42 protein-coding genes, 4 tRNA genes and 1 riboswitch are annotated in these 45,958 nt (G+C 54.7%); of the genes, 26 read left to right on the forward strand and 20 right to left on the reverse strand.

All coding sequences use genetic code 11. The features are described from left to right. From EV680_RS04030 to EV680_RS04075, 10 genes are all read right to left on the reverse strand, one after another. A partial coding sequence (locus EV680_RS04030; protein ID WP_207894284.1) for a GTP-binding protein occupies window positions 1–368 on the reverse strand: 368 nt, incomplete at its 3' end. A gap of 52 nt (window positions 369–420) precedes the next feature. Then, window positions 421–495 (reverse strand) — tRNA-Thr (locus tag EV680_RS04035). A gap of 20 nt (window positions 496–515) precedes the next feature. Continuing rightward, a tRNA-Gly gene (locus tag EV680_RS04040) sits at window positions 516–589 on the reverse strand. Window positions 590–624: 35 nt separating this feature from the next. Further along, window positions 625–708 (reverse strand) — tRNA-Tyr (locus tag EV680_RS04045). Between the two features lie 96 nt (window positions 709–804). Continuing rightward, a complete protein-coding gene (locus EV680_RS04050; protein ID WP_132953463.1) occupies window positions 805–1,056 on the reverse strand; it encodes a YfhL family 4Fe-4S dicluster ferredoxin in 252 nt (83 codons plus the stop codon). 115 nt (window positions 1,057–1,171) lie between these two features. Then, the gene (gene rsmD / locus EV680_RS04055; RefSeq protein WP_132953464.1) at window positions 1,172–1,735 is read right to left on the reverse strand and encodes a 16S rRNA (guanine(966)-N(2))-methyltransferase RsmD; all 564 of its coding nucleotides are present in this window, start codon (window positions 1,733–1,735) and stop codon (window positions 1,172–1,174) included. A 59-nt stretch (window positions 1,736–1,794) separates the two neighbouring features. Continuing rightward, the gene (gene topA / locus EV680_RS04060) at window positions 1,795–4,107 is read right to left on the reverse strand and encodes a type I DNA topoisomerase (protein WP_132953465.1); all 2,313 of its coding nucleotides are present in this window, start codon (window positions 4,105–4,107) and stop codon (window positions 1,795–1,797) included. Window positions 4,108–4,320: 213 nt separating this feature from the next. Next, window positions 4,321–4,776, reverse strand: a complete 456-nt coding sequence (locus EV680_RS04065; protein WP_132953538.1) for a DUF494 family protein — start codon at window positions 4,774–4,776, stop codon at window positions 4,321–4,323. 24 nt (window positions 4,777–4,800) lie between these two features. Continuing rightward, window positions 4,801–5,982 (reverse strand): DNA-processing protein DprA, encoded by a 1,182-nt coding sequence (gene dprA, locus EV680_RS04070; RefSeq protein ID WP_132953466.1) that lies wholly within the window; start codon window positions 5,980–5,982, stop codon window positions 4,801–4,803. A 130-nt stretch (window positions 5,983–6,112) separates the two neighbouring features. Further along, the gene (locus EV680_RS04075) at window positions 6,113–7,393 is read right to left on the reverse strand and encodes a LysM peptidoglycan-binding domain-containing protein (RefSeq protein WP_132953467.1); all 1,281 of its coding nucleotides are present in this window, start codon (window positions 7,391–7,393) and stop codon (window positions 6,113–6,115) included. Window positions 7,394–7,569: 176 nt separating this feature from the next. Between EV680_RS04075 and def the strand changes: the two genes are divergently transcribed. The 7 genes from def to thiC all read left to right on the forward strand — a co-directional run bounded on the left by def (window position 7,570) and on the right by thiC (window position 16,472). Continuing rightward, window positions 7,570–8,073, forward strand: a complete 504-nt coding sequence (gene def, locus EV680_RS04080) for a peptide deformylase (RefSeq protein WP_132953468.1) — start codon at window positions 7,570–7,572, stop codon at window positions 8,071–8,073. Window positions 8,074–8,096: 23 nt separating this feature from the next. Then, the gene (fmt, locus tag EV680_RS04085; RefSeq protein WP_132953469.1) at window positions 8,097–9,020 is read left to right on the forward strand and encodes a methionyl-tRNA formyltransferase; all 924 of its coding nucleotides are present in this window, start codon (window positions 8,097–8,099) and stop codon (window positions 9,018–9,020) included. Further along, on the forward strand, window positions 9,017–10,276 hold the full coding sequence (gene rsmB / locus EV680_RS04090) for a 16S rRNA (cytosine(967)-C(5))-methyltransferase RsmB (protein WP_132953470.1): 1,260 nt from the start codon (window positions 9,017–9,019) through the stop codon (window positions 10,274–10,276). The genes fmt and rsmB overlap by 4 nt, the downstream gene beginning before the upstream one ends. After that, window positions 10,242–10,844 carry a DUF4390 domain-containing protein gene (locus EV680_RS04095; RefSeq protein WP_132953471.1) on the forward strand — a complete coding sequence of 201 codons (603 nt, stop codon included), beginning with the start codon at window positions 10,242–10,244 and terminating at the stop codon, window positions 10,842–10,844. The genes rsmB and EV680_RS04095 overlap by 35 nt, the downstream gene beginning before the upstream one ends. A gap of 2 nt (window positions 10,845–10,846) precedes the next feature. After that, window positions 10,847–12,973: a sensor histidine kinase gene (locus EV680_RS04100; RefSeq protein WP_132953472.1), complete on the forward strand. Its 2,127-nt coding sequence runs from the start codon at window positions 10,847–10,849 to the stop codon at window positions 12,971–12,973. Next, window positions 12,960–14,246 (forward strand): sigma-54-dependent transcriptional regulator, encoded by a 1,287-nt coding sequence (locus EV680_RS04105; RefSeq protein WP_132953473.1) that lies wholly within the window; start codon window positions 12,960–12,962, stop codon window positions 14,244–14,246. Before EV680_RS04100 ends, EV680_RS04105 begins: the two co-directional genes overlap by 14 nt. Before the next feature lie 159 nt (window positions 14,247–14,405). After that, a riboswitch (TPP riboswitch) is annotated at window positions 14,406–14,499 on the forward strand. 101 nt (window positions 14,500–14,600) lie between these two features. Continuing rightward, window positions 14,601–16,472, forward strand: coding sequence for a phosphomethylpyrimidine synthase ThiC (thiC, locus tag EV680_RS04110; protein ID WP_132953474.1), 1,872 nt, complete (start codon window positions 14,601–14,603; stop codon window positions 16,470–16,472). A gap of 338 nt (window positions 16,473–16,810) precedes the next feature. Here thiC and EV680_RS12170 read toward each other — a convergent pair whose 3' ends face one another. The 5 genes from EV680_RS12170 to grxC all read right to left on the reverse strand — a co-directional run bounded on the left by EV680_RS12170 (window position 16,811) and on the right by grxC (window position 20,592). Next, complete coding sequence (locus EV680_RS12170) at window positions 16,811–16,942, reverse strand: hypothetical protein (protein WP_279387851.1); 132 nt, start codon at window positions 16,940–16,942, stop codon at window positions 16,811–16,813. 60 nt (window positions 16,943–17,002) lie between these two features. Next, the gene (gene prmC, locus EV680_RS04115) at window positions 17,003–17,824 is read right to left on the reverse strand and encodes a peptide chain release factor N(5)-glutamine methyltransferase (RefSeq protein ID WP_132953475.1); all 822 of its coding nucleotides are present in this window, start codon (window positions 17,822–17,824) and stop codon (window positions 17,003–17,005) included. A gap of 267 nt (window positions 17,825–18,091) precedes the next feature. After that, window positions 18,092–19,528: a magnesium transporter gene (gene mgtE / locus EV680_RS04120; protein ID WP_132953476.1), complete on the reverse strand. Its 1,437-nt coding sequence runs from the start codon at window positions 19,526–19,528 to the stop codon at window positions 18,092–18,094. Window positions 19,529–19,818: 290 nt separating this feature from the next. Beyond that, window positions 19,819–20,256, reverse strand: coding sequence for a protein-export chaperone SecB (secB, locus tag EV680_RS04125; protein WP_132953477.1), 438 nt, complete (start codon window positions 20,254–20,256; stop codon window positions 19,819–19,821). 75 nt (window positions 20,257–20,331) lie between these two features. Then, on the reverse strand, window positions 20,332–20,592 hold the full coding sequence (grxC, locus tag EV680_RS04130; RefSeq protein WP_132953478.1) for a glutaredoxin 3: 261 nt from the start codon (window positions 20,590–20,592) through the stop codon (window positions 20,332–20,334). A 215-nt stretch (window positions 20,593–20,807) separates the two neighbouring features. Between grxC and EV680_RS04135 the strand changes: the two genes are divergently transcribed. From EV680_RS04135 to rpmE, 8 genes are all read left to right on the forward strand, one after another. Next, window positions 20,808–21,485 (forward strand): histidine phosphatase family protein, encoded by a 678-nt coding sequence (locus EV680_RS04135; protein WP_132953479.1) that lies wholly within the window; start codon window positions 20,808–20,810, stop codon window positions 21,483–21,485. A gap of 408 nt (window positions 21,486–21,893) precedes the next feature. Next, a complete protein-coding gene (locus tag EV680_RS04140; protein WP_132953480.1) occupies window positions 21,894–23,267 on the forward strand; it encodes a YadA family autotransporter adhesin in 1,374 nt (457 codons plus the stop codon). Between the two features lie 79 nt (window positions 23,268–23,346). Further along, window positions 23,347–23,808 (forward strand): outer membrane protein assembly factor BamE, encoded by a 462-nt coding sequence (locus EV680_RS04145; protein ID WP_132953481.1) that lies wholly within the window; start codon window positions 23,347–23,349, stop codon window positions 23,806–23,808. Next, the gene (locus tag EV680_RS04150; protein WP_132953482.1) at window positions 23,808–24,224 is read left to right on the forward strand and encodes a L,D-transpeptidase family protein; all 417 of its coding nucleotides are present in this window, start codon (window positions 23,808–23,810) and stop codon (window positions 24,222–24,224) included. Before EV680_RS04145 ends, EV680_RS04150 begins: the two co-directional genes overlap by 1 nt. 165 nt (window positions 24,225–24,389) lie before the next feature. After that, a complete protein-coding gene (obgE, locus tag EV680_RS04155) occupies window positions 24,390–25,541 on the forward strand; it encodes a GTPase ObgE (RefSeq protein ID WP_132953483.1) in 1,152 nt (383 codons plus the stop codon). Window positions 25,542–25,603: 62 nt separating this feature from the next. Continuing rightward, window positions 25,604–25,969, forward strand: a complete 366-nt coding sequence (locus tag EV680_RS04160; protein ID WP_132953484.1) for a hypothetical protein — start codon at window positions 25,604–25,606, stop codon at window positions 25,967–25,969. A gap of 65 nt (window positions 25,970–26,034) precedes the next feature. After that, a complete protein-coding gene (gene cysS, locus EV680_RS04165; RefSeq protein WP_132953485.1) occupies window positions 26,035–27,450 on the forward strand; it encodes a cysteine--tRNA ligase in 1,416 nt (471 codons plus the stop codon). A 191-nt stretch (window positions 27,451–27,641) separates the two neighbouring features. Then, a complete protein-coding gene (gene rpmE / locus EV680_RS04170) occupies window positions 27,642–27,857 on the forward strand; it encodes a 50S ribosomal protein L31 (RefSeq protein ID WP_132953486.1) in 216 nt (71 codons plus the stop codon). Between the two features lie 597 nt (window positions 27,858–28,454). On the opposite strand, the gene EV680_RS04175 is transcribed toward rpmE, so the two are convergent. Beyond that, entirely contained in the window at window positions 28,455–30,620 is a 2,166-nt protein-coding gene (locus tag EV680_RS04175; RefSeq protein ID WP_132953487.1) for a primosomal protein N', read from the reverse strand. A 505-nt stretch (window positions 30,621–31,125) separates the two neighbouring features. Between EV680_RS04175 and EV680_RS04180 the strand changes: the two genes are divergently transcribed. Together EV680_RS04180 and EV680_RS04185 are read left to right on the forward strand one after the other, a co-directional pair. Further along, complete coding sequence (locus EV680_RS04180; RefSeq protein ID WP_132953488.1) at window positions 31,126–32,367, forward strand: aromatic amino acid transporter; 1,242 nt, start codon at window positions 31,126–31,128, stop codon at window positions 32,365–32,367. A gap of 148 nt (window positions 32,368–32,515) precedes the next feature. Continuing rightward, window positions 32,516–33,001 carry a GlcG/HbpS family heme-binding protein gene (locus EV680_RS04185; protein WP_132953489.1) on the forward strand — a complete coding sequence of 162 codons (486 nt, stop codon included), beginning with the start codon at window positions 32,516–32,518 and terminating at the stop codon, window positions 32,999–33,001. 228 nt (window positions 33,002–33,229) lie between these two features. On the opposite strand, the gene EV680_RS04190 is transcribed toward EV680_RS04185, so the two are convergent. The 3 genes from EV680_RS04190 to asd form a co-directional block, all read right to left on the reverse strand. After that, the gene (locus tag EV680_RS04190) at window positions 33,230–34,363 is read right to left on the reverse strand and encodes an HlyD family secretion protein (RefSeq protein WP_132953490.1); all 1,134 of its coding nucleotides are present in this window, start codon (window positions 34,361–34,363) and stop codon (window positions 33,230–33,232) included. Then, on the reverse strand, window positions 34,363–34,803 hold the full coding sequence (locus tag EV680_RS12195) for a DUF3302 domain-containing protein (RefSeq protein WP_132953491.1): 441 nt from the start codon (window positions 34,801–34,803) through the stop codon (window positions 34,363–34,365). Before EV680_RS12195 ends, EV680_RS04190 begins: the two co-directional genes overlap by 1 nt. Before the next feature lie 375 nt (window positions 34,804–35,178). Beyond that, entirely contained in the window at window positions 35,179–36,297 is a 1,119-nt protein-coding gene (gene asd, locus EV680_RS04200) for an aspartate-semialdehyde dehydrogenase (protein WP_132953492.1), read from the reverse strand. Between the two features lie 186 nt (window positions 36,298–36,483). Between asd and EV680_RS04205 the strand changes: the two genes are divergently transcribed. Together EV680_RS04205 and EV680_RS04210 are read left to right on the forward strand one after the other, a co-directional pair. After that, the gene (locus EV680_RS04205; protein WP_165870901.1) at window positions 36,484–37,074 is read left to right on the forward strand and encodes an RDD family protein; all 591 of its coding nucleotides are present in this window, start codon (window positions 36,484–36,486) and stop codon (window positions 37,072–37,074) included. A gap of 209 nt (window positions 37,075–37,283) precedes the next feature. After that, entirely contained in the window at window positions 37,284–37,784 is a 501-nt protein-coding gene (locus tag EV680_RS04210) for a DUF4189 domain-containing protein (protein WP_132953494.1), read from the forward strand. 292 nt (window positions 37,785–38,076) lie between these two features. On the opposite strand, the gene EV680_RS04215 is transcribed toward EV680_RS04210, so the two are convergent. Further along, entirely contained in the window at window positions 38,077–38,730 is a 654-nt protein-coding gene (locus EV680_RS04215; RefSeq protein ID WP_132953495.1) for an isochorismatase family protein, read from the reverse strand. Between the two features lie 310 nt (window positions 38,731–39,040). On the opposite strand from EV680_RS04215, the gene EV680_RS04220 reads away from it, so the two are divergent. From EV680_RS04220 to yacG, 7 genes are all read left to right on the forward strand, one after another. After that, window positions 39,041–39,116: transfer RNA gene (locus EV680_RS04220), tRNA-Phe, on the forward strand. 764 nt (window positions 39,117–39,880) lie between these two features. Beyond that, window positions 39,881–41,563, forward strand: coding sequence for a type IV-A pilus assembly ATPase PilB (pilB, locus tag EV680_RS04225; RefSeq protein WP_132953496.1), 1,683 nt, complete (start codon window positions 39,881–39,883; stop codon window positions 41,561–41,563). A gap of 15 nt (window positions 41,564–41,578) precedes the next feature. Next, complete coding sequence (locus EV680_RS04230) at window positions 41,579–42,817, forward strand: type II secretion system F family protein (protein WP_132953497.1); 1,239 nt, start codon at window positions 41,579–41,581, stop codon at window positions 42,815–42,817. A gap of 1 nt (window position 42,818) precedes the next feature. After that, complete coding sequence (locus EV680_RS04235) at window positions 42,819–43,685, forward strand: prepilin peptidase (protein WP_132953498.1); 867 nt, start codon at window positions 42,819–42,821, stop codon at window positions 43,683–43,685. Further along, window positions 43,682–44,305: a dephospho-CoA kinase gene (gene coaE, locus EV680_RS04240; RefSeq protein ID WP_132953499.1), complete on the forward strand. Its 624-nt coding sequence runs from the start codon at window positions 43,682–43,684 to the stop codon at window positions 44,303–44,305. The genes EV680_RS04235 and coaE overlap by 4 nt, the downstream gene beginning before the upstream one ends. Then, the gene (gene zapD / locus EV680_RS04245) at window positions 44,302–45,063 is read left to right on the forward strand and encodes a cell division protein ZapD (protein WP_132953500.1); all 762 of its coding nucleotides are present in this window, start codon (window positions 44,302–44,304) and stop codon (window positions 45,061–45,063) included. The genes coaE and zapD overlap by 4 nt, the downstream gene beginning before the upstream one ends. Before the next feature lie 4 nt (window positions 45,064–45,067). Then, window positions 45,068–45,256: a DNA gyrase inhibitor YacG gene (gene yacG, locus EV680_RS04250; protein ID WP_132953501.1), complete on the forward strand. Its 189-nt coding sequence runs from the start codon at window positions 45,068–45,070 to the stop codon at window positions 45,254–45,256. Window positions 45,257–45,958 lie beyond the last annotated feature (702 nt).

Consider the following 45,958-nt stretch of genomic DNA (forward strand, 5'->3'; position numbering starts at 1 on the left):
GCCAGCAGGATATGCTCGCGGGTTTGCGGCATGGGGCCGTCAGCGGCCGAGCACACCAAAATCGCGCCATCCATTTGGGCAGCACCGGTAATCATGTTTTTTACGTAGTCGGCGTGACCCGGGCAGTCTACGTGGGCGTAGTGGCGGCCGTCGGTTTCATATTCTACGTGTGAGGTATTGATGGTGATGCCGCGGGCTTTTTCTTCCGGGGCATTGTCGATTTGGTCGTAGGCTTTGGCCGCGCCACCGAATTTTTTAGACAAAATGGTGGTCAATGCTGCGGTCAATGTGGTTTTACCATGGTCAACGTGACCGATGGTGCCAACGTTTACGTGCGGTTTGTTCCGCGCGAATTTCTCTTTAGCCATGGCAATTCTTCCTATCCTAAGCTTTAGTTTGGGTTGAAAAATATAATAATGATGGTGCCCATGGGCAGAATTGAACTGCCGACCTCTCCCTTACCAAGGGAGTGCTCTACCCCTGAGCTACATGGGCTTAATTGTGTCATACCTTAATGGAGCGGGTGAAGGGAATCGAACCCTCACCGTAAGCTTGGAAGGCTTCTGCTCTACCATTGAGCTACACCCGCACTTACTTTCTCTGCTCCAATATAAGATTGGATTTTGGTGGAGGGAGAAGGATTCGAACCTTCGAAGCTTACGCAACAGATTTACAGTCTGCCCCCTTTGGCCGCTCGGGAATCCCTCCAAAAGAGAAACGCAATAGTATAGACCTGATTGCGTTCCGTCAAGCGCCTTTTTTTATTTTTTTAAAATAAATTTGCAAGGCAATAATTTTAAATATTTATTTTTCCGCAACAAGGCGTTCGTATTTAGCTTGCAGCTCATCCGGGCTTTCAGGATGCTCTTCATCAATCAAAATACAGTCCACCGGGCACACCTGCTGGCATTGCGGCTCGTCATAGTGGCCGACGCACTGGGTGCACAGATTGGGATTGATTTCATAAATCTCTTCGCCTTGATAAATGGCATCGTTCGGGCATTCCGGCTCGCAGACATCGCAGTTGATGCACTCATCGGTAATAAAGAGTGACATTGCTTTTCCTTTATGTGTGTGTTCAAAACCGTTAACGGCGAATTATAACATAATCTGTTTTGCCGGCAGCGGCTTTATCATCCTTTGCACTTTGAGAATAATTCTTAAATCTTTTTTATTCAGCCACTTGGCTATAGAGCAATAATTCAAACCTACTCATGCCGGCTTTGCCTTCCCGATAGGGAAGCAGCCCGGCCGGCCGCTCGGGCAACTTGCCGGCTTCCACATAAACCATCGCGCCGTGATTCAGACGGCCTGCCAATAAATCAAACAGTTGCGGCCATTGCTGCCAAGCAAACGGCGGATCTAAAAACACTACATCAAAGTGCTGTTGCGTTTGATTTAAATAAGTCAGACCGTCTGAACACACAATCTCAACTTGCGGCAAGGTTAGCGTATGCGCCGCCTGTTGCAATGAACGAGCGGTTTGGCGGTTGCTTTCCACCATCACCACTTTAGCAGCTCGGCGCGAAGCCGCCTCCAGCCCCAATGCACCGCTGCCGGCAAACAGATCCAGCACGTTTTTGCCGGTTAAATCCTGCCCCAGCCAATTAAACACTTTCTCGCGCACCATGTCGGGCGTGGGGCGCAAGCCTTCGGCATCGGCAAAACCCAGCTTACGGCCGCGGTGCGTGCCGCCGATGATGCGCACTTGGTTTTGATGTTTATTGTGTTTCATTTATTTTGCTCATTCATATAAAACAAGGCCGTCTGAAAGTATTTTCAGACGGCCTTTTATCACGCTTCGTCCGTTTTTGCGCCTTTCGGTGCCGGCGGTTCGATTTGCTCTTTCCAGCCGCATTCTTTTTGCGGACACACTTTTTCTACGCCCCAGCGTTTGGTGGTTTTGATGGTGAGCACCGGCCAGCCGCAGTTGGGGCAGGTTTCGGCAATCGGCGGGTTCCAGGTGGCGTAGTTGCAGTCGGGGTAGGTGTTGCAGCTGTAAAACAGCTTACCGTAGCGGCTTTTGCGCTCGATCAGCTGGCCTTTTTTGCATTGCGGGCAGCCTACGCCGGTGTCTTTGGGCGGCTCGAGCGGCTCGATATGTTTGCATTTCGGGTAGTTGGCGCAGCCGATAAATTTGCCGTAACGTCCTTTTTTATACACCAGCTGGCCACCGTCTTTGGGACAGAAACGGCCTTCGACTATGGTCGGCTCTTCGGCTTCTTTGGCCGCGTCTTCGGCGGTTTCGCCCACATTGCGGGTGTAGTCGCAATCGGGGTAGCCCGAGCAGGCGATAAAGCGGCCGCGTTTGCCGAATTTGATTTGCAGCTTGTGGTTGCCGCATTTGGGGCAGATTTCTTCCAGCTCTTCGGTGGTGATTTTGGCGCGCTCTATGCCTTCTTTTTCTTTCACCTGCTTATCGAAGCCTTTCCAAAACTGGCTCATCACCGGCACCCATTGGCGCTTGCCGCTGGCAATGTCGTCGAGCTGGTCTTCGAGCTTGGCGGTGAAATGGTAATCGACGTATTGGGCAAAATGCTCGGTGAGGAATTTGTTGACAATATCGCCGGTGTCGGTGGGCATAAAGCGTTTTTGCTCAAGGGTGACGTATTCGCGGTCTTTGAGCGTGGAAATAATGCTAGCATAGGTGGACGGGCGGCCGATGCCGAATTCTTCCAACGCTTTCACCAACGTGGCTTCGTTGTAGCGCGGCGGCGGGCTGGTGAAGTGTTGCTCGCCGTAGAGCGCATCCACGGGCAGCACTTCGCCCTCTTTCATTTCGGGCAGTTTTTTGTTGTCTTCGTCTTCGTCGCTCTCATCGGTGCCCTCTTCATACACACTCAGAAAGCCGGCAAAGGTCTGCACTTGGCCGGTGACGCGGAAAATGCCCTCGCCCATGGCGATATCGACGGTGGTTTGGTCGAATTTGGCCGGCGTCATTTGGCAGGCCACGGTGCGCTGCCAAATCATTTGGTAAAGCTTGAATTGGTCGGCGCTCAAAAACGGTTTCACGCTCTCGGGCGTGCGGTATACGGAAGTCGGGCGGATGGCTTCATGCGCTTCTTGGGCGTTTTTGGATTTGGTTTTGTATTGCTTGGCCGATGCGGGCAGATAATCTTTGCCGATTTTGTTTTCGATATAGTGGCGGATTTCGGTGAGCGCTTCGTCGGAAAGGGTCACGCTGTCGGTACGCATATAGGTAATCAAGCCGATAGCGCCCTGTCCCACATCGATGCCTTCATACAATTGCTGCGCGGTGCGCATGGTGCGGTCGGTGGTCATGCCCAGCTTGCGCACGGCATCTTGCTGCATGGTGGAGGTGGTGAACGGCGCGGCGGGGTTGCGGCTGCGCTTTTTCTTCTCTACGGCGGCCACTTGCGCTTCTTTACCTTCCAATGCTTTCAACACATCGGCTTGCGATGTTTCATCGGGCAGGGAAAATTGCTCGAGCTTGTCGCCTTTGTATTGAATCAGCTTGGCGGTGAATTTGCTGCGGCCTTTGTGGCTGTCGAGATGCAGCGTCCAGTATTCCTGCGTTTCAAAAGCGCGGATTTCGTTTTCGCGCTCGCAAATCAGGCGCAGAGCAGGGCTTTGCACGCGGCCGGCGCTCAAGCCGCGGCGGATTTTTTTCCACAACAAGGGCGACAAATTGAAGCCGACCAGATAATCGAGCGCGCGCCGCGCCTGCTGGGCATCAACCAGATTCACTTCCAGCGCGCGCGGATGGGCGATGGCATCGAGCACGGCATTTTTGGTGATTTCGTGAAACACCACCCGCTGCGGCTTGAGGTTTTTCAGGCCGCGTTTGGATTTCAAAATTTCCTGCAAATGCCATGAAATGGCTTCGCCTTCTCTATCCGGGTCAGTGGCGAGATAAAGGTTTTCCGCTTCTTTGGCGGCGGCCACGATGGCATCGACGTGTTTGATGTTGCGCGCCACCAGCTCGTATTTCATGGCGAAATCGTTATCGGGGTCGACAGCGCCGTTTTTCGGCACCAAATCGCGTACATGGCCGTAGGAGGCTAAAATTTCAAACTCGCTGCCCAGGTATTTTTTCAGCGTTTTGGCTTTGGAAGGCGACTCGACAATCAAGAGGTTTTTGGCCATATCCGTTCTCTATGAATATATTGGGTTGGGATTCAGACGGCCTGTTTTCCAAGGCCTATTCATCATTTATCTCACGGCAATCTTTTAGCGCGGGATGAATGGCAAACAGAGCCTATAGGCCGTCTGAACAGATGTGTTGCTCAAATTTATTTGTTTTTATGAATGCCGTCTGAACGTTTTCAGACGGCCTTTTTATCTTTCACATATTTGCCATCAATGCATGGTGGACACGCCGTGCAGCGCCATCATCAAATCATCGCCGATCAACACCGGCAGCTCCGATTTGTGTGCCCACAACACCAGCAAGGTGAGCACTTTGGCCATATCCACCGTGATTTCGTCAGGCGGCATGTGCAGCAGAGCGTGTATGACGAATTCGCGCTGCTCGCCGTTGATGGCATCGGCATTTTCCAGAAAATGCAGCAGGCCGATCACTTCTTGCGGCAAGGCATCTTGCTCTTCGGGCGTATACACCCGCAAAGCATCGCTGCGGTAAGCCTGCACCGCAGATTCTTCGTTATCAGACAACACCGCCAACAACATCAGCGCGTTGTTGATCTGCACATCGTCAAAGCCGACATCTTCCAAAATCTGCCCTAAATCGTCCGGCGGCGGGCAGTCGTCGAAATCTTGATAGTGCTCGATTAAAAAGGCGATGACTTCTGCCATTTCGGCCATGATGGGTTCCTTCATTTATGCTTTCTTTTTGATTCGTTGGTAGCGGCCGCCTGTCATGGCGGCGATTTGGCCGTCAAGCTCCAGCTCGAGCAGCCTAGCATACACATCTGCTGCCGGCAGACCCAAGCTTTGCGCCAGGCTGTCGGGGTGCACCGGGTCGTAGCCCATGGCTGCGAGCAGCTCATCTTTCCCGCTTTCATCCATCGTTTCAGACGGCCTCTCGGCTGTTTGAAGCGGCTCGGTTGCATCTGCGGCTGAGCTTTCGTTGCGCTCTTTATATATAGAATATGATGACAAGGGCGCTTTTTGCAACAGTTGCGGACATTCTTGCAAAATATCGTCGAGGCATTCCACCAATTTTGCGCCCTCTTTAATCAGCTTGTGACAGCCTTTGCTGTGCGGATTATCAATCGAGCCGGGCACGGCCATCACCTCGCGCCCCATTTCTGCGGCCAGCCTGGCCGTGATCAGCGAGCCGGATTCGGGTGCGGCTTCCACCACCAGCACGGCTTGCGCCAAAGCGGCGATAATGCGGTTGCGACGCGGAAAATTGCCGGCCAAAGGACGGGTGTCGAGCGGGAATTCACTCACAATCAGGCCGCGTTCGGCAATTTGGTAGGCCAGATTTTTGTTGGCCGGCGGGTAAATGCGGTCGATGCCCGTGCCCCACACCGCAATCGTGCCGCCCGCACCGGCCAATGCACCCTGATGCGCCGCCGCATCGATGCCGGCCGCCATGCCCGACACCACGGCAATTTCCTGCTCGCTGATGGCTTCGCCGAAATCGCGGGCAATGCGCAAGGCTTGCGGCGTGGCATGACGGCTGCCCACCACAGCCACCGCCGGCCGTTGCAGCAAGGCGGTATTGCCGCGCAAAAACAACACCGGCGGCGGTGTGATGCCCTCGGTGAGCATGAGCGGGAAATCTTCATCGCTCAGCAGCATTAAGCGGCAATCGGGCTGCGCTTCCCAATTCAGCGCTGCTTCCACCGCTTTCAAGGCCAAAGGATTATCGCGCCCCCAATCGCGCAAGGCCTGCTTTTGGCACAATAGTCCGCGCACGGCATCCACAGGCGCGGCCAGCGCGGCACGGGCGCTGCCGAAATGCCGGTGCAGCGCCAAAAAGCTTTCTGCGCCGATATAAGGCGTGAATGCCAGTTGCAGCCAAGCCAAACGCTCGTGTTCATTCCTCTCCATTTTCCCCCCCTTAATTTTATAGTTTTCTTGGTTATTATTTCATCTTATGACAAAATTTTATCTAACACAACACAAAGGCCGTCTGAAACCCTGCGTTTCAGACGGCCTGCCCTTCATAATGATGCAAACATCAATAAGGATCGATATTGCTGTGGATATTGTATTGGTTAAACTCGTGGCTGTGCGAATCTTGCGGCACATTGGGCGCATGCGGCCTGTCTTCTGCCATATTGTCCAAATCACGACCCGGCTCGGATGCGGCATCGCCGATGTTGATATTGGTTTTGCTCTCGAGAATAATCGCCGATGCCAGATTTTCACTGACGCGGTAAACCATGGCCAAGCCGACTTCTTCAGCCGGAATCGACACATATTTCACCACGCTGCGCCGCCCTTTCGCACCCTCTTCCAAATCCACCTGCACCTGGCGGCTGCGTTTGTAAAGGCTCAACACCGTGCCTTTTTCCAAGCCCGCCGCTTCGCCACGATTGAGCGTGATGGTTTGAAACTGGCCGGCCTCGCCGATACCGTCGAAAATCGACACCACTTTGGCATCGATATGGCGGTTGGGCGCATGCGGCATCATGCGGAAGCTGTCGCCTTCATCAGTCATTTTCAGCAAAAAATCGCCCTTGCGGATTTCCGACACCGCCTCTTCCACCACCATCGGCTGCGCGGTTTGCGTCGGCACTTTCAGCAAAGGATGCTCGCGGGTGTAATATTCGCCCTCTGGCAAATAAGCCGCATCTTTCTCGCTGCGCGCATCCAACGCGCTGTTGGTATAAGGCAGCGTGCTCACAATGCCGCTGAACACCACTTCCTGGCCGAGAAATTTATGCGTATCGGGGTCGACAATATCTTTATTGGCGCGATACACCAAATAGCGCCCCGGCTCTTTGATACCATAAGCATAAACACGATCGCCGCGGCTATAAAGCATACGGCTGTCGGGGCCTTCGATTAACTTGGGCGCATCTTGCGTTTGCAATTGAGGAATCACCTGCGGATGCTGCATAAACATGCGGTAGAAATTCACATTCACCGTTTGAATGCCGTAGCCGGCAGACATTTCGCGCACGCGCGGCGTGAGCTTCACCACGGGAATGCCGTCTTGATAAGCGGCCGCACCTTCAAAACCCAGGCGCGGCTGGCCGTTTACATAGCTCAAAGCCAGCACTTGGCCCGGATAAATCAGATGCGGGTTGCGGATTTCGCTGCGGTTTGCCCCCCAAAGGCGGCTCCACTGCCACGGGCTGTAAAGATAGCGGCCTGAAATTTTCCACAGCGTGTCGCCGGGCTGCACCACATAACGCGCCGGCGCATCCGGGCGCAACTTGAGCCCTGCGGCCAATGCGGGCATGGAAATTGCCAAGCCAACGGCGCAAAGCAAGGTTATAATACGTTTCTGCATGACGTCCCCTTGAAAATGATTTGAATTGTCATCAATTTAGTTTAGTAAATAATCAGCAAGCCGCCGCATGGCCGCTTGCCCGCCCCCAATCAATTATCTTTGCATTTTAACACCGAATATTACCAATATCATAGTTTTAAAGCGCCACACATCACCATTACATAGAGAAACTTAATATGGCTTTACTCAACATCCTCAAATATCCCGACGAGCGCCTGCACACCGTGGCCAAACCCGTGGCGCAGATTGATGAGCGCATTCAAACGCTGGCGGCCGATATGCTGGAAACCATGTATGCCTCGCACGGCATCGGCTTGGCCGCCACCCAGGTAGACGTGCACGAGCGCGTGGTGGTGATGGATCTCACCGAAGAACACAACGAGCCGCGCGTGTTTATCAACCCCGTGATCACCCATAAAGACGGCGAAACCACCTACGAAGAAGGCTGCCTGTCGGTGCCCGGCATTTACGACACCGTCACCCGCGCCGAGCGCGTAACCGTGGAAGCCTGCAACGAAAAAGGCGAAAAATTCACCCTCGAAGCCGACGGCCTTTTGGCCATCTGCATCCAGCACGAGCTCGACCACCTGCTGGGCAAAGTGTTTGTGGAATATCTCTCCCCGCTGAAGCAAAACCGCATCAAAACCAAATTAAAAAAACGTGCCAAGCACGATCTATAACCTTTTCAGACGGCCTATTAAATATGAAAGTGATTTTCGCGGGCACGCCCGATTTTGCTGCCCAAGCATTGCGCGCCATTGCCGCTGCGGGCTTCGAGATTTTGCTGGTGCTCACCCAGCCCGACCGCCCCAAAGGCCGCGGCATGCAGCTTCAGGCCAGCCCGGTAAAGCAAGCCGCGCTTGAATTGGGCTTGGCCATCGCCCAGCCCACATCGTTGCGCCACGAAGAAGCACAAGCCCTTTTGCGCGCCCAAAATGCCGACGTGATGGTGGTGGCCGCCTACGGGCTGATTCTGCCGCAAGCCGTGCTCGACACGCCCGCGCACGGCTGCCTCAACATCCACGCCTCGCTGCTGCCGCGCTGGCGCGGTGCCGCCCCGATACAGCGCGCCATCGAAGCCGGCGACGCTGAAACCGGCGTGTGCATCATGCAGATGGATGCCGGCCTCGACACCGGCGCCGTGGTGAGCACCCACCGCTACGCCATTAAAAACACCGACACGGCCACCGATGTGCACGATGCGCTTGCCGATTTAGGCGCACAAGCAATTGTTGCAGATTTGCAACAATTACAACAAACAGGCCGTCTGAACGCCAGCCCGCAGCCGCAAACCGGCATCACTTACGCACAAAAGCTCAGCAAAGAAGAAGCCAAAATCGATTGGAACCAACCCGCCCTCATCATCGAGCGCAAAATCCGCGCCTTCAACCCCGTACCCGGCGCGTGGGTGGAATATCAAAACCAGCCGCTGAAAATCTGGCAGGCGGAGGCGGTGGAACAAAGCGGCCGCGCCGGCGAAGTGCTGGCCATTTCTTCAGACGGCCTCATCGTAGCCTGCGGCGAAGGCGCACTCAACATCACCGAATTGCAACCCGCCGGCAGCAAACGCATGCCCGTTGCGGCTTTTGCCGCCGGCCGCCACATCGAAAAAGGCACCCCATTATGAGCATGGCTCGCGCCCAACAATTGGCTGCCCAAAGCATCGCCGCCGTGGCCGACGGCAAAAACCTGCAAGACGTGCTGGCCGACATCCGCGCTGCCCACCCCGACCTCACCGTGCAGGAAAACGGCGCACTGCAAGACATCGCCTACGGCGTGCAGCGTTATGCCGGCAGCCTGCGCTTTATGCTGGCGCAAATGCTCAACAAGCCCATCAACAACGCCCAGCTAGAAAGCCTGCTACTGGCGGCCATGTATCAATTGCACCACACCCGCAACGCACCGCACGCCGTGGTTAACGAAGCGGTAGAGAGCATCGCCAAAATCGGCAAAGGCCAATACCGCGCGTTTGCCAACGCCATTTTGCGCCGCTTTTTGCGCGAGCGCGAAAAGCTTGCCGCTGCCTGTCAAAAAGACAACACCGCCAAATACAATCTGCCCGAATGGTGGGTGGATTATCTGCACAGCCATTATCCCAAGCATTGGCACAACATCCTCACCGCCCTGCAGGCGCACCCGCCGATGACACTTCGCGTCAACCGCCGCCGCGGCAATGCCGAAAGCTATCTGGCCGCGCTGGCCGAAGCCGGTATCGCCGCCAAAGCGCTCGACGATTATGCCGTGCAACTGGCCGAGCCGCTGCCCGTGGCACAGCTGCCGGGCTTTTCAGACGGCCTTGTGTCGGTGCAGGATTTCGGCGCCCAAAAAGCCGCCTATTTGGTCAACCCGCAAGATGGCGAGCGCATTCTCGATGCCTGCGCCGCGCCCGGCGGCAAAACCGGCCACCTTTTGGAGCTGGCCGATTGCAAGCTTACCGCGCTCGACATTGATGCCGAGCGCTTGGCACGTGTGCAAAGCAATCTCGACCGATTGGGCTTTCAGACGGCCACCTTGGCCTGCGCCGACGCACAAGATTTAAACGCATGGTATGATGGCAAATCGTTTGACGCCATATTGGCCGACCTACCCTGCACCGCCTCGGGCGTGGTGCGCCGCAACCCCGACATCAAATGGCTGCGCCGAGCCGGCGATGCAGCCAAAACCGCCCGCCAGCAAGTGGCGCTGCTCGACGCTTTATGGCACACCCTGACAAAAAACGGCCGCATGCTGCTGGCCACCTGCTCGATTTTCGAAGAAGAAAACGCGCAGCAGCTGCAGCATTTTCTAACCCGCCATGCCGATGCCCGGTTGCTCGAATCGCATGTGCTGCTGCCCAACAAGCACCAAGATGGCTTTTATTACGCGCTTATTCAAAAGCAGTAAACACACACTGCTCATTTTGCCGCTTCTGCTGCTGATTTCTTTTCAGACGGCCGCAGAAGGCATCAACACGACCCGCGCCCAAGCCAAGCTCACCGGCAGCGGCCAGCTTTCCATCAGCAGCCGCTTCCAAACCGATCTGCCCGACCAGCTCAAGCAAGCGCTCACCCAGGGCGTGCCGCTCACCTTCACCCTCAGCTACCAGCTCTCCGCCCCCACCACCGCCGCCTACCGCTTCAAGCTCGGCCAAATCGTCGGCAGCAGCGACAGCAATGTGCAATACAGGCTCTCCTATCACCCGCTCACCGGCCGCTACCGCGTCACCGTGGGCACTTTTTCCACCGAATACAACACGCTGGACACCGCCTTGCGCGGCATAGGCGCCATTGCCAACTGGAAAGTGCTGCCCGAAGGCGCCTTGGGCGGCACCGGTGCGCAGAGCGTACGCGCCGAAATCCGCCTGATGCTCAGCACCGCGCAGCTGCCCAAGCCCTTTCAAATCAACGCACTCACTTCCAAAAGCTGGCAGCTTGATTCCGGCTGGAAAACCTTAACCATTTCACAGGAATAATCATGCGGCGCTTTCTGATTGTGGCCGTTTTCCTTGCCATGGTGTCGCTCTACATGCTCACCATCGCCACCGGCAACAGCAGCAAGCTGGCCGATTATTTCTGGTGGATTCTCGCCGCAGCCGGCATCTTGATCGGCGGCTTGCTGGCGGTGTTGATGCGCTATGCGTGGCTTTTGATGCGCGACAGCCGCCGCGGCATATTCGGCTCGCAAATCGCGCGGCGGCTGGCCGGCATGTTTACCTTGGTGGCCGTGCTACCGGGCATGTTTCTTTTCGGCGTGTCGGCACAATTCATCACCAACAGCATCGATTCGTGGTTTGGCAACGACACCCAAGAAGCGCTCGAGCGCAGCCTCAATCTGAGTAAATCCGCGCTGAATTTATCGCTCGACAACACGGTGCGCCGCGCCACCGCCATACAAATCGAATTAATCAGCTCCGCTTCACTCGGCAACGATTTGGCCGCCGCCTTGCCGCAAGCCGCCGGCGCCGCCGAATTCAGCCAACTTGCGCTCTATAATCTGAACAACGGCCGCATCGAAGCCGAGCGCAATCCGCAGCGCCTGCCCGCTCCCGAGCCCGACAAACACACCCGCGAGCTGCTCAGCCAAGCCGGCTCCGCACGCAGCATCGAAAGCATCAACAACGTGCTTTATGCACAAGGTTGGCTGATGCTCACCGAACACAACGCGCAGCAAACCGTCTTGTTTTTCCGCCAACCCATTCCGGCCAACGTGGCCAAAGATGCCTCGCTGATTGAAGCGGCCCGCGCCAAATACGCCGAATTGAGCTACGCCCAGCAAGGCCTGCGCACCTTTTTTCTGGTGACTTTGCTGGCCGCCACCCTGCTGGCGATTATGCTGGCTTTGGTGTGGGCGCTTTATTTCGCCCGCCGCTTCGTTGAGCCGATTTTATCGCTGGCCGAAGGCGCACGCGCGGTGGCGCAAGGTGATTTTTCGCAAAAACGGCCGATTTTCCGCAACGACGAATTAGGCCGCCTCACCCATTTGTTCAACCACATGACCGAGCAGCTCTCCATCGCCCAAAGCGCGGCCGAGCGCAACAGAGTGCAGCAGGAAGCCGCGCGCCATTATCTGGAATGCGTGCTGGAAAGCCTCACCAGCGGCGTGATCACCGTAGACGACACAGGCCGTCTGAAAACCTACAACCACAGCGCCGAAGCCATACTCGGCACTTCGCTCTCGCACATGCTCGGCAGCAATTGGTATGACTGGACGCACCAATCGCCGCAGCAAGCCATTTTGGCCGAAACCTTTGCCGCCATTATCGACACCGCCGGCAGCGGCAAGCCGGTGCAGCTCACTTATGCTGCGCCCGACGAATCGCGCATTTTGCTGGCCAAGGCCACCGTGCTGCCCGATGACAACGGCAACGGCATTGTGATGGTGTTTGACGACATCACCGCCTTGGTGCGTGCGCAAAAAGATGCCGCTTGGGGCGAAGTGGCCAAGCGGCTGGCGCATGAAATCCGCAACCCGCTCACGCCCATCCAGCTTTCTGCCGAACGTTTGGCATGGAAATTGCATGACAAATTAAACGAAGCCGATGCCCAAATGCTCACCCGCTCCACCGACACCATCGTGAAGCAAGTAACGGCAATGAAAGAGATGGTAGAAGCCTTCCGCAACTATGCGCGCTCACCCGCGCTCAAGCTCGAAAACACCGATTTAAACCAGATAACAGAAGAAGTACTCTTATTATATGAAGGCAGTTCGTGTACATTCTCTGCTAATTTAAGTAATATACCGTTGTGGATTGCTGCCGATACCGGTGCCATGCGCCAGGTATTGCATAATATTTTCAAAAACGCAGCAGAAGCCGCAGAAGAAGACCCATCACCACATGTTCACATCGAAACCCGCTCTGACGAGCAAAATGTCGTGCTGACGGTGTCCAACAACGGCAAAGCCTTCAGTAAAGACATATTGCATCACGCCTTTGAGCCTTATGTCACCGACAAACCCACCGGCACCGGCCTGGGCTTGCCGGTGGTGAAGAAGATAATAGAAGAACACGGCGGCCGCATCAGCCTGAGCAACTCAGCCCAGGGCGGCGCGTGTGTGAAAATCGCCTTACCCCGATTGGTAGAAACTTATGCGCAGCAGTGATATTTTAATTGTAGACGATGAAATCGGTATCCGGGATCTCCTGTCGGAAATCCTGCAAGACGAAGGCTACACCGTAGCCTTGGCCGAAAACGCAGAAGAAGCCCGCCAGCTGCGGCACCAAACCCGGCCGGCCATGGTGTTGCTCGATATTTGGATGCCCGATTGCGACGGCATCACCCTGCTCAAAGAATGGGCGAAAAACGGCCAGCTCAATATGCCCGTGGTGATGATGAGCGGGCATGCCAGCATCGACACCGCCGTTGAAGCCACCAAAATCGGCGCGCTCGATTTTCTCGAAAAGCCAATTGCGCTGCAAAAGCTGCTCTCCACGGTAGACCGCGCCCTCAAATATGGCGAAATGCAGGCCGCATCCGGCCTCTCGCTCGACAAACTGGGCAACAGCCCCGCCATTCAAGAGCTCAACCGCGCGCTCGAGCGCTCGGCCAAGCAAAACACTCCCGTGCTGCTCGCCGGCGAAACCGGCTCGCCTTTCGAATTGGTGGCGCGCTATTTCCACAAAAACGGCACCGCTTGGGTGGAACCCGGAAAAACCGAGCATATCGTAGATATTCCGCTCGATTTGCTGCAAAAAGCCGGCGGCGGCATTCTTTATTTGGGCGATATTGCCCAAAACAGCAAAAATATCCAGCAAGGCATCGGCTTTTTGCTCACCAAAGCCGAGCGCTACAACGTACGCATTATCTGCGCCTGCAGCCGCACGCTGGCCGAGCTGGCGGAAAATCCCAATCAAGACGGCAAGCTTTTGGCCACGCTCGCGGCCTTCACCGTCGGCATTCCGCCTTTGCGCAGCCAGCCCGACGATATTGTGTTTTTGGTGAACCAAATCGTGACCGAGCTGGCCGAAACCCAAAAAATTCCGCTGGTAAAATTCAGCACCGCTGCGCTCAACATCATGCGCCAATACGATTGGCCGGGCAATCTCGACCAATTGCGCAGCATTGTGAAAAACCTGGCGCTCACCGCCGACAACGATGAAGTGGGCGAGCAGGCCGTCAACAATATCCTCGGCCAATTCACCCCCAATACCAACACCGAAATCGTGGGCGGCTTCAATTTCAACATGCCGCTGCGCGAATTGCGCGAAGAGCTGGAACGGCGCTATTTTGAATACCACATCGCCCAAGAAGGCCAAAACATGAGCCGGGTGGCGCAAAAAGTGGGGCTGGAGCGCACCCACCTTTACCGCAAGCTCAAGCAATTGGGCATCAATTTCTCACGCCGCCAAGGCAGCGACAAAAACGGCGAAGAGTAATCTTTACGCAGCAAAAAGTGGCAGCAAAAGGCCGTCTGAAATCGTTTCAGACGGCCTTTTGCTGCCAACTTCATTCATCATCACGCAACCTTGTCCACACCAAGCAGCTGCAAGCGCCCATCAAATTGCCACCCGCTGCAATCTGTGCTTTAATCAACGCGCATGAAACAGGGGTGCTGCCACACGGCGGCTGAGAGTGACCCTTACACCCGAACAAGATAATACTTGCGTGGGGAGTTTTCAGCGTAGTTTTTTTCAGACGGCCTCAAGCAGCAACCAAACACAAGGCCGTCTGAAACCCAAACACCACGCTCCTGTTTCCCGATTGCCACCCCGAGAAACAGGAGCATTTTTATGACCACCGCCAAGCCCACCGAATCGCAGCAGCTCGATCAGCTTTCCCACGATTTGGGCATTCAATTTGCCTATCCGAATTCCGACAAAATCTATCTGTCCGGCAGCCGCGCCGACATGCGTGTGCCGCTGCGGCAAATCCGGCAAGACGACACCGTGTTTGCACAAGGCCGCGAGCCCAATCCGCCGATTCCGGTTTACGACACCAGCGGCCCTTATGGCGACCCGAATGCCGAAATCGACCTCAAGCAAGGCCTCGCCGATGTGCGCGGCACCTGGATTGCCGAGCGCGGCGACACCGAGCAATTGGCCGGATTATCGAGCGAATACGGCCAAGCGCGCGCGCACGACCCGCAAACAGCCCACCTGCGCTTCAACCAAATCACCCGCCCGCTGCGTGCCCAAAGCGGCAAAAACGTGACTCAAATGCATTATGCGCGCCGCGGCATCATCACGCCGGAAATGGAATTTGTGGCGCTGCGCGAGCGTATGAAGCTCGATGAGCTGATGCGTGATGCGCGCTATGAAAAGCTGCTGCGCCAGCACGCCGGCCAAAGCTTCGGCGCCAATATTCCCAACCATCCCGACCAAATCACGCCCGAATTCGTGCGCAGCGAAGTGGCGGCAGGCCGCGCGATTATCCCCGCCAACATCAACCACCCCGAGCTGGAGCCGATGATTATCGGCCGCAATTTCCGCGTGAAAATCAACGGCAATCTGGGCAACTCGGCGGTTACTTCATCGCTCACCGAAGAAGTGGAAAAAATGGTGTGGTCGCTGCGCTGGGGGGCAGACACGATTATGGATTTGTCTACCGGCGCGCACATTCACGAAACGCGTGAATGGATTATCCGCAATGCACCTGTGCCCATCGGCACAGTGCCGATTTATCAGGCGCTGGAAAAAGTGGGCGGCGTGGCCGAAGATTTAAGCTGGGATTTGTTTCGCGACACTTTAATCGAGCAGGCCGAACAGGGCGTGGATTATTTCACCATTCATGCCGGCGTGTTGCTGCGCTATGTGCCACTCACCGCCGAGCGCCTCACCGGTATTGTGTCGCGCGGCGGCTCGATTATGGCCAAATGGTGCTTGGCGCACCATCAGGAAAACTTCCTCTACACCCATTTCGACGACATTTGCGAAATCATGAAAGCCTATGATGTGTCGTTTTCGCTGGGCGACGGCCTGCGCCCCGGCTGCATTGCCGACGCCAACGATGAAGCGCAATTCGGCGAATTGCACACCTTGGGCGAGCTCACCGCCAAAGCGTGGCAGCACGATGTGCAGGTGATGATTGAAGGCCCCGGCCATGTGCCGCTGCAACGGGTGAAGCAAAACATGACCGAAGAGCTGCAACATTGTTTTGAAGCGCCGTTTTACACTTTGGGCCCGCTCGTTACCGACATTGCGCCGGGCTACGACCACATCACCAGCGGCATCGGCGCGGCCAATATCGGCTGGTATGGCACGGCCATGCTCTGCTATGTTACCCCCAAAGAGCATCTGGGCCTGCCCGATAAAGAAGACGTGCGCACCGGCATCATCACCTACCGCATCGCCGCCCATGCCGCCGATTTGGCCAAAGGCTGGCCGGGCGCGCAATTGCGGGATAACGCTTTGAGCAAAGCACGCTTTGAATTCCGCTGGCGCGACCAGTTCCGCTTAGGCCTCGATCCCGAACGCGCCGAGGGCTACCACGACCAAACCCTGCCCGCCGAAGGCGCAAAAATCGCCCATTTCTGCTCGATGTGCGGCCCCAAATTCTGCTCGATGAAAATCACGCAGGAAGTGCGCGATTATGCCGCCGCACAAAAAGGCATGCAGGAAAAAGCGGTGGAATTTGTGCAGCAAGGCGGCAAGATTTATCGGTAAACATATTTCAACCGCATAAGCCCGAGGCCGTCTGAAAGCAAAGTTTCATACCAATCCAAAAAATAACCTTACAAAATAAAAGCAGTTCGATAGCACCAACCGCGTAGGTCGGATTCTTGAATCCGACGTTTGGCCATCGGCCAAAGCGATGTGCGTGGCTTGTTCTACGAACAAGTGTCGGATTCAAGAATCCGACCTACGGGCTGCCTGTTTGTATATTATTTTTTAGAATGGGTATCAGACGGCCTCGAAACCATCAATTGTGTTTTTTGTTTGTGCTCATATGATAAGGCCGTCTGAAACTTTGCTTTCAGACGGCCTTATCATTGATGATGCAATTATTTCACGGTGGTGCGGCTGCTCTCCACGCCGCCCTTGATTTCACCATACATCTGCGTGTTGCCCGTGCCGCTGCCGGCACAAGCGGCCAGCAATGCAAGGGCAGCAAGCGCCAATAAGCTTTTTTTCATGTGGTTTGCTCCTAAAAGTTTCAGACGGCCTCATCATAAACCAAAGCGCGCCCGTCTGCATTATGCGGGTTTGCGCCCCAAGGTGATTCTATCGAGCCCGGCCAAATCGGGCAGCGTGGCCACTTCGACAAAATCGTGCTGCACCAACAGCGCGCGCGCAGCTTCACCCTGATTGTAGCCGTGTTCCAGCAACAGCCAGCCGCCGGCTTTCAAAACATGCGGCGCACCTTCTGCCAGCGCGCGCAGGCAGCTTAAGCCATCGCTAAAATCGGTGAGCGCCTGCTGCGGCTCGAAGCGCAAATCGCCTTGCTGCAAATGCACATCGCCCGCTTCGATATAGGGCGGGTTGGACACCACCACATCGTAAACCTGTGTTTCAGACGGCCTGTCCACCGCAAACCACGAGCCTTGCGCAAATTCAAGCTTTGCGCCCAACGAAGCCGCATTTCGAGCGGCCACCGCCAGCGCATCTGCGCTGATGTCGGAAGCACGCACATGCGCATCGGGGCGCTCCAGCGCCACCGTTACCGCCACCGCGCCGCTGCCCGTGCCCAAATCCCACAGCCGGCCTTGCGGCGGCAATCGTGCCAGCGTGGCTTCCACCAAGTGCTCGGTTTCGGGGCGCGGAATCAGCACCGCATCATTCACGATAAAAGTGCGGCCGTAAAACTCGCGCACGCCCACAATATAAGCCATCGGCTCGCCGGCCAAACGCCGCTGCACCAGCGCAGACAATGCAGCTTCGTTTTCCCCGTCAAGCGCATCCCGCCCGCGGGTGAGCAGCTGGGCGCGGCTCAGGCCGGTGCAATGCTGCAACAAAATGCGCGCTTCCGGCAGCGGCAGCGGCGCGGCGCGCAGCCAGTTTTCAAGCGTGTTTGCCATTTCAGACGGCCTTTATCGGTGGGTTAAACAAAGCGTGTAAAACGATGATTATTTTATGATAATTGTTTTATTTTTATATAGTGGCATTAAAGAAAAATGGCTACTGAGTAGAAAATCGCACCGACATAGATTGGTTTGCTTGGGTTGACAAGCCAAGCTGCCGTTTGTAGCCATTTTTGATGCATTTCACTATAAAAGGCCGTCTGAAAACCGTAAATCTTTTTCAGACGGCCTATAGTTAAATGCAAGAAACCAACTGCCACGGCGCTACAGCAAAAAGATCGTTGCCAGCCCCAGAAAAATCAAAAAGCCGCCCGAATCGGTTACCGCGGTAATCAGCACCGAGCTGCCCAAGGCCGGATCGCGGCCGGCTTTTTCCATCGCCACCGGTATCAACACGCCCACGGTGGCGGCCAGCAAAAGATTGAGCGTCATCGCGGCCACCATCACCAAGCCGATGCCGGGGCTGTCGTAAAGCAGCCATGAAATCAGCCCCATCGCGCTGCCCCAAATCAAGCCGTTTACCAGCGCCACGCCCACTTCTTTTTTCAGCAGCCGCCGCGCTTGCGAGCCGGAAAGCTGCCCCATGGCCATAGCGCGCACAATCATGGTGATGGTTTGGTTGCCCGAATTGCCGCCGATGCCGGCCACAATCGGCATTAAGGCGGCCAGCGCCACGATTTTGGCAATCGAGCCTTCAAAAGCGCCGATCACGCGGCTGGCGATAAAGGCGGTGCACAAATTAATCGCCAACCACATCCAGCGGTTTTTCACCGAATCCCAAATCGGCGCAAACAAATCTTCTTCTTCCTGCAAGCCGGCCATGTTCAACATATCGGCTTCGGATTCTTCGCGGATTACGTCCACCATTTCATCAATGGTGATGCGGCCGATCAGCTTTTTATTGGCATCGACCACTGGCGCGGTAACCAAGTCGTAGCGCTCAAACGCCAGCGCGGCTTCTTCCACATCGTCTTCGGGGCGAAAGCGCACCACATCGGTGGCCATCACATTCTCCACCCGCTCTTCGGGGTCGGCCACCAGCAGCTTGCGCACGGGCAGCACGCCTTTGAGCACATCGTTATCGTCTACCACGAAAATTTTGTCGGTGTGGTCGGGCAGGCTCTCGAAGCGGCGCAGATAGCGCAGCACCACTTCGCAAGCCACATCGGCGCGGATGCTCACCAATTCGAAATCCATAATCGCGCCCACTTGGCCGTCTTCAAACGACATCGCCGCCGCCACTTGCGCGCGCTCTTCTTCATCGCGGGTTTTCAGCGCTTCATACACCACTTCGTGCGGCAAATCGGCGGCCAATTCGGCCAATTCGTCGGCATCCAAATCATCCACCGCGGCCAGCAATTCTTGCTGGTCCATGGTTTCAATCAGGGTTTCGCGCACCGCGTCCGACACTTCCAGCAGCACTTCGCCGTCTTCTTCGGGCGCGGCCAAATGCCACACCAGCGCGCGCTCTTTCTGTGGCAGCGATTCGAGCAGGCCGGCCACGTCGGCCGGGTGCAATTCGTGCAAAATGGCAATCAGCTCAACCAGCTTGGCATTGAGCTTGCGATCTTCCACCGGCAAATCGGCGTCGATCTGCTCGGACACGGGCAGCAGCGCTTCGGCCAGCTCGTGGATGCGTTCGATATCGAGCGGCAGGCGGTCGACATCGCTTTGGGTAACAGATTCTGCTTGGGTGCTCATAAATACTCCGCCCGCCTGATTGCGGGCGCAATATCCGGCGGGATCAGACGGCGTGGCCGTGTGTGGATGAAATCGGTAAGGTTAATGAACTGGGAAGGTCCATGATGCGTGCCTGCGCGGTGCAGGGCTTGAGTTGGAAACGGGGCGTATTTTACACCTTTCGGCCGGCCTTACCAATGCTTTATCGCCAGGGTCTGCTCACATTTCATCACGCGGCAATATTTTGGCTCAAAAACAAACAGGCCGTCTGAAACGTTCAGACGGCCTGTTGCCACAACTTTCATACAAGATTAAGCGTTGCCTTCGGTCACGCTTTGCTGATACATGGCTTCGAAATTAATCGGCGCCAACAGCACCGGCGGGAAGCCTGCGCGGGTGATGGTGGCCGACACGGCTTCACGCGCATAAGGGAACAAAATATTCGGGCAGGCCACAGCCAGCAAAAGCTGCATGTCTTCTTCCGGAATATGGGCCAAACGGAAAATGCCGCCTTGGGCCACTTCGTTTAAAAACATCACGCGGCCGTCTTCGAGCTTGGCGGTTACGGTTACGGTAACCGACACTTCATAAAATTCGTCTTCCAGTTTGGTGCTCTCGGTAGACACGCGCATATCTACTTCCGGCTCGCCCTGCTCCAGAAAAATCTTCGGCGCATGTGGCACTTCCAACGACATATCTTTCACATACAGCTTCTCGATGCTGAACACGGGTTGCAATTCTTCGCTCATAAAATTTCTTCCTGTTTAAAAGTTAGGCTGCGTCAACACAGCAAAAGGGAACAACATTCATTTCACATTATGGCATCAATCGCCCGCCAAAAGCGAGGCCAGCCCGCCCGCTCGGTGCAGGGCATACAAATCGGTGAAGCCGCCCACATGGGTTTGTCCGATAAAAATCTGCGGCACGCTGCGTTGGCCGCTAAGCGCCTGCATTTGGGCGTAATCCTGCGGATTTTTATCCACCCGGATTTCTTCGATTTCAGTCACGCCCTGAGATTTCAAAAACTGCTTGGCCATGGTGCAATAAGGGCAAAACGGGCCGCTATACATTTTAACCGGCTGCATGGATTAAATCCTGCCATTAATATTATTGCGCCGATATGGGGATAAACGGCCGCTTTTGCAATAGCCGGAGGCGCAAACCGGCAAACGCTGCGCAAGCGTATATAATAAGCGCACGCCGCACCGCAGGCCGTCTGAAAAGCCGCATCGTTTCAGACGGCCTCATCCTACTCTTTCTTAAAACTACGCTTTCTTAAAACTTATCAGGTTTATCAACCATGAAAACACTCGAACTTTATTTAGTGCGCCACGGCAAAACCGTGTTCAACACCACCGGCCGGCTGCAAGGCTGGAGCGATTCGCCACTCACGCCCGAAGGCTGCCAAGTGGCGGAAAACCTCGGCCGCGGGCTTGAGCAGCAGCGCATCACCTTCGATGCCGCTTTCAGCAGCACCAGCCCGCGCGCCGTCGACACCGCCCGGCTGATTTTAAACCACAGCGGCCAAGCCGGCCTGCCGCTGGTTTCATTGCCCGATTTGCGCGAATATTGCTTCGGCGGCTTTGAAGGCGAGTTAACACACATTGTGCACGATAAAATCACCGCTTATCGCGGCCTGCCCAGCACCGAAAACTGGCTCGCCGCCTACCGCCACGGCGAGCGCAACCTGATTGCCGAGAGTGTGCACGCGCTCGACCCTTTGGGGCTGGCCGAAACCGAAGCCCAATTCAGCGCCCGCCTGCAACAAGGCTTGGATGAATTAATCGCACGCACACCGCACAACGGGCGCGCGCTGTTGGTGTCGCACGGCATCGCCATCACCACCATTTTAAAAATGATTGATGCGCAAAGCATCCTCTATCAAAGCGTGCCCAACGCTTCGGTGAGCCGCCTGCACCATCAAAACGGCATGTGGGTGATTCAATCCATAGGTGATACTTCATTCAGTTTGCTTTAGCTTGTTTACCACACTCCGGCACGCACCACCGCCCCGCTATACTCACCGCCACAAAATGGCGGTTTTTTTGTTTAAATATAAACAAATTCTAATAAATTCGATTTATTTATTAAAATATCATATAAAATTTTAAATATCGTAAAATATTGGAACTTAATGCCATTCAATTAAAACGATAAAAATATTCACTATATAAACAATAAATTATATTCTTTAAGTTTATTTAATATTCATTTGCAATGTAAATTTTTTGACATTATGATGAACTTACAACACGGCTAACGCCCTGCTGAAGTAACTAAAAACAACATTAATGATACATAAATTATAATTACATATCATACTAAATAAAACATTATCGGGCTCAGACTTTATCCAATTTGATTATCAAATCCCAAGGAGCTTATCATGAGTCAGCACAAACATATCCACCCCGCGCCGGTTTCCGCCGGCCGCCAAATCGCCACCGCATTAGCGTTGGCCGGCTTGGCTTCTTTTTCACTGCCGGCCATTGCTGCTGATTACGTCGGCATCAACGATCTTGGCGCAAGCCGTGACAATCAGGACGGCAGCGGTGCAAGCGGCAGCTATGCCACCTCCATCGGCACTTGGACAAAAGCCAGCGGCTTGGCTTCCACCGCCGTAGGCTCTCGTGCCAATGCCGGCGCAGAATCCGCTGTGGCCATTGGCGCATCCGCCGACGCAACCGGTTCAGCTGCAATCGCACTCGGCGAGGAATCAGCTGCTTCAGCCAATGCCGACACCGCTATCGGTCGTAAATCAAAAGCCACCGGCGGGCAAAGCACAGCCATAGGTTCTGGCGCAGCCGCTTCCGGTAATTTATCTTCAGCAATTGGCGCAGGCTCGACAGCCAGCGGCATCAGATCATTGGCCTCCGGCTCCGGTGCTTCTGCTACGGCCGGCTCGGCAACCGCCATCGGCACCGAAGCACAAGCTACTGCAACCTCTGCCACAGGCGTGGGTGCCAAGGCGCAAGCCACAGCAATTTCATCTTCCGCTTATGGTTATAATTCAACCGCCAGCGCCACTTATGCCACCGCCCTCGGCAACAAGGCGACTGCCAGCGGCACTGCCAGCACGGCTGTTGGTTCGGAAGCCAATGCCGGCGGAAAATATTCTTCTGCCTTTGGTGAATATTCCAATGCCGCAGGTGATGCCAGCGTTGCCATCGGCGCACAATCGAGCGCCGCCAGCAACCAATCGGTTGCCATCGGCCGTAACGCCAAAGCCACAGACGAAAATTCCGTAGCCTTGGGCGCCAACTCTGCCACAGCCGCCGCAGTGGGCACCTCTTCAGCCACCGTTAACGGCATCACCTACGGCGGCTTTGCCGGCGCCGCACCTGTGGGCACCGTGAGCGTGGGCGACACCGGCGCCGAGCGCACCATCACCAACGTGGCTGCCGGCCGCATCACATCGACCAGCACCGATGCTATCAACGGCAGCCAGCTTTACCAAGTAGCCAACCAAATCGACAACAACTCCACCCAAATCAACAACATCAATAACCGCATTGATGATATGGACAAAGACTTGCGCGCCGGTATTGCAGGTGCCACCGCCATTGCCTTCTTGCAACGCCCCAACGAAGCGGGCAAAAGCATGGTTTCCGCCGCAGTGGGTGGCTACCGTGGCGAGCAGGCACTGGCTTTGGGCTATGCCACCAATTCCGACAACAACAAATGGTCCACCAAAGTCGGCTTGGGCATCGACACCCAGAAAAACATCAACTGGGGCGGCAGCGTAGGCTATCAGTGGTAAACGCCCGATAAGGCCGTCTGAAAGCTTCAGACGGCCGCACCATCCCGCAACTCATCAATATCAATAAGGACAAGCACATATGAAACCATCAAAAATTATGCTGCCGCTTGTGGCGGCGCTGGCCTTGGCTGCCTGCGGCAATTTGAGCAAAGTGACCAAAGAGGGCACCACCGACAACCCCATCTGGCCTGATGCTGAAAAAACCACTTTGCGCCACAGCGGCACCCAAAACGGCTCATGGCCCAACTGGGACAACGTGCGCACCATCGAAGCGGGTATGAACAAAGATCAAATCTACGAATTGATCGGCCGCCCGCATTTCAACGAAGGCCTCTATGGCGTGCGCGAATGGAATTATGTGTTTCACTATCGTGAAGCCGGCGAAATCAAAACCTGTCAATACAAAATCCTGTTTGACAAACACATGAACGCCCAAACCTTCCATTGGCTGCCCGAAGGCTGCGCCCCGCGTCCGCAAGAGCCGCAACGCGAAGTGATTATCCGCGAAGTGGTGGCCTCGCCCAAGCCCATCCGCCAATAATGCACAGCGGCAAAACCCTTTGGATTACCCTGATCAGCCTGAGCCTTTGCGCTCAGGCTTTTGGCGCTGATCCGCGCAAGCGCAAAGCGGTGGTCGACACCAAAAAAGCCGAATTGTGCCTAGAAGAGCGCTGTTATCCCGTGCTGGTCGGCAAAGACACCCCCAAAGGCACGTTCGACCTCAACATCGTCAAAACCGACCGGCGCGGCTACGGCGGCGATGTGATGAGCTTTAAAGAAGATGCAAAATACCTCTACGCCATCCACCGCGTGTGGACGCTCAAGCCCGAAGAGCGCCGGCTCGAGCGCATCGCCTCGCCCAACGCGGCCGACCGCTACATCACCCACGGCTGCATCAACGTGACCGACGATGTGTATGAAAAGCTCAAATCTTATTTTGTGGTAGAAATCCGCTAAACCCAGCCCATGCCGATATATTGCGCATGGGTTTTTATTGCCCGCAGCAAACGGCGCAAGTTTTCAGACGGCCTCTTGACATATCCTTTATAATCTTGAATATCCCATTATTTTTTTCAGACGGCCTGCCAAGCATATGCCGTCTGAACCCTATTTGAGAACACTATGAAATTTATCGACGAAGCCAAAATCGAAGTGGTGGCGGGCAAAGGCGGCAACGGTGCCGTGAGCTTCCGCCGTGAAAAATTCGTGCCCCGCGGCGGCCCCGACGGCGGCGACGGCGGCAAAGGCGGCAGCGTGTGGGCCGTGGCCGACGAAAACATCAACACCTTGGTGGAATACCGTTTCGTGAAGCGCTATCAAGCCAAAAACGGCGAAAAAGGCCACGGCGGCGACCGCTACGGCAAAGGTGCCGACGACATCGAATTGCACATGCCCGTGGGCACGCTGATCCGCGATATCGACACCGAAGAAACCGTGGCCGACCTCACCGCCCACGGCCAGCGCGTGTGCCTAGCCAAAGGCGGCAGAGGCGGCATGGGCAACATCCATTTCAAATCCTCGGTCAACCGCGCACCCAAACACGCCACACCCGGCGAAGAGGGCGAAACACGCGCCTTGCAGCTCGAATTGAAAGTGCTGGCCGATGTCGGCCTGCTCGGCATGCCCAATGCCGGCAAATCCACCCTGATTAGCGCCGTGTCTGCCGCGCGCCCCAAAATCGCCAATTACCCCTTCACCACCCTGCACCCCAACCTCGGCGTGGTGCGCATGGATGAAAACCACAGCTTCGTGATGGCCGACATTCCCGGCCTCATCGAAGGCGCAGCAGAAGGCGCCGGCCTCGGCCACCGCTTTTTAAAACACCTCTCGCGCACCGGCCTGCTGTTGCACGTGGTGGATTTGGCCCCGTTTGACGAAGCCGTGAGCCCCGCCGACGAAGCCTTGGCGATTGTGCACGAATTGCGCAAATACGATGAAGAGCTGTTTGACAAACCGCGCTGGCTCGTGCTCAACAAGCTCGATATGCTCAGCGAAGAAGAAGCCCAAGCGCGCGCGGCGGCCTTTCTCGAAGCCATCGGCTGGGATTATCCCGCCCCCGACGACCGCTTCGAATTCGACATGATCACCCCGCGCGTGTTTAAAATCAGCGCGCTCGCCCACCAAGGCACGCAAGCTTTGGTGCAGCAAATCAGCCAATACCTCACCGAGAAAAAACGCCTCACCGCCGAAGCCGATGCCGCCGCTAAAGCCGCACAAACCGCTGTGCCGGCCGATGAAGTGAAAACCGACACTTCCGTGTTTAAAGCCGAATAAGGCCGTCTGCAACCGCACGCATTTGCCGGATTCGGCACAACCGACAAGAAAGGCCGTCTGAAATGAAAACCGCCCTCGCCGCCTTCATCGCCGCCACCGCGCTTAGCGCTTGTGCTGCGCCGTCTGAACCCACACTTGGCGGCGACCGCGATGCCCACGGCTGCATCGGCTCCGCCGGCTACAGCTGGTCTGCACTCAAACAAACATGCGTGCAAGCGTGGCAAGCAGCAGATTTGAAGCTTGACGACCCCGCCAACTCCACATTGGCCGTGTATGTGATTTTTTCCGAAGACAAAGCCCAAGCCGAAATCTTCGCCGCCGATGTGCCGCAAAACACCTTGCTCGAAGCGGTGAAAGGCGGTTATGCCTCGCGCGACGGCAAAGTGCGCCTGATGCGTGAAAACCAACAATGGCGCTTGATAAAATAATTGAATCAGGCCGTCTGAAACGTTTCAGACGGCCTCCCGCACAACCCCGATGAAATGAAAACACGATGTCGCTAACCGTTTACAACACCCTCACCCGCCAAAAAGAAACCTTCGTTCCGCTCAACCCCGAAAACGTGCGCATGTATGTGTGCGGCATGACGGTTTACGATTATTGCCACCTCGGCCACGCCCGCGTGATGGTGGTGTTTGACATGATTGCCCGCTGGCTGCGCCAAAGCGGCCATCCGCTCACTTATGTGCGCAACATCACCGATATCGACGACAAAATCATCGCCCGCGCCGCTGAAAACGGCGAAACCATCGGCGAATTGACCACGCGTTTTATTGCCGCCATGCATGAAGACGCCGATGCGCTGGGCGTGATCCGCCCCGATGTCGAGCCCAAAGCCACCGAACATGTGGCGCAGATGATTGCCATGATTGAGCGGCTGATTGCCAACGGCAAAGCTTATGCGGCTGAAAACGGCGATGTGTATTACGCCGTGCGCGAATTTCCCGCCTATGGCCAATTATCGGGCAAATCGCTGGATGATTTGCGCGCGGGCGAGCGCGTGGAAGTGGATTCATTTAAGCGCGACCCGCTCGATTTCGTGCTCTGGAAAGCGGCCAAGCCCAATGAAGCCGATTTCTGGCCCAGCCCGTGGGGCAACGGCCGCCCCGGCTGGCACATCGAATGCTCGGCCATGGGCGAACAATTATTCGGCGACACCTTCGATATCCACGGCGGCGGCGCCGATTTGCAGTTTCCGCACCATGAAAACGAAATCGCGCAAAGCTGCGGCGCGCAAGGGCATTGCCACACGCACGAGGTAAACGGCAAGCTGATTGACAGCCATGTGAAATATTGGCTGCACAACGGCTTTATCCGCGTGGACAACGAAAAAATGTCCAAATCGCTGGGCAATTTCTTCACCATCCGCGAAGTGTTGCAGAAATACGATGCCGAAGTGGTGCGCTTCTTTATTCTGCGCGCGCATTACCGCAGCCCGCTCAATTATTCCGATGCGCATTTGGATGATGCCAAAGGCGCACTCACCCGCCTCTACACCGCCCTGAAAAACACCCCGCCGGCCGAATTTGATTTAAGCAACGATGCCAACGATTACACCCGCCGCTTCTTCGCCGCCATGAACGATGATTTCGGCACCGTCGAAGCCGTGGCCGTGTTGTTTGAATTGGCGCTCGAAGTCAACAAAACCGGCGATGCCCATCTGGCCGGCTGCCTCAAAACGCTGGCCGGCATCATCGGCCTGCTGCAACGCGATCCGGCTGAATTTCTGCAAGGCAGCGCGGCTTCAGACGGCCTCACCAACGCAGCAATCGATGCCTTAATCGAGCAGCGCAAACAAGCGCGCGCCGATAAAAACTGGGCCGAATCCGACCGCATCCGCGATGTGCTCAACGCCGAAAACATCATTCTCGAAGACGGCGCAGGCGGCACCACCTGGCGGCGCGGCTGAGCCTAGGGTCTGTTCACACTTCATCACAATGTGAACAGACCCTAGCAACAGGCCGTCTGAAAGCCGGCAGCCTGAAAAGCTTACACGCTTGACAGCACAACCTTTTTTTGGCAAAATAGCCAGCTTGCCTAAGCACTAGGCCTTTGAAGCACAGGCAAAACCCCTGTGCCCGCTAACCGAAAGGAAACATCATGAAACAAGGTATTCACCCCAACTACCACGAAATCACCGTAACTTGCTCTTGCGGCAACAAATTCACCACCAAATCTGCGATGGAAAAAGAAACGTTCACCATCGAGGTGTGCTCTGAATGCCATCCGTTTTACACCGGCCAACAAAAAATCGTTGACAGCACCGGCCGCGTGGACAAGTTCAACCAAAAATTCGGCAATATGTTCAAACGCTAATCGGCAAACATTTGCTCAAAAAGGCTGCTTCGGCAGCCTTTTTTTATGGCTTTTGCAAAGGCCGTCTGAAAACTTTTCAGACGGCCTTTCTGTGGTGAAATCAAAGAAAACTGATACAAAAATAATATCCATTCAAAAAATAAGCTTACCAAACGACAAGCCATACCAAATAGGTAGGTTGGGTTGTAAACCCAACAAATCTACAAGCCGTCTGAAACGTTGGATTTATCAACCCAATCTACGAGTTGCCTGTTTGTATATTATTTTTTAGCGGGTAGATTGGATTGTAAACCCAACAAATCCACAAGCCGTCTGAAACGCTGGGTTGATCAACCCAATCTACGCAGATGGTGCGGTCGAACGGCTTTTATTTATTGGGCAAGGTTAATTTTTTAGGATGGGCATCAGACAGCCTCTCTATTACCCCAGGACGTCCTGACAACTCGATTTACGGGTGTATTTCGCCCCTGAAAACGCATCTGCCGCGTTAAAAAGCCTCGCAAGGTGTCCAACCTTGCTGCGTTTTTTGCCTTGCATCTGCATTTTCAGGAACAAAATCCTCCTCATAAACGAATTGTCAGGACGCCCAGCCCGCCGCTAAACCTCTTGCGGATCCACATCCACCGACCATCTGATTTTATGCGCGCGCGCCTGCGCCAGCGCCTGCCCCCACAAGGCGAGCGCATGGTGCAGATCTTTGCGCGAAGGCGCTTCCAAAAATAATTGTGCGCGCTCGCGCTCGGCCAGACGCACCATCAACATGGGCGCAGGGCCCATTTGCACCACGCTTTCGGGCAATTGCGCGGCCACGCTTTCTTTTATTTCCTGCAAAAACTGCATGGCGGCGCGGATATCGAGGGCATCGGCGCGTATGGCCGCCTGAAAACCGAAAGGCGGCAGGCCGAAAAGGCGGCGCTCGGCCAGCTCGGCATCGGCAAAGCGGCGGTAATCCTGCGCTTTGATGGCGGCAAACACGCCATGATCGGGCAGCTGGGTTTGTATCAACACCCTGCCCGGCGCATCGGCGCGGCCGGCACGGCCGGACACCTGCATCAATTCAGCAAACAGCCGCTCCGGCGCACGGAAATCGGCGCTATAAAGGCTGCCGTCGGCATTGAGCACCACCACCAGATTGAGCCGCGCAAAATCGTGGCCTTTGGCCAGCATTTGCGTGCCCACCAAAATATCGATTTCATCGGCGCCGATGCGTTGATACAAAGCCGCCCAATCGTTTTTATGCGCGGTGCTGTCGCGATCCACGCGCTCGATACGCGCCTTCGGCAGCATGGTGCGCAAGGTTTCTTCCACACGCTGCGTGCCCTGCCCCACAGCGGTTAAATCCTGATTGCCACAATCGGGGCATTTATAAGGCACGGCTTGGCGGTAGTCGCAATGATGGCAGCGCAATTGCCGCGCGCGCCGGTGCAGCACCATTTTTGCCGAGCAGCGCGGGCAGCCGAAAGTGTGGCCGCAGTCGCTGCAAAAAAGCGCGGGCGAAAAGCCGCGCCGATTGAGATACACCAGCGACATGCCGCCCTGCTTGAAATTGTCTTGCAATAATTTCAGCGCCGGCTCGGAAAAGCCGTTATCGAGCGGCAGGCGGCGCACATCCAGCACATCCACTTGCGGCAGCGCGGCGGCGGCGCGGGCGCGCGCGCCCAATTCGAGCAGGGTATAAGCGCCGCTTTGCGCTTTGTGCCAGCTCTCGAGGCTGGGCGTGGCGCTGCCCAGCACAATCGGGCAAGCGGCCTGCTGCGCGCGCCACACGGCCAAATCGCGGGCTTGGTAGCGCAATTCGTTTTCCTGCTTGAACGAGCCGTCGTGCTCTTCATCCACTACAATCAGCCCCACATCGGCCAGCGGCGTAAACACGGCCAGCCGCGTGCCGATAATCAATTTTGCCTGGCCGAGCATGGCGCGCAGATAATCCTGCGTGCGTGCACCGGCGGCGGTTTGGCTGTGCAGCACGGCGGTGGGCACATCGGCAAAACGCGCCTGCACGCGCTTGAGCAGCTGCGGCGTGAGGTTGATTTCGGGCAGCAAAAAAAGCACCTGCCGCCCCTCGGCCAGCACCTTGGCCACGGCATCGAAATACACTTCGGTTTTGCCGCTGCCGGTGATGCCGTAGAGCAAAAACGGCTGAAAGCGCCCGAATGCGGCCTGAATGTGCGCTGATGCGGCCTGCTGCTGCTCATTTAAAATGTGTTCAGACGGCCTCAACACCGGCAAGGCGGCGGCATCTGCGTTTATCCACGCTTGCGCCTGCCATTGCCCGATAAGCTTGGGCGCTTGCGGGTTGATTTTTTTGAGCGCGGCCATGCTCAGGCTGCCGCCGCACAGCGCCTGCCACAACGCATATTGTTTGCGGTGGCGCTCTGGCGGTGCGTTCAGACGGCCTGCTTCGGTTAAACTGTAAAATAAGGGCGGCTCGGGCAGCGCAACGGGGCGGGCTTCGCGCAAACCCTGCGGCAGCGCCGCGGCCACCGCTTGGCCGAGCGGATAATGATAATAGCGGGCGGCAAAAGCCAACAGCCGCCGCCAGGCTTCGGGCAACGGCGGCTCATCGGCAAACACGGCTTGCAGCGGCAGGATTTTGGCGGGGTCGATATCGGGTGTAATGCCGCTCTGCCACACAATGCCGGCCACGGTTTTGTTGACAAAGCGCACCGCCACCCGCGTGCCGGCGCTTAAGGCTTCGGGGTGGGCATAAGTGAGCAGGCCGCCGGCCAGCGGCACATTGAGGGCGATATGGTGGTAAATCATGCGTGCATTATAGCCGACATTTCCAGCAGGCCGTCTGAAACAGAAACGGATTTTCAGACGGCCTATCGACATCGCACCCAACCTCAAAAACAAGCAAGCAAAGGCTGCAAACAGCACACCGCATAAACAACACGGCAAAACAAAGAACGCTTCAGCTTGTTTTTAGGTTTAACTATTGATTCGGCAATTAAATATTGAACATTTTCAGATGCCGGCAAACAAGCCTTTGGCTTGTTGCCCTCTCCCTAGCCCTCTCCCACGGGAGAGGGAACAGGTTTCTGCTGCGGGCAAGAGGATCTGAATATTCAATAATTAGTTGCCGTATCTATAAACACATTGCCCTTCAAATTTACCAAGCAGGCCGTCTGAAACCCAATATTCAGACGGCCTTTCACATTTAAACGTTACAATCGGGTTGTTTTTCGGCATAATGCTTTCTTTAAGTTTTGTAAACCATTTGTTTCAGACGGCCTGTGTTTTATGCTGCCTGAAAAGAAAGATGTGTATGTCTGCCAAAACCCCGTCGCTTTTGGGCGGCGCGCTGATTATCGCCGGCACCGTGATTGGTGCCGGCATGTTTGCCAACCCCACCGCCACTTCGGGCGTGTGGTTTGCCGGCTCGCTGGCAGTGCTGCTCTACACTTGGTTTTCCATGCTCTCCGGCGGCCTGATGCTGCTGGAGGTCAATACCCATTATCCGCACGGTGCGAGCTTCGACACCTTAGTGAAAGATTTGCTCGGCCAAGGCTGGAATATCGTCAACGGCATTGCGGTGGCGTTTGTGCTTTATTTGCTCACTTATGCCTATATTTTCGTGGGCGGCGATCTCACCGCTAAAGGATTGGGCAATCTGCTCGGCAGCGAAGTGGGGTTGCCGGCCGGGCAATTGGTGTTTTTTGTGGTGCTGGCATTTTGCGTGTGGGCGTCCACCCGCTTGGTCGACCGACTCACCAGTATTTTAATCGGCGGCATGATTATCAGCTTTTTCTGGGCCACCGGCGGCCTGCTCACGCATGTGCAGCTGCCGGTGTTGTTGGACACACAAGCCGCCGAGGGCACACGTTATTGGATTTATCTGGCCGCGGCGCTGCCGGTGTGTTTGGCTTCATTCGGCTTTCACGGCAATGTATCCAGTCTGCTGAAATATTTCAACGGCGATGCGCCCAAAGTGGCGCGCGCGCTGTGGGTAGGCACGCTGATGGCGCTGGTGATTTATGTGCTGTGGCAGCTGGCGATTCAAGGCAACCTGCCGCGCCACGCGTTTGCGCCGGTGATTGCGGCCGAGGGGCAGGTTTCTGTGTTGATTGAGAGTCTGTCGGCTTTCGTGCCCACCGGCAGCATGGCCACGGTGTTGTCGTTTTTTGCCTATTTGGCGATTGCCACTTCGTTTTTAGGCGTGACGCTGGGCTTGTTCGACTATCTGGCCGATGTGTTTAAATGGGACGATTCCACCACCGGACGCAGCAAAACCGCCGCGCTCACCTTTCTGCCGCCGCTCGTGGCCTGCCTGCTTTTCCCCACCGGCTTTGTGACCGCCATCGGCTACGTGGGCTTGGCCGCCGCCGTATGGACCGCGCTCACCCCGGCCATGCTGCTCTATAAAGCACGCAAAAAATTTCCGCAAAGCCACGGCTATCGCGTGTATGGCGGCTTATGGCTGGTGGTGTGGGTGTTTGCCTTCGGCCTCATCAACATTGCCGCGCAGATATTGAGCCAACTGGAAAAAGTGCCGGTGTTTAAAGGCTGAAGCTTGCACAATTCGGCAGCATTCAAACAGGCCGTCTGAAACATTGTGTTCAGACGGCCTGTTTACTTTGCCTATATTGTCATTGACCCACAAGCAAAAATAGTGCTTAATTAAAGAACAATAATTTTTTAATTTCAAGGAGATAGAAATGAAACTTATCCCAACCGCCGCCCTGCTGCTCGTCCTCGCCGCACCCGCCTTCGCTGCGAGCCCTGTCAAAACCCTGCCCGGCGACATCACGCTGGCGCAAGCGCAAGCCGTGGTGCGCTCGGCGCAAGCCAAGGCCGAAGCCATCAAAGTGCCGATGAATATCGCCGTAGTGGATGCCGGCGGCAACCTGAAAGCCTTCGCCCGCATGGACGATGCCTTTTTGGGCAGCATCGACATTGCCGAGCGCAAAGCCCGCACCGCCCGCTATTTCAATATGTCCACCCGCGCCCTGGGCAAGGCCGCCCAGCCCGGCCGGCCGCTCTACGGCATTGAAGCCACCAACGGCGGCTTGGTGATTTTCGCCGGCGGTGTGTTGCTGTTGGATAAAAAAGGCACCATCGTCGGCAGCGTGGGCGTGAGCGGCGGTTCGGTGGATGAAGACGAAGATGTGGCCAACGCCGGTGCCGCAGCTTTATTGCGCTGAAGGCAAGCAATGCGCACAACAGGCCGTCTGAAGGGTTTCAGACGGCCTGTTGTGCGTTATGTGTGTGCACCATGCGTACGATTACGCTTTGTTTTGACAAAGCTAATCGTACCTACGTTTGCTACGTTTTTTGCGGCGTCATCGTACGCATGAATGCCTACGCTTGTATAAAACTTGAGGCCGTCTGAATGCTTTTCAGACGGCCTCAAGTTTGCACATCAATCTTACTTAATGATCCAAATAAAGGTAATTTTTCCAGCTGTTCATCCGCAGCAAAATCTTGCGCATCATGGCCAAATGATGGGCATGCTCGGTATAAACCGCTGCTTCTGCCGTGGTGCCGAAAGGCAGGTGATAAGCAGAAACATCTTCTTTCAGCTTGAGCTGCACCATGGTGCGCGCCGAGCTGTCAATAAATTTCTGCGTGTATAAAATGCCATTGGGCTGCACTTCGTGCTCGCCTATGGTCGGCAACACGCCCACCACTTCCGCTTTAAACACTTTGCCCGGAATGGCCGGGAAAATCAGCTCCGCTTCATCGCCCGCTTTGAGACGCAGCAGGGAATTTTGGCGGAAGGCAGCCACATACATTCTGTCTTGCTGGTGCACAAACGTCATCAGCGGGCGCAGCGGCAAGGTGCTGGTCATCATGCCTTCTTTTAAGAAGTTTTGCGTGATATAGCCATCGGTAGGCGCGCGCACAACGGTGGAATCGAGCTCAAACTGTGCTTGGCGCAATGCGGCTTCTTTGGCGGCCACGCTGGTGTGCACGCCGTTAATAGCAGAGCCGTAGCTGCTTTGGGCTTTTTGCACATTGGCGGTGCTGGCTTCCACATTGGCCTTGGCAGCCAAGTATTCTCGGTTGGCAATATCAACATCCGACTGCGTTACCGCACCGGTGCCGGAGAGGGCGCGGTAGCGCTCGTATTCTTGGCCTCTTTGTTTCAAGCGCACACGGGCTTCTTCCAAAGAAGACTTGGCCGCGCTCAAGTCGGCGCTCAGCGAAGCCAGCCCTTGATCGGCAGCCGCCAGCTCGGCCTTGCGCATATCCACAGCCGCCTGAAAAGGCTCGGGGTCGATTTTGAATAAAACTTCACCTTTTTTAATCAATTGGTCGGCACGAGTGGGCGTAACCTCGATAATCCGCCCGCGCAAATCGGCCAACACCGGGGTGATGACATAATATTGCGTGGTGAGCTTGGTGTGCGGATGATTGTAGTTCATAAACAACAGCATCGACAGCAGCAACACCACGCCGCCCAAAATCGCCGTGGGCACGCTCCATTTGGTGAGCGGGATTTTAAACAGCTTGAAAATGCCCACGCAAACAGAGGCATAAATCACTAAAATCATTAATTCCATTATATGCTTCCTTCGTTTTTCTGCTCTTGTGTGCTGTTGCTGTTGTTAATCTCAGATTGAGCGTGAAGTCGGGTGGAAAGCGCTTGCAGCTCTTGGTTTAAACGAGCCACTTCGGCTTCGAGCTTGCGGGTGCTTTCCTTTAATTCGGGCACTTGGTCGGCCAGCGCGCCCAGCTTTTGCATGGATTGGCTCTCTTTTTGGTGGTTGCCGTTGCCCCAGCCGTTTTCCTTATGCCAAAGCGTGGCCCAAATCCACAGAAAAGGCCAAATCACATGCAGAGTAAACAAACTCACCCAGCCGGCATAATGAATGGCTTCCAAATGCGGATGGTTGCGTTTTTTGGCGATCTCATAAGGAATATCGTGAATGGCGATCACACCATAAAAAATCGCTAGGCTCGCAAAAACCAGAAAGAAAAGTGCCAGATAGTCTAAAAACATATCATTCTCTTGAGTCAAACATAAAAAATGCCATGCCTAATTTAGGAATATGGCATGACCTTATTATTTAAAAATATCGGATAAACGCGTATTACCAGCCTTATATCAATTCAAAAAAGTAAGCTAACAAGGCGGCGAGCCGCAGACAGTACAACTAGTACGGCAAGGCGAGACAACGAAGTTAGGTTATTTTTTTGGATTGGTATTATCCAAACTTTGCAAACCTTGCATTGTAATCTATATCAAATAAAAATAAAATTTTTCCCTATTCTCTTTATCTAAAAAACTGTTTATAACTGCTCATCCTTGCCGGTTTGTGTCATAAAAGCGCACATAAAAAGCCGCCCGAAGGCGGCTTTCCATTGTCTGCAACGTTTAATCCAAATTGCCCAACACAATGCGCAACATGCGGCGCAGCGGCTCGGCCGCACCCCACAAAAGCTGGTCGCCCACGGTGAAGGCGCTGATGTATTCGCCGCCCATGCCCATTTTGCGGATGCGCCCCACCGGCACGCTGAGGGTGCCGGTTACTTTGGCCGGGGTGAGCTCATGAATGCTGGCCTCTTTTTCATTGGGCACCACTTTCACCCAATCGTTGGCAGAGGCCAAAATGCGCTCGATTTCCGCCACCGGCAAATCCTGTTTCAATTTCAGAGTCAGCGCCTGGCTGTGGCAGCGCATGGCGCCCACACGCACGCACAAGCCGTCCACCACCATCGGGTTGGCGCTGCGGCCGAGGATTTTATTGGTTTCCACGCCGCCTTTCCATTCTTCTTTGGATTGGCCGTTGCCCAAATCGGCATCGATCCACGGAATCAGGCTGCCGGCCAAAGGCACGCCGAATTGCGCTTGCGGATAGGCATCGCTGCGCAAGAAATCCGACACTTTGCGGTCGATATTCAAAATCGCGCTGGCCGGATCGGCCAATTCAGCGGCCACTTGGCTGTGCACCGCGCCCATGCCTTCAATCAATTCGCGCATGTTTTTGGCACCGGCGCCGGAAGCTGCTTGATAAGTCATGCTGGTGGCCCATTCCACCAAATCGTTTTGAAACAGGCCGCCCAAAGCCATCAGCATCAACGACACCGTGCAGTTGCCGCCGATATAGTTTTTCACGCCGTTTTTCAGGGCATCATCAATCACGCTGCGGTTAACCGGATCCAACACAATCACCGCATCATCGTTCATGCGCAGCGATGAAGCGGCATCAATCCAATAGCCTGCCCAGCCGGCATCACGCAAGGGTTGAAACACCGATTTGGTGTAGTCGCCGCCCTGGCAGGTAACGATAATATCCATCTTGGCCAGCTCGACAATATTGTTGGCGTCCAACAAGGTTTTGGCGCTTTGGCCCAAATCGGGCGCTGCGCCGCCCACGTTGGAGGTGGTGAAAAACACCGCTTCCGGGATATGGGCAAAATCGTTTTCTTCCTGCATGCGCTGCATCAGCACAGAGCCGACCATGCCGCGCCAGCCTACAAACCCAACTTTCATTACATGCACTCCTTGAATTTCAGTGATACGGTTTTGTGAACAATTATGATATTAAGGAATGGTTTTAACGCCATGCGCCCGAAATGTAAAGTGCTTTATGGCGATTTCAAAAAATTTGTTGTAAATATTGCGCCGCAACCGATATTATCATGGCTCCCCTATCGGCTCTTTTGCAAAGGATTCAATATGAACAGCCACCTGCCCGCGGGACACACCACCCAAATCGATGTGGCGCCCGCCCGAGCCGGCAAACGCATTGCCGCTTATCTGATTAATGTTATTTTGACGATATTGGCTTATGTGCCTTTGTTGATAGCCATTGTTGTTTGGCCATCAAACAGCTACATTGAGCGGACACAAGGGCTGGAAGCATTGGCCGCTTCAGATTGGCTGATGCCCGGCTTGCTCATTGGCTTCTTGGTTTTGCTGGCCTATATCATCATCCAAGTGCGCATGATGAGCAAACACGGCCAATCGATCGGCAAAAAAATCATGCACATCCGCCTGCTGAAAACCGATGGCACCAACCCGGGCTTTTGGGGCGCGGTGATGCTGCGTGAAGTGGTGTATAACATTATGCTCGCCATCGCCGCCATGATTATCGGCTATGCGGTGGTGCTGCTGAGCGGCGCGCCGGCGGCCACGGCGGACGTGATCGCAAATGTGCTGACGCTGTCGGCCTCGCTGGCCTGCTTTGTTATGCTGTTCAACAAGCAAAAAAGCCGCCGCACCTTGCAAGACTATCTGGCCGGCACCGTGGTGGTGCAATTGCGCTGAAGCAGCGGCATGCAAATATTGGCCATCACATTCTCAAGCGCCGCCGTAAACCACCATCAAGGCTGCCTGAAACTGCATTGCGGCGAAACCAAACCGGCAGACACAAGCAGTTGCACTACGCAATTTTCCTTTTCCGCAACCATCAGCTACAGAGGCAAAAGGGAAGCCAATTTTCTCCAGTGTTGTGTCATCAAACTTAGCGAAAGGAAATGATGATGAAATCTCACCGTATCAAATTGGCCATTACCGGCTTTATCGCATTGATGGGCATCGCCACCGCCGCTTATGCACAATCGGCAGCCGAAATCGGCGCCATGCACAACAATTGCAATCACCCCAACTACCAAGGCGACCGCTCCCGCTGCGGTGGTGGTAATCGGGAGCCTGTTTATACCGAGGTTTGGGAAGATCGCTACGGTGCGATTGCGGTTGATCACGACACCGGTAATGCCGGCGTAATAGAGGCGCAAAAAAGCAAAAGACAAGCGGAGTCGATTGCGGTTAAAAACTGCGCGGCCAAGCCATGCAAAGTGGTTTCAAGCATACGTAATGGATGCCATGCCGTGGCTTGGGGTGGCGGATATAGCAATTATGGAAACGGTGTAGAAGAAGCACAAGCAATTACCCATGCAATGAAAATATGCGCAACCACCAGTAATAGCTGTGAAATTAAATACAGCGGCTGCAGCCTGCCTGTGCGGGTGAAATAATATAAGCTGGTGCTATGTGCATTAAAGCGCAGAGTAACTTAACAGTCTAAGCAAGCCAACTTTCTTTGGTGCTGTGTAATCAAGCTTAGCAAAAGGAAATGATGATAATGAAACCTCACTGTATCAAATTGGCCATCACCGCCTTTATCGCATTGATGGGCATCGCCACCGCCGCTTATGCACAATAATTGCAATCACCCCAACTACCAAGGCGACAAAATATACACAAGTCAAAAACATCAAAGGCCGTCTGAATCTTTTTCAGACGGCCTTTGATATCTATATATTTTGTTCAAATCGTAAATGCATAATCTTGCTGCTGCACATTGCCGATCAATGCCTCAATCTCTTCGGTGCACGCCACCACCAACGCGCCGGCCTGCTGCATGCTGAGCACCGCCTGCTGCTCTTGCACACTATCCAGCGTGCGGCAGGCTTCCAGATTCACAATCACGCGCCAAGGCCCATACCAACACAATTGCAACACCGTGGCCTGCACACAATATTCGGTAATCAGGCCGCCGATCAATATGATTTTGGCCTCTTTTTGCTTAAGCCATTCAATCAGCCCGGTGCTGATGTTTTCCGCCATATCATGAAAACACGCGCCAAAAGGGTGTGCCCCCTGCTCCAGGCCGATGTGTACCAAAAATTGATAGTCAACAGCATTGGGCAGATTGGGCAGGGTTTCAAAACCTTCCGTGCCCACAATCGCGTGGCTCACCCAATTTTCGGCCTGCTCAAGCGGCAGATGATCCGACTGCTGCGGCACAATCCATCCGGCATCCGGCACATGCGCATCTTTGGTCAGCACCCGAAAATCCGCCCATGAAGCCTGCCGGTTCAAATGAGGCACGATAGATAAAGCATCCGCCACCGGCACTTCATCCGGACACATTTCCGAAAAAGCCCGCTGGGGGTGCACATCGATTGCAACAATACTCATGGCTGCATGCTTTCTTTTCACCTGTTCAAAACACAGCAACAGCGCCTTGCCATGCCGTGATTAAAGATAATCGGTTAATATTACCGACAATCGGCATTGCCAGCAATACATTACTTTACATATTTTCTCATTTCCACTTTTCTATTGTGATAAAGCCAACACCCGCGCCATCCAACACCTTCACCTCCCCGCCGCCGTAAAATTTTATTTCCGATAAAAAATAAAATCTTATCCGGAAAAACACCGGCAAACCGGAAAACAACTTGCACATCACACCTATTTCTGTTTTAATACGCATCTTTCAAGGCATGGCCAGATAGCTCAGTCGGTAGAGCAACGGATTGAAAATCCGTGTGTCCCCAGTTCGATCCTGGGTCTGGCCACCACTAACCGCATTTTGCGGTTATTTTTTTGCCTGCAGAAATCTGCATAAATTCAAGGTCTGTTCACATTTCATCTCGCGGCGTATTGGCTCAAAAGCGCGGATGAATTGCGAACAGACCCTAGCAAACCCTTTATTCATCGTGCTTTCAGCCGATTTTATCTTAAACTTTGCTATCTATATTTATCTGCACCCATCTTATCAAATCGCCTGCAATTCACGGCATCTGCAAAAGCGTGGAAACGCCGCCCTACAACAATGAGATTGATACCCAGCCTCTGAATCAGCGCTAAATCCAAATGAAAAAGAGGGTTTTAAAAAACCAATAATGCAAAGGCCGTCTGAAGGTTTGCCCTCAAAACGGAAACGTGCGCTCAAAAATGCGCCTGCCGCGTTGAAAACGTGCGCAAGGTGTCCAACCTTGCTACGTTTTTTTGCCTTGCCCCTGCATTCTCAGAAACAAAATCCTCCTCACAAACGAATTGTCAGGACACCTTAGGCGGATTTGCCGCCACCAAGCTTATTTTGCGGTTATTTTTGCCCGAAACTTGTACACTGTGCCCATTTTCGCAGCCGTTGGCTCAGCCTTTTGAATTAATACCACATAAAACAATATCGAAATTGAGTAAATTTTATCGTTGTGGTTTAATGCTGTGCAAAGTTACCCTATAATGCAAGTCCTTATTCATATTTTCCAAATATGGCTTATCCTGCACACCCTTCGGCCATGCAGCCGGATCAGGATGCACCACCAACCAGGTTGATCACATGAGTGTCGGTTTATTGAGAGTATTGGTTCAAAGTCAGGTTATTGTGGGCAACCAGGCAGAACGCTACCAAAAAGCGCTAAACGAACATAAAAGCATCATGCCCATGTTGTTTGAAGAAGGCATCATCTCGCCCCGCGCTTTGGGCGAATTGCTGGCGCGCATGTTCAGCTATCCTTTGCTGGATTTGCGCCATTATCCGCGCGCCAATATTTTGCCCGACATTCTCACCGAAGAACAAATGCTGCAAAACCGCTGCATTCCGATTTTCAAGCGCGGCCGTAAAGTGTATTTGGCGGTGTCGGATCCCACTCAAATTCATAATTTCCAGAAAATTGCATTTAATTCCGGCGCATCCATCGATTTGGTGGTGGTGCGCGACGATCAATTAAGCACGCTTTTGGAATGGCTGGGGCAGCGCTCCACCACCATTTTGCAGGAAATCAGCAAAGAGCAGCAGGAACGCGCCCCCCAAGGCGGTGTGCTGTATGTTGATAATGAAGAAGCGGAAGACGGCCCGATCGCCCGCTTTATCCACAAAACCCTTTCCGATGCGCTCAATGCGGGCGCATCGGATATCCATTTTGAATTTTACGAGCAAATGGCGCGCGTGCGCTTCCGTGTGGACGGGCAATTGCGCGAAGTGGTGCAGCCGCCTGTGGCCGTGCGCGGGCAGCTGGCTTCGCGCATCAAGGTAATGGCGCGCCTCGATATTTCGGAAAAACGCATTCCGCAAGACGGCCGTATTCAAATCGCGTTCCACAAACACGGCCGCCCGATTGATTTCCGCGTCAGCACCTTGCCGACTTTGTTTGGCGAAAAAGTGGTGATGCGTATCCTCAATTCAGATGCGGGCTCGCTCAATATCGAGCAATTGGGCTTTGAGCCTTTTCAGAAAGAATTGCTGCTGGAAGCCATCCACCGCCCCTACGGCATGGTGCTGGTCACCGGCCCCACCGGCTCGGGCAAAACCGTTTCGCTCTATACCTGCCTGAATATTCTCAACACGGAAAACGTGAATATCGCCACCGCGGAAGACCCGGCCGAGATCAACCTGCCCGGCATCAACCAAGTAAACGTCAACGACAAACAAGGGCTCACCTTTGCTGCGGCCTTGCGCTCCTTTTTGCGCCAAGATCCCGACATTATCATGGTGGGCGAAATCCGCGATTTGGAAACGGCCGACATCGCCATCAAAGCTTCCCAAACCGGCCACATGGTGTTTTCAACGCTCCACACCAATAATGCGCCGGCCACTTTATCGCGCCTGCTCAACATGGGTGTGGCGCCTTTCAACATTGCCAGCTCGGTAAACCTGATTATGGCCCAGCGCTTATTGCGCCGATTATGCCCGGCCTGCAAAGCACCGGTCGAGCGCCCGCCGCTGCCCGCTTTGAAAAAAGCCGGCTTTTCCGATGAAGACTTGGCCAAAGAATGGACGCTCTACCGCCCCGTGGGCTGTGACAATTGTCGCGGCAAAGGTTATAAAGGCCGCGCCGGGGTGTATGAAGTGATGCCGGTTTCAGAAGAAATGCAACGCGTGATTATGAATAACGGCACCGAAGTGGACATTATGAATATGGCTTATCAAGAAGGCATGGTAGACTTGCGCCATGCCGGCTTGCTAAAGGTAATGCAGGGGCTTACCTCGCTGGAAGAAGTGCTGGCGCACACCAATGATTAAACAAGGCAAAATTAAATGAAAAAAAATAATGCAGGCGGATTGTTTGCAAACAAAAACAAGGGCAAACGTTTTAATTTCGAGGGCAAAAACACCGGCACCGACCAACTTGTGCGCGGCGAAGTGGTGGCCAAAGATGAAGAAGAAGCGCGCAAAAAACTGCAACGGCGCGGCATCAAACCTTTGCGCATCAGCAAGGTAAAAGCCACGCGCAAGCGGCGCATCACCCAAGCCGACATCACCGTGTTTACCCGCCAGCTCGCCACCATGATGAAAGCCGGCCTGCCGCTGATGCAGGCCTTTGAAATCGTGGCGCGCGGCCACTCCAACCCTTCTATGACGCAGATGCTGATGCAGGTGCGGAGCGATGTGGAGCAAGGCAGCTCGCTGGGCAAAGCTTTTTCCAAACACCCCAAATATTTCGACCGCTTCTATTGCAACCTGATTGCCGCCGGTGAGGCCGGCGGTGTATTGGAAGGCTTGCTCGACAAGCTGGCCGTTTATAAAGAAAAAACCCAAGCCATCAAGAAAAAAGTGAAAAGCGCGCTCACCTACCCCATTGCTATTATCGTGGTGGCCGTTGCGCTGGTGCTGGTGATGATGATGTTTGTGCTGCCCGCCTTTAAAGAGGTTTACAGCAATATGGGCGCCGAATTGCCCAAGCTCACCCAAATTATTATGGGCTTTTCCGACTTTTTCGTCAGCAACGGCTGGATGTTTATCATCGGCATGGTCACCACTTGCGTGGTGCTGTATAAATGGCACCAACGCTCGCCCGCCTTTCAAAAGCGCGTGGATGCAGGTTTGCTGCGGCTGCCGATTTTCGGCTCTATCGTGCGCAAAGCCACCATTGCCCGCTGGGCGCGCACCACGGCCACGCTGTTTGCCGCCGGCGTGCCGCTGGTGGAAGCACTGGAATCGGTGGCCGGCGCATCGGGCAATATTCTGTATGAAGAAGCCACTTACGATATCCGCGCCAAAGTTACCCAAGGTTTATCGCTCACATCGAGCATGCAAAACACCGAATTATTCCCCAATATGGTTTTGCAGATGGCCGCCATCGGCGAAGAATCCGGCTCGCTGGACGATATGCTCAATAAAGCCGCCGAATTTTATGAAGACGAAGTGGATAATGCCGTGTCGCAGCTCTCCTCTTTGATGGAGCCGATTATCATGGTGGTGCTCGGCTCGATTATCGGCGTGATTCTGGTGGCCATGTATCTGCCCTTGTTCAACCTCGGCAGCGTGGTGGGCTGATATGATGGATTTCAATGCCTTAGCACCTTTCGCTATTCCCTTAGCGGCCTTGTTCGGCTTATTGGTGGGCAGCTTTCTCAATGTGGTGATTTACCGCGTGCCGGTGATGATGGAGCGCAGCTGGACGGCATTTGCCAAAGAGCATCTCGGCCAACCGCTCAGCGCCGAAGAGCAGCAGCCTTTCAACCTGATCAAGCCCGATTCGCGCTGCCCGCAATGCCAAGCGCCCGTGCGGGCATGGCAGAATATTCCCGTGTTCAGCTATCTTTTGCTCGGCGGCAAATGCGCCTCCTGCCGCACACCCATCAGCAAGCGCTATCCTTTGGTGGAGTTGCTCACCGCCGCTTTATTCGCCCTCGTGGCCTGGCAATACGGCTGGAGCATCATCACGCTGGGCGGCTTGCTCTTTACCGCCATGCTGATCGCGCTCACCTTTATCGATGCCGACACCCAATACCTACCCGATCAAATCACCTTGCCGCTGATTTGGCTGGGCTTGCTGTTTAACCTCAACGGCGCTTTTGTGCCGCTTTCTTCTGCCGTGCTCGGCGCCGTGTTCGGCTACATGAGCTTGTGGCTGCTGTGTTATGTTTACAAGCTGCTCACCGGCAAAGTCGGCATGGGCGGCGGCGATTTCAAATTGCTCGCGGCCTTGGGCGCTTGGCTCGGCGTGGGCGTGTTGCCTGTGATTGTTTTTATCGCCGCCCTAATCGGCGTGCTGGCCGCCGTGCTTTTGCGTGTGGCCAAAGGGCAGCAATTTGCTTTCGGCCCCAGCTTGGCCGTGGCCGGCTGGCTGGTGTTTATCGCCAATGAAAAAGTGTTGGCCGCGCTGGGCTGGTGGCTGCGTGCATCAGGATTTTCAGCATGACGGCTTGGGTTGGGCTCACCGGCGGCATCGGCAGCGGCAAATCGCAAGCGGCTGCCGAATTCGCGCGGCTGGGTGTGCCGGTGATTGATGCCGATGCCATCAGCCGCAGCTTAAGCGCCGACAACGGTGCCGCGCTGCCCGCCATTCTCGCCACATTCGGCGCAAGTGTTTTTCACGAACCAGGCCGTCTGAACCGCGCAGCCTTGCGCGATTTGGTTTTCAGACGGCCTGAAGAAAAAGCGCGGCTGGAAGCGGTGATGTTTCCGCTGATTATCGAAGCCATCCGGCAGCAACAACAGCGCCACAGCGAAGCAGTTTACGGCATACTCGATATCCCGCTTTTGGTTGAAGAGCCCCTCTTTCGCACGCTGGTACAACGTGTGCTGGTGATCGATGTGCCCGAAGCCGTGCAAATCACGCGGGTGGCGCAGCGCAGCGGCTTATCCGAAGCCGAAATTAAACGTATAATGGCCGCTCAAGCCGGCCGGCGGCAGCGCTGCCGAGCCGCCGATGATGTGATCGGCAATGAAGTTTCACTTGAAATGCTGGCCGCCAAAGCAGAGCGGCTGCACCGCTATTATCGGGCGCTATTTTCCCGCCCCACCCGAGTTTGCCCATGATCCGTTTCGAGCATCCGCTATCTGAACGTGTGCGCAGCTTTTTGCGCATCGAGCATTTGTTTGTCCGCTTCCATCGCGAAAGCATGCGCTGCGACAGCCCGTGGGCGCACCATCTGGCCTTGTTCACCCTGTTTGAAATCATGGAATGCGCCGCGCGGGCAGAATTGAAGCTGGATATTTTGCAGGAAATCGAGCGGCAAAAGCAGCTCTTAGCCGGCAGCCGCGCCGCCTCAACCGAGCCGGTCCAGCTGCAACAATTGCAAGCAGTGGCCGAAAACCTGCAAGGCATACAGCAGAAATTCGGCCAGCATTTGCGCGAAAACGAATGGTTGATGGCCATCAAACAGCGCATGCTGGTGCCCGGCGGCACCAGCCCGTTTGACTTGTCTTCCTATTATTTCTGGCAGCAGCTGCCGCACGAGCAGCGCCTGGCAGACCTCAACAAATGGATTGCCACCCTCACCCCCACTTATGAGGCCATCGCCGTGCTGCTCACCATTTTGCGAAGCAACACCCGCGCCGTCGATTGCGTGGCCGTCAACGGCAATTACCAGCACAACAGCCTGGCGCAAAATATCCACATGCTCACCATCGAGCTGGAGAAAAACAAACACGCCCTGCCTGAAGTGTCGGCCAACAAATATTTCACCCACATCCGTTTTTTAGCCGCCTCGCAAGAGAGCGCCCGCGGCAAGCCGATTACCGAAGACATGCCGTTCAAGCTGATTATGTGCAGCTTCGACCCTGTAGTGGCCTAAACCCATGAGCGAAAAAATCACCATCGTATCCTGCCCGACCTGCGGCAAAAAAGTAGCCTGGCTGCCGATCAACCGCTTCCGCCCCTTTTGCAGCGAGCGCTGCAAACTGATTGATTTGGGTGCGTGGGCAAAAGAAGATTATTCAGTTGATGCGCAAGAAGACGATCCTTTTTCAGACGATATTGCGCGATAACAACATCAACACCCACGCACATTTTGCCGTATCCCCACCATTGCATACCGTAAAGGCCGTCTGAATATTCAGACGGCCTAAATATTTCATACCAATTCAAAAAAGTAAGCTAATACCAATTCAAAAAAATAACCTTACAAAATAAAAGCAGTTCGATAGCACCAACCGCGTAGGTCGGATTCTCGAATCCGACGTTTGGCCGGCGGCCAAAGCGATGTGCGTGTCTTGTTCTACGAACAAGTGTCGGATTCGAGAATCCGACCTACAGGCTGCCTGTTTGTATATTATTTTTTTGAATTGGTATAACGAGGCGGCGAGCTGCAGACAGTACAGATATAGTGAAATGCAAGAAAAAGTGACACAAAACTGCATTTTGCAACGGCGTAGATTGGGTTGCCAAACCCAACGTTTCAGACGGCTTGTGGATTTGTTGGGTTTTCAATCCAACCTACCCGCCGTATCACTTTTTTATGCATTCCACTATAGTACGGCAAGGCGAGACAACGAAGTTAGGTTATTTTTTTGGATTGGTATCATTCAAACACCCAGCCTGAACCTTTCGCAAAATTCCATTTTTGTCGCACCCGTAAAGGTTTTGGCCGTCTGAAAGGTTTTGGCCGTCTGAAAGGTTTTGGCCGTCTGAAAGGTTTTGGCCGTCTGAAAGGTTTTGGCCGTCTGAAAGGTTTTGGCCGTCTGAAAGGT

Source organism: Uruburuella suis, from assembly GCF_004341385.1.
Lineage (GTDB): Bacteria > Pseudomonadota > Gammaproteobacteria > Burkholderiales > Neisseriaceae > Neisseria > Neisseria suis.

Bases quoted from the DNA above. Each gene is read 5' to 3' on its own strand.
- EV680_RS04050 (WP_132953463.1), bottom strand. From the start codon at position 1,056: ATGTCACTCTTTATTACCGATGAGTGCATCAACTGCGATGTCTGCGAG.
- rsmD (WP_132953464.1), bottom strand. From the start codon at position 1,735: ATGAAACACAATAAACATCAAAACCAAGTGCGCATCATCGGCGGCACG.
- topA (WP_132953465.1), bottom strand. From the start codon at position 4,107: ATGGCCAAAAACCTCTTGATTGTCGAGTCGCCTTCCAAAGCCAAAACG.
- EV680_RS04065 (WP_132953538.1), bottom strand. From the start codon at position 4,776: ATGGCAGAAGTCATCGCCTTTTTAATCGAGCACTATCAAGATTTCGAC.
- dprA (WP_132953466.1), bottom strand. From the start codon at position 5,982: ATGGAGAGGAATGAACACGAGCGTTTGGCTTGGCTGCAACTGGCATTC.
- EV680_RS04075 (WP_132953467.1), bottom strand. From the start codon at position 7,393: ATGCAGAAACGTATTATAACCTTGCTTTGCGCCGTTGGCTTGGCAATT.
- def (WP_132953468.1), top strand. From the start codon at position 7,570: ATGGCTTTACTCAACATCCTCAAATATCCCGACGAGCGCCTGCACACC.
- fmt (WP_132953469.1), top strand. From the start codon at position 8,097: ATGAAAGTGATTTTCGCGGGCACGCCCGATTTTGCTGCCCAAGCATTG.
- rsmB (WP_132953470.1), top strand. From the start codon at position 9,017: ATGAGCATGGCTCGCGCCCAACAATTGGCTGCCCAAAGCATCGCCGCC.
- EV680_RS04095 (WP_132953471.1), top strand. From the start codon at position 10,242: ATGGCTTTTATTACGCGCTTATTCAAAAGCAGTAAACACACACTGCTC.
- EV680_RS04100 (WP_132953472.1), top strand. From the start codon at position 10,847: ATGCGGCGCTTTCTGATTGTGGCCGTTTTCCTTGCCATGGTGTCGCTC.
- EV680_RS04105 (WP_132953473.1), top strand. From the start codon at position 12,960: ATGCGCAGCAGTGATATTTTAATTGTAGACGATGAAATCGGTATCCGG.
- thiC (WP_132953474.1), top strand. From the start codon at position 14,601: ATGACCACCGCCAAGCCCACCGAATCGCAGCAGCTCGATCAGCTTTCC.
- EV680_RS12170 (WP_279387851.1), bottom strand. From the start codon at position 16,942: ATGAAAAAAAGCTTATTGGCGCTTGCTGCCCTTGCATTGCTGGCCGCT.
- prmC (WP_132953475.1), bottom strand. From the start codon at position 17,824: ATGGCAAACACGCTTGAAAACTGGCTGCGCGCCGCGCCGCTGCCGCTG.
- mgtE (WP_132953476.1), bottom strand. From the start codon at position 19,528: ATGAGCACCCAAGCAGAATCTGTTACCCAAAGCGATGTCGACCGCCTG.
- secB (WP_132953477.1), bottom strand. From the start codon at position 20,256: ATGAGCGAAGAATTGCAACCCGTGTTCAGCATCGAGAAGCTGTATGTG.
- grxC (WP_132953478.1), bottom strand. From the start codon at position 20,592: ATGCAGCCGGTTAAAATGTATAGCGGCCCGTTTTGCCCTTATTGCACC.
- EV680_RS04135 (WP_132953479.1), top strand. From the start codon at position 20,808: ATGAAAACACTCGAACTTTATTTAGTGCGCCACGGCAAAACCGTGTTC.
- EV680_RS04140 (WP_132953480.1), top strand. From the start codon at position 21,894: ATGAGTCAGCACAAACATATCCACCCCGCGCCGGTTTCCGCCGGCCGC.
- EV680_RS04145 (WP_132953481.1), top strand. From the start codon at position 23,347: ATGAAACCATCAAAAATTATGCTGCCGCTTGTGGCGGCGCTGGCCTTG.
- EV680_RS04150 (WP_132953482.1), top strand. From the start codon at position 23,808: ATGCACAGCGGCAAAACCCTTTGGATTACCCTGATCAGCCTGAGCCTT.
- obgE (WP_132953483.1), top strand. From the start codon at position 24,390: ATGAAATTTATCGACGAAGCCAAAATCGAAGTGGTGGCGGGCAAAGGC.
- EV680_RS04160 (WP_132953484.1), top strand. From the start codon at position 25,604: ATGAAAACCGCCCTCGCCGCCTTCATCGCCGCCACCGCGCTTAGCGCT.
- cysS (WP_132953485.1), top strand. From the start codon at position 26,035: ATGTCGCTAACCGTTTACAACACCCTCACCCGCCAAAAAGAAACCTTC.
- rpmE (WP_132953486.1), top strand. From the start codon at position 27,642: ATGAAACAAGGTATTCACCCCAACTACCACGAAATCACCGTAACTTGC.
- EV680_RS04175 (WP_132953487.1), bottom strand. From the start codon at position 30,620: ATGATTTACCACCATATCGCCCTCAATGTGCCGCTGGCCGGCGGCCTG.
- EV680_RS04180 (WP_132953488.1), top strand. From the start codon at position 31,126: ATGTCTGCCAAAACCCCGTCGCTTTTGGGCGGCGCGCTGATTATCGCC.
- EV680_RS04185 (WP_132953489.1), top strand. From the start codon at position 32,516: ATGAAACTTATCCCAACCGCCGCCCTGCTGCTCGTCCTCGCCGCACCC.
- EV680_RS04190 (WP_132953490.1), bottom strand. From the start codon at position 34,363: ATGGAATTAATGATTTTAGTGATTTATGCCTCTGTTTGCGTGGGCATT.
- EV680_RS12195 (WP_132953491.1), bottom strand. From the start codon at position 34,803: ATGTTTTTAGACTATCTGGCACTTTTCTTTCTGGTTTTTGCGAGCCTA.
- asd (WP_132953492.1), bottom strand. From the start codon at position 36,297: ATGAAAGTTGGGTTTGTAGGCTGGCGCGGCATGGTCGGCTCTGTGCTG.
- EV680_RS04205 (WP_165870901.1), top strand. From the start codon at position 36,484: ATGAACAGCCACCTGCCCGCGGGACACACCACCCAAATCGATGTGGCG.
- EV680_RS04210 (WP_132953494.1), top strand. From the start codon at position 37,284: ATGATGATGAAATCTCACCGTATCAAATTGGCCATTACCGGCTTTATC.
- EV680_RS04215 (WP_132953495.1), bottom strand. From the start codon at position 38,730: ATGAGTATTGTTGCAATCGATGTGCACCCCCAGCGGGCTTTTTCGGAA.
- pilB (WP_132953496.1), top strand. From the start codon at position 39,881: ATGAGTGTCGGTTTATTGAGAGTATTGGTTCAAAGTCAGGTTATTGTG.
- EV680_RS04230 (WP_132953497.1), top strand. From the start codon at position 41,579: ATGAAAAAAAATAATGCAGGCGGATTGTTTGCAAACAAAAACAAGGGC.
- EV680_RS04235 (WP_132953498.1), top strand. From the start codon at position 42,819: ATGATGGATTTCAATGCCTTAGCACCTTTCGCTATTCCCTTAGCGGCC.
- coaE (WP_132953499.1), top strand. From the start codon at position 43,682: ATGACGGCTTGGGTTGGGCTCACCGGCGGCATCGGCAGCGGCAAATCG.
- zapD (WP_132953500.1), top strand. From the start codon at position 44,302: ATGATCCGTTTCGAGCATCCGCTATCTGAACGTGTGCGCAGCTTTTTG.
- yacG (WP_132953501.1), top strand. From the start codon at position 45,068: ATGAGCGAAAAAATCACCATCGTATCCTGCCCGACCTGCGGCAAAAAA.